The 57,671-nt window shown below is 68.7% G+C and carries 44 protein-coding genes (1 of these 44 only partly in view); 29 read left to right on the top strand and 15 right to left on the bottom strand.

The features are described from left to right. The 3 genes in view from KEG38_RS23000 to KEG38_RS22990 are tightly spaced (at most 32 nt apart) and all read left to right on the top strand, a layout consistent with a single transcriptional unit that may run on beyond the window. A protein-coding gene (locus KEG38_RS23000; protein ID WP_272421893.1) for a tetratricopeptide repeat protein crosses the window boundary here: on the top strand, positions 1-3,068 show its 3' portion. The gene continues 1,675 nt to the left of window position 1, outside the view; the window shows 3,068 of its 4,743 coding nt (coding positions 1,676-4,743); its start codon lies off the left edge, out of view; its stop codon occupies positions 3,066-3,068. A 32-nt stretch (positions 3,069-3,100) separates the two neighbouring features. Then, positions 3,101-8,101, top strand: coding sequence for a tetratricopeptide repeat protein (locus KEG38_RS22995; RefSeq protein ID WP_272421891.1), 5,001 nt, complete (start codon positions 3,101-3,103; stop codon positions 8,099-8,101). 16 nt (positions 8,102-8,117) lie between these two features. Further along, positions 8,118-9,116, top strand: coding sequence for a formylglycine-generating enzyme family protein (locus tag KEG38_RS22990; RefSeq protein ID WP_272421889.1), 999 nt, complete (start codon positions 8,118-8,120; stop codon positions 9,114-9,116). A gap of 48 nt (positions 9,117-9,164) precedes the next feature. Here KEG38_RS22990 and KEG38_RS22985 read toward each other — a convergent pair whose 3' ends face one another. Next, positions 9,165-9,392, bottom strand: a complete 228-nt coding sequence (locus tag KEG38_RS22985; RefSeq protein WP_272421888.1) for a hypothetical protein — start codon at positions 9,390-9,392, stop codon at positions 9,165-9,167. Between the two features lie 18 nt (positions 9,393-9,410). On the opposite strand from KEG38_RS22985, the gene KEG38_RS22980 reads away from it, so the two are divergent. Further along, a complete protein-coding gene (locus KEG38_RS22980; RefSeq protein WP_272421886.1) occupies positions 9,411-9,602 on the top strand; it encodes a hypothetical protein in 192 nt (63 codons plus the stop codon). Between the two features lie 48 nt (positions 9,603-9,650). On the opposite strand, the gene KEG38_RS22975 is transcribed toward KEG38_RS22980, so the two are convergent. Further along, the gene (locus KEG38_RS22975) at positions 9,651-10,082 is read right to left on the bottom strand and encodes a hypothetical protein (RefSeq protein WP_272421885.1); all 432 of its coding nucleotides are present in this window, start codon (positions 10,080-10,082) and stop codon (positions 9,651-9,653) included. A 243-nt stretch (positions 10,083-10,325) separates the two neighbouring features. Between KEG38_RS22975 and KEG38_RS22970 the strand changes: the two genes are divergently transcribed. Further along, positions 10,326-10,637 carry a formylglycine-generating enzyme family protein gene (locus tag KEG38_RS22970; RefSeq protein WP_276073410.1) on the top strand — a complete coding sequence of 104 codons (312 nt, stop codon included), beginning with the start codon at positions 10,326-10,328 and terminating at the stop codon, positions 10,635-10,637. Positions 10,638-10,685: 48 nt separating this feature from the next. On the opposite strand, the gene KEG38_RS22965 is transcribed toward KEG38_RS22970, so the two are convergent. After that, the gene (locus KEG38_RS22965; RefSeq protein ID WP_272421883.1) at positions 10,686-12,140 is read right to left on the bottom strand and encodes a haloacid dehalogenase-like hydrolase; all 1,455 of its coding nucleotides are present in this window, start codon (positions 12,138-12,140) and stop codon (positions 10,686-10,688) included. Between the two features lie 167 nt (positions 12,141-12,307). On the opposite strand from KEG38_RS22965, the gene KEG38_RS22960 reads away from it, so the two are divergent. Beyond that, positions 12,308-13,957 carry a hypothetical protein gene (locus KEG38_RS22960; RefSeq protein ID WP_272421881.1) on the top strand — a complete coding sequence of 550 codons (1,650 nt, stop codon included), beginning with the start codon at positions 12,308-12,310 and terminating at the stop codon, positions 13,955-13,957. A 111-nt stretch (positions 13,958-14,068) separates the two neighbouring features. Here the strand turns inward: KEG38_RS22960 and KEG38_RS22955 are convergent, their stop codons facing one another. The 3 genes from KEG38_RS22955 to KEG38_RS22945 all read right to left on the bottom strand — a co-directional run bounded on the left by KEG38_RS22955 (position 14,069) and on the right by KEG38_RS22945 (position 19,917). Further along, positions 14,069-18,406 carry a M36 family metallopeptidase gene (locus tag KEG38_RS22955; protein WP_272421879.1) on the bottom strand — a complete coding sequence of 1,446 codons (4,338 nt, stop codon included), beginning with the start codon at positions 18,404-18,406 and terminating at the stop codon, positions 14,069-14,071. 215 nt (positions 18,407-18,621) lie between these two features. After that, the gene (locus KEG38_RS22950; protein WP_272421878.1) at positions 18,622-19,338 is read right to left on the bottom strand and encodes a DnaJ C-terminal domain-containing protein; all 717 of its coding nucleotides are present in this window, start codon (positions 19,336-19,338) and stop codon (positions 18,622-18,624) included. A gap of 156 nt (positions 19,339-19,494) precedes the next feature. After that, the gene (locus KEG38_RS22945; RefSeq protein ID WP_272421877.1) at positions 19,495-19,917 is read right to left on the bottom strand and encodes a hypothetical protein; all 423 of its coding nucleotides are present in this window, start codon (positions 19,915-19,917) and stop codon (positions 19,495-19,497) included. A 212-nt stretch (positions 19,918-20,129) separates the two neighbouring features. On the opposite strand from KEG38_RS22945, the gene KEG38_RS22940 reads away from it, so the two are divergent. After that, a complete protein-coding gene (locus KEG38_RS22940; protein WP_272421875.1) occupies positions 20,130-20,981 on the top strand; it encodes a hypothetical protein in 852 nt (283 codons plus the stop codon). Between the two features lie 65 nt (positions 20,982-21,046). After that, positions 21,047-22,033 carry an OmpA family protein gene (locus KEG38_RS22935; protein ID WP_272421873.1) on the top strand — a complete coding sequence of 329 codons (987 nt, stop codon included), beginning with the start codon at positions 21,047-21,049 and terminating at the stop codon, positions 22,031-22,033. Between the two features lie 12 nt (positions 22,034-22,045). On the opposite strand, the gene KEG38_RS22930 is transcribed toward KEG38_RS22935, so the two are convergent. Then, entirely contained in the window at positions 22,046-23,596 is a 1,551-nt protein-coding gene (locus KEG38_RS22930) for an alkaline phosphatase D family protein (protein ID WP_272421872.1), read from the bottom strand. A 50-nt stretch (positions 23,597-23,646) separates the two neighbouring features. On the opposite strand from KEG38_RS22930, the gene KEG38_RS22925 reads away from it, so the two are divergent. After that, positions 23,647-26,052 carry an exo-beta-N-acetylmuramidase NamZ domain-containing protein gene (locus KEG38_RS22925; RefSeq protein WP_272421871.1) on the top strand — a complete coding sequence of 802 codons (2,406 nt, stop codon included), beginning with the start codon at positions 23,647-23,649 and terminating at the stop codon, positions 26,050-26,052. A gap of 119 nt (positions 26,053-26,171) precedes the next feature. After that, positions 26,172-26,801, top strand: coding sequence for a hypothetical protein (locus KEG38_RS22920; RefSeq protein WP_272421870.1), 630 nt, complete (start codon positions 26,172-26,174; stop codon positions 26,799-26,801). A 4-nt stretch (positions 26,802-26,805) separates the two neighbouring features. Here the strand turns inward: KEG38_RS22920 and KEG38_RS22915 are convergent, their stop codons facing one another. Continuing rightward, positions 26,806-27,816 (bottom strand): hypothetical protein, encoded by a 1,011-nt coding sequence (locus KEG38_RS22915; protein ID WP_272421869.1) that lies wholly within the window; start codon positions 27,814-27,816, stop codon positions 26,806-26,808. A 96-nt stretch (positions 27,817-27,912) separates the two neighbouring features. Here KEG38_RS22915 and KEG38_RS22910 point away from each other — a divergent pair, with 96 nt between their 5' ends. Beyond that, positions 27,913-29,010, top strand: coding sequence for a hypothetical protein (locus KEG38_RS22910; protein WP_272421868.1), 1,098 nt, complete (start codon positions 27,913-27,915; stop codon positions 29,008-29,010). A gap of 3 nt (positions 29,011-29,013) precedes the next feature. Here KEG38_RS22910 and KEG38_RS22905 read toward each other — a convergent pair whose 3' ends face one another. Together KEG38_RS22905 and KEG38_RS22900 are read right to left on the bottom strand one after the other, a co-directional pair. Beyond that, entirely contained in the window at positions 29,014-29,700 is a 687-nt protein-coding gene (locus KEG38_RS22905) for a DUF4336 domain-containing protein (RefSeq protein WP_272421867.1), read from the bottom strand. A gap of 19 nt (positions 29,701-29,719) precedes the next feature. Beyond that, positions 29,720-30,406, bottom strand: a complete 687-nt coding sequence (locus KEG38_RS22900; RefSeq protein WP_272421865.1) for a DUF4336 domain-containing protein — start codon at positions 30,404-30,406, stop codon at positions 29,720-29,722. A gap of 244 nt (positions 30,407-30,650) precedes the next feature. Here KEG38_RS22900 and KEG38_RS22895 point away from each other — a divergent pair, with 244 nt between their 5' ends. From KEG38_RS22895 to KEG38_RS22875, 5 genes are all read left to right on the top strand, one after another. Next, positions 30,651-31,538 (top strand): methyltransferase, encoded by an 888-nt coding sequence (locus KEG38_RS22895; RefSeq protein ID WP_272421864.1) that lies wholly within the window; start codon positions 30,651-30,653, stop codon positions 31,536-31,538. 178 nt (positions 31,539-31,716) lie between these two features. Beyond that, positions 31,717-33,228 (top strand): hypothetical protein, encoded by a 1,512-nt coding sequence (locus tag KEG38_RS22890; RefSeq protein WP_272421863.1) that lies wholly within the window; start codon positions 31,717-31,719, stop codon positions 33,226-33,228. A 163-nt stretch (positions 33,229-33,391) separates the two neighbouring features. Then, positions 33,392-37,225, top strand: a complete 3,834-nt coding sequence (locus KEG38_RS22885; RefSeq protein WP_272421862.1) for a serine/threonine-protein kinase — start codon at positions 33,392-33,394, stop codon at positions 37,223-37,225. A 40-nt stretch (positions 37,226-37,265) separates the two neighbouring features. Beyond that, entirely contained in the window at positions 37,266-38,363 is a 1,098-nt protein-coding gene (locus tag KEG38_RS22880; RefSeq protein ID WP_272421861.1) for a DSD1 family PLP-dependent enzyme, read from the top strand. A 10-nt stretch (positions 38,364-38,373) separates the two neighbouring features. Further along, on the top strand, positions 38,374-38,967 hold the full coding sequence (locus KEG38_RS22875) for a DUF7691 family protein (RefSeq protein WP_272421859.1): 594 nt from the start codon (positions 38,374-38,376) through the stop codon (positions 38,965-38,967). A 4-nt stretch (positions 38,968-38,971) separates the two neighbouring features. Here the strand turns inward: KEG38_RS22875 and KEG38_RS22870 are convergent, their stop codons facing one another. Beyond that, complete coding sequence (locus tag KEG38_RS22870) at positions 38,972-39,421, bottom strand: M23 family metallopeptidase (RefSeq protein WP_272421857.1); 450 nt, start codon at positions 39,419-39,421, stop codon at positions 38,972-38,974. A 514-nt stretch (positions 39,422-39,935) separates the two neighbouring features. Here KEG38_RS22870 and KEG38_RS22865 point away from each other — a divergent pair. From KEG38_RS22865 to KEG38_RS22835, 7 genes are all read left to right on the top strand, one after another. Further along, positions 39,936-40,979 (top strand): methyltransferase, encoded by a 1,044-nt coding sequence (locus KEG38_RS22865; protein WP_272421856.1) that lies wholly within the window; start codon positions 39,936-39,938, stop codon positions 40,977-40,979. Between the two features lie 123 nt (positions 40,980-41,102). Continuing rightward, positions 41,103-42,956, top strand: coding sequence for a MutS-related protein (locus tag KEG38_RS22860; protein ID WP_272421855.1), 1,854 nt, complete (start codon positions 41,103-41,105; stop codon positions 42,954-42,956). 78 nt (positions 42,957-43,034) lie between these two features. Further along, positions 43,035-45,851 carry a hypothetical protein gene (locus tag KEG38_RS22855; RefSeq protein ID WP_272421854.1) on the top strand — a complete coding sequence of 939 codons (2,817 nt, stop codon included), beginning with the start codon at positions 43,035-43,037 and terminating at the stop codon, positions 45,849-45,851. A 10-nt stretch (positions 45,852-45,861) separates the two neighbouring features. Further along, complete coding sequence (locus KEG38_RS22850; RefSeq protein ID WP_272421852.1) at positions 45,862-46,860, top strand: hypothetical protein; 999 nt, start codon at positions 45,862-45,864, stop codon at positions 46,858-46,860. Between the two features lie 112 nt (positions 46,861-46,972). Then, a complete protein-coding gene (locus KEG38_RS22845) occupies positions 46,973-47,422 on the top strand; it encodes a hypothetical protein (protein WP_272421851.1) in 450 nt (149 codons plus the stop codon). 82 nt (positions 47,423-47,504) lie between these two features. Beyond that, positions 47,505-47,939 carry an STAS/SEC14 domain-containing protein gene (locus KEG38_RS22840; RefSeq protein WP_272421850.1) on the top strand — a complete coding sequence of 145 codons (435 nt, stop codon included), beginning with the start codon at positions 47,505-47,507 and terminating at the stop codon, positions 47,937-47,939. Positions 47,940-47,974: 35 nt separating this feature from the next. Beyond that, positions 47,975-48,409: an STAS/SEC14 domain-containing protein gene (locus tag KEG38_RS22835; RefSeq protein ID WP_272421848.1), complete on the top strand. Its 435-nt coding sequence runs from the start codon at positions 47,975-47,977 to the stop codon at positions 48,407-48,409. 12 nt (positions 48,410-48,421) lie between these two features. Here KEG38_RS22835 and KEG38_RS22830 read toward each other — a convergent pair whose 3' ends face one another. Next, positions 48,422-49,045, bottom strand: coding sequence for a hypothetical protein (locus KEG38_RS22830; protein ID WP_272421847.1), 624 nt, complete (start codon positions 49,043-49,045; stop codon positions 48,422-48,424). A gap of 75 nt (positions 49,046-49,120) precedes the next feature. Between KEG38_RS22830 and KEG38_RS22825 the strand changes: the two genes are divergently transcribed. Both KEG38_RS22825 and KEG38_RS22820 read left to right on the top strand, forming a co-directional pair. Then, a complete protein-coding gene (locus KEG38_RS22825) occupies positions 49,121-49,516 on the top strand; it encodes a hypothetical protein (protein ID WP_272421846.1) in 396 nt (131 codons plus the stop codon). Positions 49,517-49,609: 93 nt separating this feature from the next. Continuing rightward, a complete protein-coding gene (locus tag KEG38_RS22820; protein ID WP_272421845.1) occupies positions 49,610-50,194 on the top strand; it encodes a TetR/AcrR family transcriptional regulator in 585 nt (194 codons plus the stop codon). 6 nt (positions 50,195-50,200) lie between these two features. On the opposite strand, the gene KEG38_RS22815 is transcribed toward KEG38_RS22820, so the two are convergent. Next, positions 50,201-51,199 (bottom strand): RNA polymerase sigma factor, encoded by a 999-nt coding sequence (locus KEG38_RS22815; RefSeq protein ID WP_272421843.1) that lies wholly within the window; start codon positions 51,197-51,199, stop codon positions 50,201-50,203. 231 nt (positions 51,200-51,430) lie between these two features. On the opposite strand from KEG38_RS22815, the gene KEG38_RS22810 reads away from it, so the two are divergent. Then, positions 51,431-52,315, top strand: a complete 885-nt coding sequence (locus tag KEG38_RS22810; RefSeq protein ID WP_272421842.1) for a hypothetical protein — start codon at positions 51,431-51,433, stop codon at positions 52,313-52,315. A gap of 4 nt (positions 52,316-52,319) precedes the next feature. Here KEG38_RS22810 and KEG38_RS22805 read toward each other — a convergent pair whose 3' ends face one another. Then, positions 52,320-53,252, bottom strand: a complete 933-nt coding sequence (locus tag KEG38_RS22805) for a hypothetical protein (RefSeq protein WP_272421840.1) — start codon at positions 53,250-53,252, stop codon at positions 52,320-52,322. A 1,120-nt stretch (positions 53,253-54,372) separates the two neighbouring features. Here KEG38_RS22805 and KEG38_RS22800 point away from each other — a divergent pair. Then, a complete protein-coding gene (locus KEG38_RS22800) occupies positions 54,373-54,945 on the top strand; it encodes a hypothetical protein (RefSeq protein ID WP_272421838.1) in 573 nt (190 codons plus the stop codon). A 10-nt stretch (positions 54,946-54,955) separates the two neighbouring features. On the opposite strand, the gene KEG38_RS22795 is transcribed toward KEG38_RS22800, so the two are convergent. Next, positions 54,956-55,216, bottom strand: a complete 261-nt coding sequence (locus KEG38_RS22795; RefSeq protein ID WP_272421837.1) for a hypothetical protein — start codon at positions 55,214-55,216, stop codon at positions 54,956-54,958. 750 nt (positions 55,217-55,966) lie between these two features. Between KEG38_RS22795 and KEG38_RS22790 the strand changes: the two genes are divergently transcribed. Both KEG38_RS22790 and KEG38_RS22785 read left to right on the top strand, forming a co-directional pair. After that, positions 55,967-56,443: a hypothetical protein gene (locus KEG38_RS22790; RefSeq protein ID WP_272421836.1), complete on the top strand. Its 477-nt coding sequence runs from the start codon at positions 55,967-55,969 to the stop codon at positions 56,441-56,443. 509 nt (positions 56,444-56,952) lie between these two features. After that, on the top strand, positions 56,953-57,633 hold the full coding sequence (locus KEG38_RS22785; RefSeq protein WP_272421835.1) for a hypothetical protein: 681 nt from the start codon (positions 56,953-56,955) through the stop codon (positions 57,631-57,633). Positions 57,634-57,671 lie beyond the last annotated feature (38 nt).

Genomic DNA, 57,671 nt, shown 5'->3' with positions numbered 1-57,671 from the left:
GCCTCTGGGTGGTCGCTGCACTGCGCAGCACGCGCGCGGGCAACCTCGATGCGGCGCGCGCGCGACTGCGCGAGCTGCACGAGGCGCAGCCGTCGGACGAGGTGGTGGCGCTTTTCCTCGCGGACCTCGAGCGCCGCGCAGGGGACCTCGCGGCCGCGTCGAACATCCTGTCGGCATGCGCGACGGCGACCGAGGACATCGACCTCGGCGCCGCGCTCTACCTGGAAGCCGCGCTTCTCACGTGGCGGATCGGCGATCGGCAGAAGACGATCGAGCTCATCGAGCAGGCGCGCGGCAGCGCGTCGAAGGCGGCCGCGGCGCTGCTCGCGTGGGCGCTGCGCGGGGCCGATCCCGACAGCCTCGACGGTCGTCGCCGCGCGCTGCTCACGGCAGCGGAGGCGGGCGCCGATCCGGCGAGCATCGCGATCGAGCGCTTCGGCCTGGAGGTGGGCCAGGGCGAGGCGGGTGACCGCCCCGAGGCGCTCACGGCGCTGGAGACGGCGGAGGCCGAGGGCTCGGGCGACATCACGGTCGCCGCGGGGCTCGCGCGCCTGACGTGGCCCGAGGCGCAGAGTGATCGTGGGGCGATCGATCGCGCGCTCGATCGTCTGGAAGACCAGGGCGACGAAGCGACGGCGATCGCCCGCGCGGAGCGGTATCGCCTTGCGCGCACGGTCGATCAGGACCCGGGCGCGGCGGTGTCGCGCGCGGCGGCCTGGGCGGACGCGGAGCCGAAGCTCTACGCCGCGCTCGAGTGGCTCGGGGCGGCGCTCGCCGCGAAGGATCGTGATGCCGAGGTGGCCGCGCGCCGCGCGGTGGGAACGTTCCTCGACGACGAGCCGTGGTCGGCGATGGACGCGTCGGCCGCGCTCGTGGCGATGCTGGATCAGCCGAGCACGCCGCAGCCCCTGCTCGCCGGCACGTCGGACGCGACGCGCCTCGCGAACCTGGAGCTCGCGATGCCCGGCTGCGATCCGCGCCGCCGCGCCTTCGCCCTGCAGAACGTGGGCGGGGCGCTCGGCGAGGATGCGGGCAGCGACGCTTCGGCGCTCTCCGGCTGGTCGGAGCTCGCGGCGGGCAACGTGGAGGCGGCGCTCGCCACCTTCCGCGCGGCCGTCGAGCGCCGCCAGGACGACATCGTGTCGTGGGAGGGCGTGCGCGCGGCGAGCGAGGCGCTCGGCGACCACGTCTCCACGGCGCTCGCGCTCGCGCAGCTCGGCGCCCTCAGCAAGGACGACACGCGCGGCGCGGCGTTCTGGGAGTCCGCGGGCATCATCCTGCTCGATCACACCGACGCGCACGACGACGCGGAGATCGCGTTCGCCCGCGCATTCGATCGGGATCCGAGCCGTTCGGTCGCCTTCGACAAACTCTTCCGCCGCGTCCGTTCGCGCAACGAGGACGACAAGCTGCTCGACATCATCGGGCGCCGTCTCGACGTGGCCGACGACGAGGCGGAAATCGGCAAGCTCTTCTGGGAGCGCGCGCGCGTGCTTCGCAAGAAGGGCGATCGCGAGGGCGCGCTGTCGGCGCTCGAGAACGTCACGATGCTCGAGCCCGATCACGTCGGCGCGCTCGCGCTCGCCGGCGAGATTTCGATCACGATGGGCAAGTTCGCCGAGGCGGCGGACCTGCTCGGTCGGCTCTCGGGCATCGGCGAGGCGCCGGCGCAGCAGCGGCTGATGTCCGGCGTCGCGGCGGTGGACATCTACGAGAACAAGCTGAACGCCCCGGAGAAGGCGCTCAAGGTGCTCGTGGGTCTCCACGAGGCGGGCCTGTCCACGCCGCCCGTGCGCGAGCGCCTCGCGCGCGTCGCGGCGAAGACGGGCGCGTGGTCGCGCGCGACGTCGATCCTCGAGCAGCTCATGCAGGAGCGCGACAAGCGCGAGGGTCGCATGGAGGCCGCGCGGCTCGCGATGGCCATCTGGCGCGACAAGCAGAACGATCCGCTCAAGGCCGAGAGCGCGGTCGTGAAGCTGCTCGACGAGTCGCCGGACGACGGCGAGGCGCTCGATCTCGTGCTCACCACGAGCTACGAGGCGTCGCTCCGTCAGCGCCTGCTCGGCCGCGCGAAGAACGTGCTCGTGCAGAAGCTCTCCGAGGATCCGTGCGACGCCGACCGCGTCGAGCGGCTCGCGAAGATCGCGCAGGCCGGGCAGGACGCGGCGCTCCGCCAGGCGACGCTCGGCTGCCTCGTCTCGCTCGGTCGCGACGACGACGCGATCTCGACGGAGCTCAAACGGATCGACGGTCGCGTCGCGACGCGGCCGCAGATCGTGCTCGACGCGAAGGCCATGGCCGAGATCGCCGATCCGGAGGACAACGGCCCGATCGCGGAGCTCTTCGTGCTCATGGCCGAGACGGTGACGCTCGCGCTCGGCCCGACGCTCGGCTCGCTGAACGTCGGCAAGAAGGAGCGCATCGACTCGCGCGGCGGCCACCCGCTGCGCGTGGCGGTCGCCGAGTGGATGGGCGCGGTGGGCTTCGAGGGCGACTTCGAGCTCTACGTGGGCGGCCCCGAGCCGAAGGGCGTGCACGGCGTCGCCGGCGAGGTGCCCGCGATCGTCGTCGGGCCCGGGATCACGACGCCGCTCGACGCGGCGGCGCGCTCGGCCATCGCACGCACGGTCTTCGCCCTGCGGCGCGGGATCACCTCGCTCCGCACGCGCGACGAGGCCACGGTCGCGTCCGTGGTCATCGCGGCGTGCAACGAGGTCGACATCAAGGTCCAAAACCCCGGCTACGCGGTCTACGGCGAGATCCAGCGCGCGGTGCACAAGGAGATCTCGCGCAAGATCCGCAAGAGCATCGGCGAGGTCTGCCAGAAGGTCGTGTCGAGCAAGCAGGATGCACGCGCGTGGACGAACGCGGCGCGTCGCAGCCTGGATCGCATGGCGGTGATCGCCGCCGGCGACGTCTCGATCGTTCTGAGCGACATCGTGAGCGTGCCGCGGGATCAGCTCGGCTCGGTGGTCACCGAGAGCGAGCGCTCGCGTCGCCTTCTCTCGTTCGTGCTTTCCCCCAGCTACCTCGAGCTGCGCAAGAAGCTCGGCATGGGTGTCCGGTGAGCCACGACTCTGGAGCAAAGGATCAAGGTCCCGTGAGCGAGCCCCAAGACGACGAGATCGACCTCGCAGAGGACGCGATCGAAGACGACGACGACGACGCTGCGACCATCATGGCGCACGTGCCCGACGAGCTGATGGCGTCGCTGCGGAACTCCGGCAGCGAGCCGGAGATCGGCGAGGTGACCGCGCGCATGAAGGAGGACGTGCGGCACGAGTTGCCCACGAGGCCCGAGGACGACGGGCTCGTGGAGGCCCTCGTCGACGAGACGAACACGCTGCCGGCCGCGGACACGAGCGCCCACGACGCGGTGACGCCCGCGGGACCTTCCGTCGTGGAGACGCCGGTGGCCGCGGTCGTGGCCGAGGTGGAAGCCGAGGACGACGTGCCGATCGCGCCGTCGCGGCGCGAGCGCGCGCCCGTCGCGGGAGCGCCCACGTTCGACGACGAGCAGGACGCGAGCGCGCACCTCGTGCGCACGCAGCAGCGTGACGCGTGGGCCGAGCGGGCCGCGTGGCTGCGCGCCGAAGCCGAGGCGATGGAGGACAAGGCCGCGCGCGCGCGAGCGCTCGTGGCGGTGTCCGAGATCTACGCGATGGCGGGCGAGGAGCAGACAGCGCGCGCGATCGCGGCCGAGGCGCGCGAGCTCGCGCCGAGCTCTCCGCTCGCGCATCGCCAGATCCGCGGGCTCCTCGCGCGTGATCAGGACTGGCAAGGCACGATCGAGGTGCTCGACACCGAGGCGCGCATCGCGCCGACGCCGGCCGCGCGGGCCCACGCCGCCGTGCTCGGCGCCGAGGTCCTGCGCATCCGCCAGGAGGACGAGGAAGGCGCCCAGAAGCGCATGGACCTCGCGCAGCGCTCGCTGCCCACGGATCCGCGCCCGCACGTGCAGCGCTTCTCCGAGGCGCTCGGCAGCGCCGACGACGCCTTCACGAAGGTTCGCGCGCCGGAAACGAGCGAGCTCTCGGCGCTGCGCGACGCGTTCACGCAGGTCGCGATCCACCGCGGCGTGGTGCCGCGTGGCATCCGCGGTGTCGTCTCCGCGTACGACGCGCTCCTCCGCGCGCGCGCCGCGCTCGAAGCGGGCGACGTGTCCCTCGCGGTGTCGAGCCTCGGGCGCCTGCGCAGCACCGCCTCCCTCAAGGGCGGCGCGGGCTGGCTCGCGGGCATGCTCGCGGCCGCGCGCAAGGACACGCGTCCGGGCTCGATCGAGGCCCTGCGCGGCGCGCTCGACGGCACGCACGACGCCGACGCGCGGCGCGCCCTCGCGGCCCGCGCGATCGAGCTCGGCGACGCCGCCGCGGCGCGCGCGGCCGTCGAGGGCAGCGACACGATCGCGTTCTCGGCTGCCGACCGCCTCTCCTTGACGGCGCTCACCGGAGGCTCGCGCGAGCTCTTCGACCAGGCCGTCGACGCGGCCGCGGGCGACGACGAGCTCGCGCCGCTGCTCGCCGCGGCGAGCGCGGCCTCCCGCGAAACCGACGCGTCTTCGAGCAGCGTCATCGGCGCTGGCAGCCCGAGCGCGCGTGCTTCCGCGGCGCTCGGCCGCGCCCTCGCCGACGCTCGCCCCGACGGCAAGCCCCTCGGCGAGAACGACGCCCTCGCGGCGGCGATCCTCGGCTACACCGAGCACGCCGCCGACAGCGGCACGGGCCGCGCGCTCAAGCTCGAGCTCGACCTCGAGTCGAAGGCTGGCGCGAACGTCGCCCGCGCCGTCGCCGCGTGGCGCGGTGCAGAGGACGGGGATCGCGACAGCGCGCTGGCGAGCGCGCTCCTCGCCGAGCTCGCGGGCGACGCGGAGCTCGCGGCCGAAGGGTACGATCGCGCGCGCCAATCGGATCCGGCCCACGAAGGCGCCACGCGCGCTCGCGCGACGGGCGCCGACGCCGCGACCGCTTCGAGTGTCCTCGCCGGCCTCGCGCAGTCGATCGAGCCTGGCACGCGCGCCGCGCTCTTGCTCACGGAGGCGGCGATCCGCTTGCTCGAGGTCGAGGTCCCCGACACCTCGATCGACGACGAACGCGACAAACTCCTCCGCGGCGCGGCCGAGATCGACGCGCGCCTCCCGCTCTCCGTGCACCTCGGCGAGCGCACGGCGCGCGGCGTGGGCGATCGCGACGGCCTCATCGAGTGGCTCCACCTCCGCCGTCAGGCGAGCGAGGATCCGATCGAGCAGGCCCGCGACTTCGTGCGCGAAGCCCTCATCACGCCGGAAGGCGCGGCGCATGCGGCGGGCCTGCTCGCGCAGGCGCTCACGGCGCGTCCCGACGACATCGGCCTGCGCGAGCTCTACGAGCGCCTCTCGCCGGAGCGCCCCGCGGATCGCGCGGCCTGGCGTGCCGAGCGCGCGGCTGCCTCCACGGGCTCCGACGCCGCGCGCTTCTCGCTCGAAGCCGCGCTCGAGTACGAGCGCGACGGCGACCTCGAGAAGGCCGCGGCCCTCTCGCGGCAAGCCATCGCCGCGGGCGAGACGCTCCTCGCGCCGCTCTGCGCGTACCGCGCCGCGCTCGCGGGCCATGGCACGAGTGATCTCGTCGACGGCCTCTTGCAGTACGCCCGCGCGACGGAGGATTCCGTCGAGCGGCTCCAGGCGTACGAGCGCCTCGCCGAGCTCGACGAGATCGGCCGTGGCGACGCGGCGAGCGGCCTGCTCTGGCGCCGCACGATCCTCGAAGAGACGCCTACGCACCTGCCGACGCTCCGCCGCGTGGCGAGCGCCCTCATCGCGGGCGGCCGCGACGAGGAGCTCGAGCCGGTCGTCTTCACGCTCGCGAGGACGCTCGAAGGCCCCGAGGCCATCGCGCATGCGCACCTCTCCGCGCGCCTCCGCCTCCGCATCCACGGCTGGGACGAGACGCGCGAGCCGGTCGAGATCGCCTATCGCAACGAGCCTCGCGGGCTCTGGGCGCTCCGCCAAACGGCGGCGCATGCTCGCGCGCGCGGCGACGAGGCGACGGCGCTCGAAGCCGACCTCGAGCTCGCGAACCGCACCGAGCGCGCCTCCGAGATCGCCACGCTCTCGCTGCGCGCTGCCGAGTCCGCGACGCGTGCGGGGCAAACCGAGAAGGCCCGCGAGCTCCTCGAAAAGGCGATCGAGCTCGTGCCTGGTCACCTCGTGGTGCACCTCGAACGTGCCCGCGCCCTCGAGCAGAGCGGCGACTTCGTCGGGGCTGCGACCACGCTCGAAGCTGCCGCGCAGACCAGCGCGACGGCCGAGGAGCGCGTGCGCAACCTCTACCTCGCCGCGGTCCTCTGGGCCGACAAGACGAGCGAGACCGAGCGCGCGCGTGGCGCCTTCGAGAGCGTCTTCGCGGTTGATCCCTCGTACCTCGACGTCTTCCAGCGCTTACAGGCGATCTACGTCGCGAGTGGCGCGCGGGCCGAGCTCGCCGCGCTCCTCGAACGTCGCCTCGACGCCGTCACCGATCCGGCCGAGCGTGTCGAGATGGAGGTCCTGCGTGGCCGCGCGCTCGCCGACGTCGGCGACGCGGCGGCGGCGAAGCAGGCTCTCGCGGCGGCGCTCGATCAGAACCCCGACCACGTCGAGGCTCTGACGGCGTTTGCCGACGTCTGCGCGAGGGAAGACGACTGGGGCGGCGCGGAGCAGGCCTGGATCCGGCTCGCGCGCCTCGTCGCGGAGCCCGAGCGCCAGGCCGAGCTCTACATGCGCCTCGGCGACCTCTACAACGGACCGTTGCCGAACGCCGAGCGCGCCGAGCTCTCCTACCAGGAGGTCTTGAAGCGCTTCGCGAACAACGAGCCCGCGCGTGAGCGCCTCGTCGACCTCTACAAGAACCTCGGCGACACGGCGAAGGCCCTCGAGCAGCAGACGATCCTCATCAACAACGTCGAGGAGCCCGAGGCGAAGTGCCGTCGCACGACGCAGCTCGCCGAGATCTACGAGGCGATGGGCGACCTCAAGAAGGCCGAGCAGACCTTGCTCCAGGCGCGCAAGACCTGGCCCAAGGACGACGTCGCGCTCGGCGCGCTCGCGAGCTTCTACCAGCGCACCGATCAGGCGCAGGCTGCGAACGTCCTGCTCGATCGTGCCGTCGCCGACGCGCGCCGCGCGCTCGGCACCGGCCGCTTCGAGCCGTACCTCTTCAGCACCGTCGCCACCGTCGCCGATCTACGCGGAAGGCCCGAGGTCGCGCGCATCGCGCGTGGCAGCGTGGCGGCCCTCGACGGCGGCGCGGTCGATCTTCCGGGCGCGGGCGTGGCGGCCGGCGACCTCTCGCTCGACGAGCTGGTCGCGCCCGACGTGATGACGCCTGCGTTCCGCGACCTCCTGCAGCGCACTGGGCCGATGCTCGACACGGCCGTGCCGTTCGACGTCACGTCGGTCCGCGCGACGCCCTTCCCGCCCCCGCAGGCGCACCTCGCCGAGGAGATCAAGGAGCTCGCACGCGCCTACGGGATCGAGGATCTCAAGGTGCTGCAGTCGTCCACGCTCGGCTCGGTGTGCGTCGCAGCGAGCGCGCATCCACCGACGATCGTGCTCGGCGCGCCGCTCGTGGCCGCGACGAACGAGGCTGTCCGCACGTTCCTCGTTCACCGCGCGCTCAAGGTCGTCCAGGCGAATGCCACGGCCTTCGCGCGCACCGCGCCGATCGACCTCTGGCCGCTGCTCGCCGCGTACCTCAAGGCGCTGAGCCCCGGGTTTGCCCCGCAAGGTGTCGACCCGGCCAAGCTCAACGATGCGTCGGCGCGCGTCGCCAAGGCGCTCCCGGCGAGCCTCGATCCGCAGGTGCGCACGCTCGCGACCGACGTCATCGCCAACATCGGCAACCGCGCCTCGACCCTCAACACCGCGGTGAACGGCTGGGGTGCGCGCGCGGGCTTGCTCGCGGTCGGTGATCCCAACATCGCGCTCACGGGCATTGCCTGGGCTGGCGGCCACACGAACCAGCCTCCGGCGTCCGGCAAGGAGCGCCTCACCTGGATCGGTCGCAATGCCGAGGCCCGCGAGCTCATCGTCTTCTCGGTGAGCGACGCGTACGCCGATGCCCGCGCGCGCCTCGGCCTCGACTGATCCCACCCGCCCTCGCTTGGCCTCGCGCCTGCTCTCCTCTGCGGCGGCCCTCCTCCTCGGGGCCGCCGCCTGCTCCTCCCCGGACGCCTCCCCCGCGCCCACCCCACCCGCGTCTGCGGCATCTCCGCCGCCGGCGCCCACGCCCCTCCCCTCGGCCGCGCCCCCGCCCGAACCTTCCCGCTGCGCTGGCGTCACCTGCGCCTCGATCGAGCGCTGCGACGAGGCCACGGGCGCGTGTGTCCCGCATTGCCCTGCGGGCGAGGTTTACATCCCGAAAACCGGCCCTGACGGATTCGTCATGGGCAAAGGTTTTACCTTGAATGGCGGCGCGCGCCGCCTCCGCAAGGGACACCAGCCCGACTCCGATCGCCCGCACCGCGTCGTCCTCACGCGCCCGTTTTGCATGGACGAGACCGAGGTCACCGTCGCCGCCATGAAACCATGCGTCGACGAAAAGACCTGCGACCCGCCGAAGACCCTCGAAGTCTTTGCGAACTATCCGCGCCGCCCCGATCACCCCGCCAACGAGGTCTCCTGGGACAAGGCCAAGAAGTATTGCAAGGCCCAAGGCAAAGACCTCCCCACCGAGGCGCAATGGGAATGGGCGGCGACCGGCGGCGACGGACGCAAATGGCCCTGGGGCAACGACGAACCCACCTGCGAGCACGCCGATTTCACCATTGGTGTCCTCGTCTCGCCCGGAGGCGACTCCGGCTGCCACGGCGGTGGCACCTCGCCCGTGCGTTCGCATCCGAAGGGCGCGCGAAGCTGGCCCACCGGCACGCTCCACGACCTCGCGGGCAACGTCTGGGAGTGGTGCGACGACACCTATGCCAAATATGGCGCCGACGCCGTCACGGATCCCCATGTGCAAAAGCCCGGCGTGCTCGTGCACGTCGTGCGTGGCGGCGGCTGGAATCGATCGAACCTCGGCATCCAGACCGCCTTCCGCGGCGCCGCCATTCACACCTACGAGGTCCCCGGGCTCGGCTTTCGTTGCGTCCGGAACCCGTGAACACCCGGGGAGGGCCCCGCGCGGAGCCCTCCCTTTTCGTTTCCGCGATCAGAACACCGTATCCATCTGATCCGGGATCCCCTCACCCACCTCGTTCACGCACGAAACGGAGGCGCCCGACGCGTCCTTGCAGCCCGTCGTCGCACACGGGTACGGCGCGGCTTTCTGCGGGTTTGGCAGGATGAACATCGGGGTCACGAGCCACTTGTTCATGTAGTTCGCGTATGCGTTGCACATGAGCTCGTTCTTGTTGCGGTTCACCGCGAGCTTCAGCACCGTCGTGCGCGCGCGGGCTTGCTCGCGGTCGGTGATCCCAACATCGCGCTCACGGGCATTGCCTGGGCTGGCGGCCACACGAACCAGCCTCCGGCGTCCGGCAAGGAGCGCCTCACCTGGATCGGTCGCAATGCCGAGGCCCGCGAGCTCATCGTGTTCTCGGTGAGCGACGCGTACGCCGACGCCCGCGCGCGCCTCGGCCTCGACTGATCCCACCCGCCCAGCGCCGCTTGGGTAGCGGCGCTGGGCAGACGATCATTACTGGACCTGAATCTCGCCCGTATAAGCCGTCCCGGGCGCATTAGACTCGTAGAGAGCAGAATACCATCCCGGCCCCGGGGGGCCGAACCAGACCTCCTTTTGTCCGACGTATACGGGCCTCGTGTCGATGGTACCCAACCACGTCTTGAGCTTCATCGTCCCCGAAGACGTAAACGCCCCACCGTCGCGTTTCTTGACGTAGAGGCTGTTGTTCGACGTCCTGCAGAGGGTAATGATGTTTCCCCAGGTGCCGCCGCCGGTCGTCGTGCATGTATCGAGCGCCTGCGCGGCCTCCTCAACCGCCTCGACCTCTTCCTCTGCACGCATCGCATACTCGTCTTGGACGGAGCCGTCCTCGGCGATGCAGCCTGCCGACACCATTCCGATGAGAACCGTGAACATCATCGCGTCGATCTTGCTCGAAGGCATGATTCACCTCGTCCTCTGCTATCGATCATCCTGACCGCACCTGGCTGCGCTGCGCCCCGTGCCACCTAGCACTACGCCCTCGCAGAGAGGCAAGGAACTATAGTATGGAACAGACATGCGCCACAACACTGAACAATTGATATGTGTTCGTGCAGCTGGTCGCGCCCACTCCCCCAAGAGGTCATCCCGCGCCAGAAAGCTCGAATCCGGTGAACGTAATTTTATTTACATCGTGGTAACACGCTGAACCATTCCCTATTTCCACACGCACTCCACACGCCCAAAGCCGCTCCAGGGCGCGACCGCATCTGGCCCACCGGCACGCTCCACGACCTCGCGGGCAACGTCTGGGAGTGGTGCGACGACACCTATGCCAAATATGGCGCCGACGCCGTCACGGATCCCCACGTGCAAAAGCCCGGCGTGCTCGTGCACGTCGTGCGTGGCGGCGGCTGGAATCGATCGAACCTCGGCATCCAGACCGCCTTCCGCGGCGCCGCCATTCACACCTACGAGGTCCCCGGGCTCGGCTTTCGTTGCGTCCGGAACCCGTGAACACCCGGGGAGGGCCCCGCGCGGAGCCCTCCCTTTTCGTTTCCGCGATCAGAACACCGTATCCATCTGATCCGGGATCCCCTCACCCACCTCGTTCACGCACGAAACGGAGGCGCCCGACGCGTCCTTGCAGCCCGTCGTCGCACACGGGTACGGCGCGGCTTTCTGCGGGTTTGGGAGGATGAACATCGGGTTCACGAGCCACTTGTTCATGTAGTTCGCGTATGCGTTGCACATGAGCTCGTTCTTGTTGCGGTTCACCGCGAGCTTCAGCACCGTCGCGTCGTGCAGGAACGAGATGTCCGTATCCGAGTCGCCCGCGCCGAACACCGGCCGCTTCTTCATGTCCGCGTTCGGCTTCTCCGCGTCGGCCCCGGTCACCCCGTAGATCACCTTGTTCATCCAGCAGCGTTTGCCCTCGATGTACGTGATCATCGTATTGCCGACGGGATTCGCGCCGTTCCCCGACCCATCCACGACCGATCCGCATCCCTCGAAGTCGTACGTCAGCTTCCCGGCCCCGTCGAGCAGGTTCCGGATCGCGATCACGTGATCCGCGCCCACGTTCACGCGCTCCGCGAACGCCTCCACGTTCGGCTGCGGCGATGCTGAAATCACCCACACGTCGAGCCCATTCTTCTGCATCACGTCGATCAGATCGTTGATTTGCTCGTAGATCCGCACGTACGCATTGACCGACGTCGTCCCGATCGTCTGCTTCGTCCCCTCCGCCGCGGCGAGCCCCTCTTCGATCGCCGTGTTCGCGAATGCCTTCATCTCGGCCGGCGTGTATCCCGCCTGCACCTCTGCGGCCCAGGCGTACGCAGGCTCCATCGTGCGATAGTTCCACGCCTCGAACGCCGCCTTCGCGTCCACCGTCTTCCCCGTCGTATACACCGCGAGGATCTCGTCCGCGCATTCCGCGTTCGTGCTCGTTGGCAGCGGCATCCCCGCGTCGACCAGCGCTCCGCACGCCTGGTTCAGCGCGTTCCGCGCGTCATTCGTCAGGAAACGGCTCGTCGTGCGCCAATCCTTGTTCGGCGGCTGCATGATCTTGTCGTTCTTCACGAGCCAGAAGAACACGAGATCCCCCACGTCGTTCTTGATGACCGTGTTGTCCCAGTCGAAAATCGCGACGGGCTTCTGCGCCGGATCGTACGACGCGCTGTTCACCCCGACCTCGTCGATCATCTTGTCGAGCGCTTCGCGGTTCTGGCCGTACCACATCAGATTCGAATCCAGGTCCGGCGCGGCCATCGCGCCTCCCGCGCCGCCCATCCCGCCGACGCCGCCCATTCCACCCGCGCCGCCCATTCCCCCGGCCCCGCCCATTCCGCCCGTGCCGCCCATTCCACCGGTGCCGCCCGTACCGCCCGTGCCACCGGTCGCGCCTGCTCCCCCGTTGCCTCCGGAGCCGTTCTCTCCCTCGTCCGTGCAAGCCGCCGAGAGCGTCGCCATCCCCACAACGAGCGCGACGGGAAGAAAAGATCGAATCTTGATCATGGCAAGGATCCCCTTTCTGAGATCACCCTACCACGGAAAGCTCGAATCCCGTGAACACCATTTTCACGACATCATGGTAACACGGTGAGGCATTCGCCATTTCCACACGCAAAAGCCGCTCCAAGGCGCGAGCGCGCCTGCTCGATTCGATCCACGCTCACGGCCACATGGCCTTCCCCTCGGCCCCTCGATTCGCGCCCCGGTCCCTCGCCCGCTTCGCCCTCCTCGGCTTCGCCGCGTGCTCCCCCACGCCGAAGTCCGATTCGCAAGCGAACGCCCCGCTCCTCGCGCCCGAGCCCGCCGCGGACGCCATGAAGCCCGCGGCCACGCAAAGCTCCTCGTTCGAGCGGGAAGCCCGCGGCACGAAGCTCCGCCTCGTCTTCCACGCCGATCCCCTCCCGAACCTCGTCTACCAGCTCGATTGCATGGCCGGCCGGCACCCTTGCTCCCGCGCCGCGTACGAGGCCCTCTGGCAGGACGATCTCGGCTGGGACGACACGGATCGCCGCACCCTCGAAGCCTTCCGCAAGATCCGCGAATCCTGGAACGGCCGCATCGAGCTCCGCTCCCCCGCCCCCGCCGCGCCCCTCCCCTTGCCCCACGCCGATCGCACCGTCGCCGCGCGCCTCTCCATCGCCGGCCTCGTCGCTCGCACGCCCGACGAGCACGTCCGTTACCTCGGCCTCGTCACCACACCCACCGACGCGCAGCGCGCCCAGACCCTCGTCGACCATTTCCGCCCTCGATTCGATCGATACTGGGAACGCGAGGGCCGCGCCCATTGCGAAGAATCCGCCGAGAAGCTCGCCGCCCTCTTCCAGCGCGAGGGACTCACGGGCCACGTCGAGGCGCTCGTCGGGTTTTACAAGGCCGACCTCCCCGAGGGCACCCCGCTCCATTTCCACCTCATGGCCCGCCCGGCCCACCGCTCGGTCGACACCGCCCGCCAGATCGGCGGCCATGCCGTCATCGAGATGCCCGCCGGCGCAAAACCCGAGGACCGCGCCCCCGTCGTCGTCCACGAAATGCTCCACCACCTGCACGCCGCCGCGACCGACGAGCGCCTCGCCGCCCTCTCCCGATCGTTCGTCGAGACGAACGACCCGCTCGCCCCGGCCTCGTATGCGGTCCTCGACGAAGCCCTCGCCACCGCGCTCGGCACCGCGAAGGCCATGGGGCGCCTCGATCCGCCGGGTTTGTCCAGAAAGCTCGAAGCGCCGATGGGCCTTTATGCCGAGCCCACGATCGACCGCGTCGCCAAGGCCGTGCTCCCCTTCCTCGACGCCCGCCTCGCCGAAGGAAAGAGCCTGCACGACCCCGGCTTCGCCCCCGGTTTCCTCGCCGCCGTCCACAAAGCCTTCCCCGACGGCCTGCCGCCCCTCGCGCACGCCCGGCCCCTCGTCGCCGTCGTCGCCCCCGGCTTATGGCCGGCCTTCCACGCCTTCGACGGCGCCGCGATGGCCTCCTCGCTCGGCGGCTCCACCGCCTCCGACGCCATGCGCGCCCCCGAAACCCTGAACCTCTTCGCCTCGCGCCCGCACTGGGGCGGCGCGTTTTTCGTGACACACGCCGAGGTTGCCGACCTCGCCCGCTTCGAGGGCACGATCGGCGCCGCCGCCGTCGCCGCCATCACCGCCGAGGCCCGGCGCACGCGCGCCTTCGTCTATTCGACGCAAAAAAGCCCCGGCGTGTATCGATTCGTCTTCGTCGCCGACGACCTGCCCTCGATGAACGACCTCGTCCGCGCCCTCGCGGCCCAGCGCGCGCCGTTCGAGGGCGCGCTGGAGGTCGTCGCGCGCCGCCCGGCCGCGCCTTGATGCGACGCGGAATCGTGTAACCCACAAAAAGGCGCCGCCCGCGCCGTCGCGAGGACGAACGCGGGCGGGTTTTCCGGGGCGCGAGGGGCTCGCGCCTCGGCCGTTCGGGTCTCAGGACCGCTTGCTGCTGCGGCGGCGCTTGGCCATGAAGGCGCCCACCATCGCGAGGAAGCCGCCCACGGCGCCCACGCCGCGCGCCGGCGCCTCGTCGCCCGGCACCGAGCAGCCGCAACCGCCGACGACGACCGGCTCATCGCCGCCGCCGCCACCAGCGCCCGTGGTGACCGTGGTGACGGCGGTGACGGAGCCACCCTCGCCACCCTCGCCACCCTCGCCACCCTCGCCACCCTCGCCACCCTCGCCGCCAGCGCCACCGGCGCTGATGCCGCCGCCGACGCCGCCCTCGCCGCCAGCGCCACCGGTGCCGCCGACGCCACCGGCACCACCGGCGCCACCAGCACCGCCCATGCCGCCGGTACCCATGCCGCCTTCACCGCCAGCGCCACCCGTTCCACCGGCGCCAGCCATTCCGCCAGCACCACCGGCGCCGCCCATGCCGCCAACACCGGTCGAGCTCGACGAGCTGGTCGTCCCGGCCGGCGGTTGCACGAGCACGTCCACCGTATCCGTCGCCGACGCTTGACCGTCATTCACGGCCACCTGGAACGTGAGCAGCGTCTCCGTCGCGACGTTTGGCGCGACGAAGTCCGTATGCGCGCTGTTCGCCGCGCCCAGCGTCACGCCCGGACCGACCTGCTGCGTCCAGCCGAACGTGAGCGGATCGTTATCGGGATCCGAGCTCCCGGACGCGTCGAGCATCACGGTATCGCCGCTCGCCACGATCTGATCCGGGCCGGCCATCGCGATCGGCGCCTGGTTCGGATCGTCGCAAGTGCCCTGATCCGACACGATGCTCCCGAACGGCGGGGCCGCGAGGCCGTTGACGGTCAGGCTCTCGATGAACCACCCCTGCGTCCCGACCGCCTCGTCCGTGCCGATGCGGAAGCGGATCTTGATGGTCTTGCCGGCGAACTGATTGCCGAGGTTGATGCTCGTCGTGACGTTCGCACCGTTCGTGAAACCCGTGCTCTGCCCCGTAAAGCCCTTCTGGCCTACGAGCGGGTTGCCGGCGTCCGCGGTGCCGATGGTGCCATTGTAGGTCGCGCCGAGGTTCGCGTACGTGTTGATGTTGACCCAGGTCTGGCCGCCGTCCTGGCTCAGCTCGATGATGCCGCCGTCCCAGTTCGTGGCCGGCGTCCCGCTCCGCTCGAACTGGTAGCGGTGCACGAGCGACATCGTCACGTTGCCATTGCCCACCACGAAGTCCGGCGACTCGTACCGCTCGTCGGAGATGCCCGCGGTCGCCTCGCCGTGGGCGAGCACGTTCGACGACGTGGCGAGCGGCCGGATCCGCGCCCACTTGTTGCTCGGGCCCGACGCGTTCTTCGCCGTCCACGTCTCGAGGTTGCTCTCCCAGAGCTCCTGCGTCGCCACGTTCGGGATGCTGTCGAAATGGGCCTTGCGCACGCTCGAATTGCTGATCGTCGGCGAGCAGGATCCGGGCGCGGCCACATCGACCTTGAGCTGCAGATCCGTGACTGCCGCGACCGAATCCGCGAGCGCGATTTGCAGCGTCGTCGTGTTCGAGGCGAGGATGTTCGTCGCCGGCAGCGCCACGGACGCGCCGTTCGGGAACGACACGTTCGGGTTCGTCGAGCTCACCGTGACCGTGCCGCCGACGAGCGGCCCCCAGCCCTGATTGCGCACCTCGACGGTGACCTTGCCGATCTCGCTGTTGTCGAGGACGCCGTCGTTGTCGCAGGACAGCACGCTGTCGTCGATGTTCACAGAGACAATCACCGGCTGCGGCGCCGCCTCGTAGCTCTCGGTCACGCCCACGTTGTCGGTGGAGTTGCGCGGCGGCGAGATCGCGCAGGAGCCGGCGCCGCGGATGGCGAAGCCGGTCGCGAGATCCTCGAAGTCCTCCACGTTCGCCGCGATCGCCGTCGCCAGGATGCCGTCGCGCTGCTCGGTGAACGTCGGGTTCGCCGGGGCGAGCTGCATGCCGCCGGTCAGGTAATTGGCCATCTTGCGCTTGGCCTGGTCGAACGTGTGCCGCGGCGTCGCCGAGTACGCGTCCTCGAGGAGCTTCGCATACCCCTCGAGCACCATCGTCGCCCAGATCTCGCCGGTGTTGTGCACCTCTTCGTTCTCGGCGGCGAGCGGCTGCGTGGGCATACCGGTCGGGAGCGCCTCGCCGGCCTGGATGTGCTTGAACGTGAGCGCGTTCTTCGTGAAGTCGGTCGTGTACGGGAAACGCCGGATCCCGAAATACGCGCTATCGCCGAACGTCGCGCCGCCGTACACCGCTGTCGCGTACACGCCATTCGGATCATCGCCCTCGCGAATGAGCATGTGGAGCGCCACGGTATCGCCCCAGCCCTCGCCCATGCCGCGGGCCTGGATCGAGCCCACCGCGACGAGGCGGTTGTGGATGTAGTGACCCCACTCATGCGCGGCCACGCCGTTGTCGATCGTGCCGTCGCGCTTCGTGTTGTCCGCGCGGGAGATCGTGGCCGTGATCGGGCTGCCGGCCGCGATGGCCGCCTTCAGCGCCGTGCCCACGTCCTTCGTGACGCCGAGCACGCCGATGCCGACGGTGATGGGCGGGGTCGATTCGCCCATGGGGCTCGGCGGCAGGCCGGGCGCCAGGTGGTTCGCGATGATCCCGCCCACCGCGCCCGCGGCCTCGATGTTCGACGCCTTCAGGTTGAAATCGCACGAGCCGCGATCCGCGATCACGATCTTCCCGGCGTAATTGCCCACGAGGGGCTGGCAGGCGTCATTGAACGTGCCGGGGGTCTGGTTCGTCGTGTCCGTGGAGTTGTCGACCGCGAGCGCGACCTCCGCCGTCGTGGTGAACGTCTGCAGACCGAAGCTCGCGACGCCGGTCGGATACGTCGCGCCGCCCGGGTTCACGGTCAGGCTCGCGTTCGGCGGGCCGCTCCAGACGAACATCTGCATTCGCGGCTGGCTGCCGTCGGACGGCGTGCTCATGTTCGCGTTGTCGAGCGAAGGCGTCGCGTTGTGGAAGCCGTCCTGCGCCTCGGCCAGGATCGCGTCGTTGCCGAGGCCGCCGCGGCCGTAGTTGTTCACCTGCGCATTGCCGGCCTGCTCGTTGAAGCCCGAGTCGTACCAGTAATCGTGCAGGTAGTTGTTCAGGAAGAAGAGCTGCGTGATCGCCGCCTTCACCTGATCCTGCGTGACGTCGGGGTTCTGCGCCGTATCGTAGACGCGATCGAAGACGCCCGGCGCCGTCACGTTGGCGCGATATTCACCGGAGGAGAGGCCCTGCGGATCCTCGTGATCGACGTACGCGTCGACGTTGTTGCCCGAGGTCTCCTCCGCGCCCACGGGCAGCCACGGATCGAACGTTCCTTGCGGATTCGTGTTGAAGCCGTCCATCGTGACCAGGGTCGGTGCGATGAATGCCGGCGCCGAGCCGTCGGGCGTGCCCGTCGGGTGGGGCGCGTAATCGGCCATCGGGCCCTCGGTCGGCGTGTACTTCGGCGCGCCGTCGGACCAGACGCGGTACTTGAACTCCGCGTCGCTCGTCCGAGCCGCGCGCATGAGCAACCGCCCGTCGTCCGCGGCGATCACGTACGCGTAGAGCTCGTCGTTGTGCAGGCCCTTCTGGCCGCCCCAGATCTCGACGTAATACCCCGACACCAGCTGATCCGGCATCGGGAAATAGACCTTCTTGATGCGCGCCGGGCGCGTCAACTCGACGTGCGCCGTCTCGGGCGAATCGACGAGGTCGTAGAAGGCATAACCGTGCTCGGGCTGCTTCTTGTCCTTGAATGCGCTCGCGGGCACCTTCGTCGCGAAGAAATCGTTGAACGCGCGGGAGACGGCCGTGGAGGCATCGAGCTTGAAGTTCTTGCCGCGCTTCATGCCCGGCGTCGCCGACGGGTGCAGGTTGCCGGCGATCGCCACGAGCTCGCGGCTCTGCGTCATCAGCACCTTCACGTCGTTCTGGAAGACCTCGATCCCGTCGACGTTCTGGCGGAACACCACGATGATGCCCCCGCCCGTCACGTCGTTCACCACCACGGGCACGGCCGCGTCGATCGCCTTCTTGCCGACGCCGTAGAGGTACGCGTAGTGCTCGAGGTAGAGCCGCGCCGACCCCGCGGGCGTCGCCGTCTGCGCGCCCGGCGCCTTCCAGCCGCCCTTCGGGGCCCAGAAAAACGTCGGCACGCCGCGCTTCTCGTCCACGCCCGTCACGCCGCCGACGCCGGTCTCGTGCAGGCTTTGCAGTGGGCTCACCGCGACGGCGGGGGCGTCGTCGTACGCATGGTAATTCGGCAGATCCATGTCACCCGCGCGCGCCGCGGAGCCGGCGAGCAGCGTGATGAGAGCCGTGGCATATCGAGCAGAGCGCTTCATGATTCCTCCACGCCAGAATCTTCGTGGTGATCCCGCAGGCAGACGCCGCGAGCGATGTATTGTTTCGATGATATCGGACAAGGATTGGGCGCTCGTCGCGCCGCGTACACCCCCTGTACCCCGATCCCGCACGGAAGGGAAGCCGTTCCAGGCTCGCCCGAACGCGTGTCCCGCCCCGCCGTTTCCGTGCTCGCGCGTGTGGATCCCCGGTGACGCTAGCGCCCGAGGACGAGCGCCCCGATCACCGCCGCGATCAGCGCCGCGGCGAGCAGCACGGTCCGAAAGAGCCCCGTGTTCCGTGCGGCTTGTCGCACCTCGAACGCCTCGTCCTTCCCGTCCACGAAAGACTCCCCCACGACGAACGTGACAATCTGGTCACCGCGGTGGTCCCCGACGCTCCGTGAACGATAGGGATCGGCCGTTACCTCCGCGGGAATGGGCACGGCCTCGGCGCCGAGGCGCACGGCGCCAAACCCGGCGAGCCGCAGCTCGGCCCCGGTCACCGTCCCTCGGGGCACCATGACCGTCCGCTCGCCGTCGAGCACCGGCACTTTCACGCGCCCCCCGCGCCGCGCGGTCTCCGCGTCGATCCGCACCTCGACGAACAGATCCACGCCCTCGCGACGCAGGCGCGGGTGCGGCGCCACGATCACCTCGATCATCAAATCTCCGGGCCGCCCGACGCCGAGCGACGCCTCGTCCCCCTGCCCCGCGAGCCTGAGGATCTGCCCGTCGTCGATCCCCGCCGGCACCTTCACCGTCAGCGTTCGTTCCTGCAAAACCCGCTGTTTGCCCAGACATACGGGACACGAAACGCCGGGCAGAGCGCTCTGAAAAACGCCGCTCCCTTTGCAGGCCGCGCAGCGCGCCTCGAACGTCGCCTTGATCACCTTGCTCGCGCCCGAGGCCGCCTCCTCCAGCGACACGAGCATCGGAATGCGACGATCCTGCCCTGAATCCACCGCCGGGCGGCGGAAGAAATCATCGAAGATCGCCTGGAATTGATCCTCGAGCGGCCCGAAGCCCTCGAGACCTCCCTTTTTTGCCGTCCTCCGCCCCCATATCGGCTCACGACGCCTTTGCGCAGCTCACGCCGGGCGGCTTCGCTGCTGGATGCATTCGCGCAGCGCGGCCTCGAAGTCCGCGCGGGTATGGTGCACGCGCACGCCCGACATCACCACGCTCGCCGCCTGGATGCCGAGCGCCACGAGCTTCGACCGCACGAGGAAATGGGCCCCCTCGTTCCCTTTCCCCATGTCGCGCGCCATCTCGGTCAGCCGCGCGCGGGCCCGCGCGTCGTAGTCGGTCATCTCCTCCCAGTCGTGAAAGCCCATGACGCGCCCCTCCTCGGCGGCGACCCTGCGCGCCACCGCCTCGATCAACGTCGCGCACTGATCGTCGAGGTAACCCGTCACCCGCGTCACCAGCACCCGCCGTGCGGGCCGCCACACCCGCATCGTCGCTCGCGCCGTCGTCGTGGTTTCGGCCTTGTCGACCGGGAGAAGCTCCATCCCGAACGACTACCGCGCGGGGCAGAACGCGTCAATTCCGTCGAAACGCCCTCCACGGTCGGAATCCTGCCGCTCCAGAAACGCTTGTCATTTTGGCAGCGCGCCGCCGCGTCTCGCGCCGGATTGTCGCGATCCTGACGCACCGGACGTGTGTTCTCTCTGCAAAACGCGCTCGTCCCGGCCTGGCATCGAACTTGATATCCCCCCGCTCCATGTCGTCCGAGCCTTACCGCACCCCCTCGTGCCCCACTTGCGCTGGTCCTCACGTCGAGCAAGCACACATCTGCGCGCTTTGCGAAGAGCCGTTCGTCCCCAGCGGCGCGGGCGCCGAAGCCTGCGACCCTTGCCTCCGCAAAGCTTGCCGCGTCGTCGCGCGCGCGAGCGCCGAAAAACCCGCCCCGCGACGCGCGACGGCGGTCCTGCGCTGGCTGCCCGTCGCGCTCGCCGTCCTCTCCGTGGGCATTCTGTCGTTCAATACGCTCGTCGTCGTCGAAACGAGCCAGCACCTCGCCATGCTCGGGTCGTTCCTCGCCGAACAGCACCGCGCGAAGTCCAGGGGCAAACCCAAGACGCACGCGCCGCCCAAGCAAACCGCCGCGCTCCCCGCCCCGCCCCCGCCGCGCGAAGAGACCTCCTTCGACGACACGAACGTCCCGGCCCTCCCGAGCGTGCTCGCCGCGCTCCGCCCCGAGGTCCACGATCCGGACGCCTTGGTCGCGCGGGTCCAGAAGCTCCGCGAGGCGGGCCTCGACATCTTCCTCGTCCGGACGAACCTCGGCAAGAACGTCTTCGACGGCGGCAACGACCTCCGCACGCGCATCAGCCCCGTCCAGCAGGGCGGAAAGACCGTCGGTGTGCGCTACTCGCGCCTCGGCCCCGACGCGATCGAATCCCTCGCGGGCGTCCAGCCGGGCGACGTCCTCGTCTCCATCAATGGATTCGGCATCGATAACCCCGACCGCGCGCTGAGCGGCTACGCGTCCTCCCGCGAAAAGGGCGGCGCCGTCTTCGAGCTCTTCCGCAATGGCCGCCGCGTCGTCCTCGACGTCCGCTGGCCCAAGTGATCCGCGCCGCCGGGGACGGTCACGAAAGCCTGGAGTCGCCCTCCGGGTTTTGGTAGACGTTCTCCATGGCGATCTTCCGAACCTCGTCGATCGCGCCCCTTTTGCTGCTGGCGCTCGCCTGCGGCTGCGGCGGCGCGGGCGCCCAGACGAACCCCGAAACCCCGACCGAGGCCCCCACCGCCGAGGCCACGTCCTCCACGCCCCCTGCGCCGTCGCCCACGGACGAGGCCCCGAAGCCGCCTCCGCCCGAGGAGGCGAAGGCCGAACCTACCCCGGACAAACCCGCCCCGGCGGAGCTCGCGGAGGCCCCGAAGGCGCCGTCGATCACGTGCCAGCCCAAGGCCGGCGCGGCTGCGGGCCCGAAAAAGAAGCTCGAGATCAGCGTGGATCGAGCACGCGTCGACCTCGAAGGCCACAAGCTCGAGGTCAAGCTCACGCATGCGGCTTGCAAGGTCGAGCTCCAGGTCATCGGCGAATCCGGCAAGATCCTCGCGAACGCGGCGAAGGCGTTTGACGGCGCGGCGCCGGGCACGGTGCTCGCGATCGACTGGAGCCCGATCCGTGCCGAAACGGTGTCGCGCATCGAGGTCTGGGGTCACGACACCGAGGGCAACTACGTCGGCGTGGCGATCACGCCGTGGAACGTGAAGATCGACCACGAGGAGGTCAACTTCGAGACCGACTCGGACAAGATCCGCGACTCCGAGGTGCCGAAGCTCGAAGCGAGCCTCGACAAGGTCAAGGCCGCGCTCACGAAACACCAGGATTTGAAGGGCATTTCGCTCTTCATCGCGGGCCACACCGACACGGTGGGCAGCCCCGAGCACAACCTCACGCTCTCGCGCAAGCGCGCGCGCGCGATCGCCGCCTGGTTCCGCGGCCGCGGCCTGAAGATCCCGGTCGCGTGGGAAGGGTTCGGCGAGCACAGCCCGATCGTCAAGACGGGGGACGAGGTCGCCGAGGCGAAGAACCGCCGCGTCGATTACATCCTCGCCCTCGACCCGCCGCGCTTGCCGCAAGGCGCGGTCACGTTCGGGTGGAAGGCGCTTTAGAGAACCCGAGAATCAGCTCACCGCCTCGATCTCCACGCCCCACATCTCGCTGCCGTCTCCATCGTGCAGCGACGCGCGGAGCTGCCCGCTTTTCCCGTCGATCGCGAGCACCCCGAACGACTGTTTTCCCCCGGCAGGCCCGACCGGCGGATCCCCCTGCTTTCGATTCTGAAATTTTACCTCGGGCCCGAACGTCTCGTCGAGCGGCGCTGGCCCGAACGTGCCTGCGTGCAACGGCCCGGCGACGAGCTCCCAGAACGGATCGAACTTCGCGAACTTCGCCCGCGAAGGATCATAATGGTGCGCCGCTGCGTAATGCACGTCCGCCGTGATCCACAGGACGTTCCGGATACGTTTCTCCTGTAGAAACGACAGAATCGAAGCAATCTCCAGCTCCCGCCCGAGCGGCGGCCCCTCCCCGTTCGCGAACCCTTCCTGCGCCGTGGGTCCATCCGGAATCACGAGCCCGATCGGCTGATCGCAGGCGATGATCTTCCACGTCGCCACGGACCGCGCGAGCGCCTCCTTCAGCCACGCGATCTGCTCTTGCCCGAGGATGACGGCGGGCTCCTTCTCCTCGCGATTCGGTCCATTCGATCCCCGAAAGGTCCGCGCATCGAGCACGAAAACATCCACGCGCGGCCCGTACGACAGCACCCGATGAACCGGCCCTTGCCGCATCGGCGCATACTCGAACATGGCCTGCTTCGCGAACGCCGCGAGCACCGACGCCCGCCGCTCCTTGTACCGCGGATCCGAAAGGACCTGCCCCGGGAACCAGTTGTTGCGCACCTCGTGATCGTCCCATTGCACGATGGTCGGCACGGCCGCGTGCAGCCGCCGCACGTGCTCGTCGAGGAAGTTGTACGCGAAATTCCCCCGGAACTCCTCCAGCGTCTCGGCCACCTTCGACTTCGCCGGTGTCACGAGGTTTTTCCAGACGGACCCATCGTCCAGCTTGATCTCCTCCGGCAAGGGATTGTCCGCGTAGATCCTGTCCCCCGAATGAATGAACAGATCCGGCGCGAGCCGCGCGATCGACGCGTACGTCTTCATCCCGCCGCGATCCACGTCGATCCCGAACCCTTGCCCCGCCGTATCCCCCGACCAAACGATCTTCACATCCTCCCCCGGCCCTGGCGGCGCGCGGAGCGACCCCACGGCGGGCTCGCTCCGCGCGTGCCCCGCGTCGTCCGCCTCGAAGACCACGCGGTAATGGATCCGTTTCCCGGCCGGCAACCCCGTGAGCTCCACGCGCGCCGTGAAATCGTTCTCCGCCGTGGCCACGGGCCCTTCGAGCTTCCTCGCATCGCTGAGCCGCTCGTCGGTCCCCCATTCCACGAAAAGCCGCGCCGGCCGATCCGTCTTGCTCCAGAGCACGACGCCCGAGGCCGTGGGATCGCCGGTCTGCACGCCAAACGGAATCGTCGGCCGCGCGGCCTCGGGCGTCACCACGCCGGGCGAGCCACACTGCCCGGCGCAGGAGGGAAGCGCGAGGGCGGAGAGGGAGCCGAGAAGGAAATGGCGTCGGGGGAGGAGGAGCGTGCGAGGAGGGATCGGCATGGTGTGTTCGCGAGGATAACCGAGGCGGGAGCACATGCTAACATCCGAACATGGGTAGCGCGGCGCGAAACCTCGAAGCTCTCCCCCTCGCGCTCGCCCTGTGCGCCGCCTGCGCGGAGCCTCCGCGCCCCGACGAGAACCGAACGGCCACAACCGCAACCGCATCCGCAACCGCATCCGCATCCGCATCCGCTTCCGCTCCCGCAACCGCATCCGCCACCCTTCCCGCCTCCGCCCCCGCCCTCCCCACCTTCCCCCCCGACGCCGAAGCCCGCCTCGACGCAGCCATCCGCGGCGCCATTGATCGCGGCGAAGTCCCGGGCGCCGTTCTCCTCGTCGTCAAAGCGCGCCACGTCGTCCTCCACAAAGCCTACGGCCTCCGCGCGAAAGAACCTTCCCCCTCGCCGATGGCCCCGGATACCGTCTTCGACCTCGCCAGCCTCACCAAGCCCATTGCCACGGCGAGCTCCATCCTCCTCCTCGCCGAGCGAAAATCCCTGCGCCTCGACGACCCCGCGCAGAAATGGCTCCCCGATTTCACCGGCGACGATCGCGAACGCATCACCATCCGCCACCTCCTGCTCCACACCTCCGGCCTCCCCGCCGGCGACGCGATCACCTCGTACGCCGACGGCGAAGCCCGCGCCCTCGCCCGCATCCAGAAAACCAAGCTCCTCCACCCTCCCGGCGAGGTCTACGTCTACAGCGACCTCGGCTATATCCTCCTCGCCGAAATCGTCCGTCGCGCTTCGGGCGAGCCCCTCGACGAGTTCGCCCGGAAAAACCTCTTCGAGCCCCTCGGCATGAAGGACACCACCTTCCGCCCCGAACCTCGGCTCGGCGCGCGTGCCGCGCCCACCGAGCGCGTCGCGGACAAACTGCTCCTCGGCGAGGTCCACGACCCGCGCGCCCGCGCCCTCGGCGGCGTGGCCGGGCATGCGGGGCTCTTCTCCACCGCCGACGACCTCGGCCGGTTCGTCCGGATGCTCCTCGGCGGCGGCGAATTCGACGGACGCCGGATCCTCGCGGAGACCTCGGTCCGCGCCATGACCGAGCTCGAGCCTTTGCCGCTCCCCGAAGGCAGCCCTGACAAACCTTCCTCCCGCAGCCTCGCCCTCGGCTCGCTCTTCGGCGGGGTCGGGCATACCGGCTTCACGGGCACGGCCTTCTGGCTCGACGTCCGCCGCGGCGACGCCGTCGTCCTGCTCGCGAGCCGCCTCCATCCGGACGGCAAAGGCGACGCCACGCGCCTGCGCCGCGACGTCGCGAATGCCGCGGCCGTGATCCCCCAAAGCCCGCCCGTCGCCCGCGTCCGCGTCGGCATCGATGTCCTCGAAGCGCGCGGCGCAGGTGTCCTCGCCGGGCGCAAGATCGGCCTCATCACGAATCACACGGGCAAGGACGCGCGCGGCGAGCGCACGATCGACGTCCTCGCCGCCTCGAAATCGTTCGAGCTCAAAGCCATCTTCAGCCCCGAGCACGGCCTCGGCGCCGACAAGGATGCCCTCGTCCCCGGCGGAAAAGACGCCCGCACGGGATTGCCCATCCATAGCCTCTACGGCACCGATCGCCGCCCCACGGACGCCATGCTCGCCGGCATCGACACCCTCGTCTTCGACGTGCAGGACGCGGGGACCCGGTTTTACACGTACATCAGCACGATGGGGTATGCGCTCGAAGAGGCCGCGAAACGCCGCATCCGCTTCGTCGTGCTCGATCGGCCGAATCCGCTCGGCGGAATCGTCGTGGAGGGCCCGCTCGTCGATCCCGGCCGCGCGTCGTTCGTCGCGTACCATTCGATTCCCGTGCGTCACGGCATGACCGTCGGCGAGCTCGCGCGGCTCTTCGACGGCGAAAAGAAGCTCGGCGCCGATCTCCACGTCGTGCCCCTCGAAGGCTGGGATCGTTCCTTCCGCTTCGACAAGACTGGCCTCCCTTGGATCCACCCCTCGCCCAATCTGCGCAGCGTCACCGAGGCCCTGCTCTATCCCGGCGTGGGCCTGCTCGAATTGACGAACGTCAGCGTCGGGCGCGGCACCGAAAAGCCCTTCGAGCGCGTGGGCGCGCCCTTCCTCTCCGGCCCGCGCCTCGCCGCCGAGCTCTCGCGCTTCGGCCTCCCCGGCGTGCGATTCTCGCCCGTCCGCTTCACCCCCACGTCGAGCACCCACGCCGGCGTGCCGTGCGAAGGCGTCGCCCTCGACGTCACCGATCCCGCGAAGATCGAGCCCGTCCGCGTGGGCCTCGCGATTGCGATCGCTTTGCGCAGGCTTTCTCCCGAGGAATGGAAACCTTCCGGCGTCCTCACCCTGCTCGGCAGCGCCCGCGTCCACGAGGCGCTCGTCCGCGGCGACAACCTCCCGAAGCTCGTCGCGCTCTACGAGCAGGATCTCAAGGCTTTTTCGGAGCGCCGCAAGCCCCACCTGCTCTACCCCGAGTTCGACAAGGACAATCGGTAGGACATTTTTCGTCCTCGAAACGGCCCGGACATTGTTCATCACGGCATAAGATGAAAAACCGTGACGGACGGAGGTTCCGTGTTATCATCTGGAAACGACACGGACGGCGCGCGACGGTGATGGCCGAGAGCGCCTCCGCGGCCCAGGAGGATCCGATGGACAAGGTCTCGCTGACGTACTTCGTCGATTTCGTTCTGAAATCTGGGACGCCCAAGCTCACCGGCGTGCGCGAGTACAAGGAGCGCAAGGACGAGCTCAGCACGGACTTTTATCGTCCGATCCGGGAAGCCATCGTCGAGATGCACAAGAACGGCCTGCCGGCCTCCACGCTTTCGGACGTCGCGCGCGCGCAGGACGACGAGAAGCGGCAGAAGCATTATCCGCTCGTGGTCGCCGGATATCGCGCGTTCCTCGCCGAGGGCCCGATGAATTTCTTCGAGCCCGCGCGCGCGGGCCTCTCGCTCGGCGCGCTCGAGATCGACGTGAACCCCGAGCTCGGGCTCGTCATCTCGGGCAAACCGCACCTGATCAAGCTCTATTTCCGCAGCGAGCCGCTCACGCCGCGCCGCACCGCGGTGATCCTCGCGCTTCTTTCACGAGGTCTCTGCGAGGGCCATCCCGAATACGTGCCCGCCGTGCTCGACGTGCGCAATGGCAAGCTGCACACCTCCGCGAACACGAGCTCGCGCATCGACATTCTGCTGCGGGGCGAAGCTGCGGCGTTCGCCGCGATGTACGGATCGGTTTGACCCTCTAGCGAGCTCCGTCCGCGCGTCGTACCCATATCGGTCCCTGCGGACGGAGCTCGATCTCGCCCTTTTTCACGCGCAGCACGAGCGCCCCGTCCGGCAGCGCCTCGCCTTTCTCGGGGGTCGCGGGGATCGGCCGCATTGGAATCTTTCCCGTCTCCCAGAGGACATAGGTCCACGGTAGCTCGGCCGACGAGAAGACCGCGCTCTTCTCCGCACGGATCATCGCCGCGTTGCAACGCTGCTCGGGCTCGACGCCCCACTTCTCCGACGGCGCGATCGCCTGGTTTTCCCCCGCGAACACGACCCCGACGCCGGCGAGCTTCTCGTCGAACGTTTCCGGCCGGAGCCGGCTCGGATCCGCAAGCAGGGCATCACAATCGAGCGGGGCCTTCGGGCGTCGTAGCATCACGTGCATCTCCGGCTCCTCGGAAGGCACGTGCACGAACACATCCGCGAGGACCATGCCCCGCGGACCCGTCAGCCGCACCTGATGGAGCCGCGCCACCGACGTCGCCATGCAGAACACGAGCCCCACGGCGGCCGCCAAGAGCTCGATCGGCCGCAGAGGACGCCGCGGGTTGTCCGCTCGAACCTCCCGCATCGAAGGCGTGAGCACCCGGTAGCCGATCGCCACGAAAGGAAGCGCGAAGAGATCCGTCGGATCGGCCCAGGTTTGGAAAGGCAAACCGAGCGCGCCGAGCGCCGCGTCCCACGCCGCGGCGAGGCCTCCCGAGAGCTCGAGCGCCGCGAACACCACGGCCACGGCCACGTGACAGCCGATCACGGCGCGCCGCCTTCGCGCGCGGACGAGCGTCGCGAGCAGCGCGGGCGCGAGGAACAGCCCTGCCGCGTCGCTCAACTTGCCCGTCACGAGCCCGGGGACGAGGCTGCTGCCCTTCAAAACGTGATCGTTCACCGCGAGCACGGCGAGCGCGACCCACCACGCGGGATGCGCGAGCGCGCGCGCTGGGCGCCACGGGGCCTCGTCGATTCGAGCTTCATGCGTTTTCATTCGCCCGACGAGATTACGCTCGATCACGACGCCCGAGAACCATCCATCTGCGCACCTCGACACGCGCGCCAACTCTCTGCGACAATACCCACCCTCATGCGACGCGCGACCTCCTCCCCTCGCCTCCTCGGCCCCGCGGCCCTCCTGCTTCTCGCGGCTTGCAGCAAAGACCCGGCGCCCCCCGCGCCCGCCGTCGCGAGCGCCACGCCCGTCGCCGCGCCCGCCCCGAGCGAAGCCGCGCCCGCGCCCGCGCCGGAGACGACCGCGGCGGCCGCGTCCGAAAAGCCCAAGAACATCGTCCGCTCGTCGCGCCCCACGCCCATCGAATGGTGCCAGGCGCCAATCGCGAAGCTCGGCTGGGAGGGCCACGACGAAGGGGATCTCGTCGAGGCGTGCAAGATGATCGAGGTCCGCGAGTGGGTGATGATCGGCTGCCCGCAGAATGGCCGGCGCGAAAACAACAAGCACCTCGGCCGGTACGATCGCGCGCTCCCCGGCGGTGGCAGCATGGCGACCGACGACGAGGTTTCCGCCGCGGATCTTGAATCGTCGGACGCCGTGGTCATCTCGCTCCGCCCGGGGACGAAGGCCAAGCCCGCCTTCACGTACCGGCCTTTCGAGCACCCCGAATGGATCAAAGACGAGACGTTCACCATCGAGCTGCCGGAGAGCGCGAGTGGCCTCGAAGATCGGCTCTTCAATGGCGGCGCGTGGCCCTCGTTCGAGGCGCGCGACACCTCGCGCTGCGAGGAAATGGCCGCCGCCGCGAAGGCGGAAGCCGCCGCGAAAGCCGAGGCCGCCGCGAAGGCGCAGGCCGAGGAGGACGCGAAGATCCTGCCCGACGTCGAGGGAATCTCCGCCGCGCCCGCGGACGAGGCGTTCGCTGCCGAAAAAGAGGTGCTCGTGACGGGCTCGGGCGCGGTCGGGTGCAAGACGAAGGTCCTGGAGAGCTGGTTCTGGATGCGTTGCGAGGGCAAGGTGAAGATCACCGGCCTCGACATCGAAAAGGGACGCAGACAAACCCAGACGAAAGCGAGCACCGAGGAAGGCGTGAGCAAGCTGCTCGTGCCTTACGTCGAGGGCACGGATCTCCGCGCGAAGATCACGTTCGAGGGCGGCGAGAAATTCCTGAAGCTCCGCTGGCCCAAGGGCAAACGGCCCTTCCAGGTCGGCACGATCGGCGAGACGCGCTGAGGCTCAGACGTAGGGCGATAACGCCGCTTGCACGCGGTCTTTCGCGCCCGAGGCGACGACCTCGCCGTGCGCCATGATCAGCCGATCGAAATCGAGCGCGGCCACCCCGCGCAGCGACGCGCGCAGCGCCGCGCGGTCCTTCGCGATCAGCGGCCACTCCCGGCCCATCGCGAGCTTTCGGTTCGTGCCGAGCGCCGTGTAGACGAGCTTCGATACGAGGCCCTCGGGCTTCTCGATGTTGAACAGGATGTCGGAGACGATGAGCGTCCGGCTCGCGTGGTGCAGGAACACCACCTCCGACACCATCGGGACACCCTCGACGTGCCGCAAATCGATGGCGCCGCCCCACGCGGCGGGCGGCTTTTCGGATAACACCTCGTCGATGCGGACCGAGGGGATTTTCTCCTGGACCCGCGGCGCGCTGAAGACACGCGCCTCCGGGAAACGCGCCGACGCGGCGCCGATGAACAGGTTGTGAAACCGGTTCGGCGCGACGAGGTACGCGACGCGCCCGAGCTTCGCGAGCGCGGCGGCGAGCGTATCGTCGATCGGAATGGGCGAATGCACCCAGAGCTCATCACCCGGGAGGCGCGCCACGGTCATCCGCGCGTTCATCCGGACAAAGCCGGCGAACCGCAGAGGGTGCTCCGCGGCCCAGAGATCTTCGGCGAGGGATACGAGCTCGGTCATGCGATGGTCTCCTTGGGGCTCAAACGTACGGGCCGAGGGCCTCGTTCACGCGGGCCTTCGCGCCCGAGGCGACGACCTCGCCGTGCGCCATGATCAGCCGATCGAAATCGAGCGCGACCACTTCGCGCACCGACGCCCTCCACGCGGCCTTGTCCTTCGTGATGAAATTCCACATCCGGCTCCGCGCGAGCTTGCCGCGCGTGCCCATCATCGTGAGCACGACCTTCGTCGCGAGTCCTTCGGGCCGCTCGATGTTGAACAGGAGATCCGAGACGACGAGCGTCTTGCTCGGGCGGTGAAGGAACGCAACCTCCTGCATCTGCGGCGCGCCCTCGACGAGGCGCTGCGTGAAGACGTCGGCCCACGTGGCGGGCGTATCCGCGGAAAGCACCTCGTCGATGCGGAGCGAAGGAATTTTCTTCTCGAGCCCTGGCGGCGCGAAGACCCGCGCCTCGGGGAAACGCTCCGAAGCCCGGCCGAGGAAGAGGTTGTGATACAGGTTCGGCGCGACGAGGTAGGAGATCTTTCCGAGCTTCGTGAGCTCGGCGGCGAGCGTGTCGTCGATCGGAATGGGTGAATGCACCCAGAGCTTTTCCCCGGGCAGGCGCACCACGGTCATCCGCGTGTCCATCCGGACGCCGCCGGGCATCTTCACGGGGTGCTCCGCGGCCCAGAGATCTTCGGCGAGGGAAACGAGCTCGGCCATGGTGGTTTTCCTTTTGGATCACTCGTTCACGACGGCCATGAACATGTGCTTCGCGACGTGCTGGGCAAGGCTCGCCGAAAGAATCGAAGAGGTTTTCATGGCGAGGCGGGAGAGTATCACCACTCGCCCCGCGCTCCGAGACCCTCCGTAGCATCGACGACCCCAATCGAGTCCGTCTCCGGCCGATCATTTCTGCGACGTTGGAATAGCGCCGCCCCGCGCCCTCGTGGTAGACAAGGGCCCCATGCTGCCTGCATCCGACTCGGACCAGCTCGCCCCGAAGGCCTCGGGGATCGTGCGCCCCGCGCGCCGCCCCGCCGGCTGGGTCGCTCCGGGCCCGCAGCCGCGGACGCCCGATCGCGAGGACGTCTGGCCCGGCCCCGGCGAGGACCTCTGCTACCTGGCCGGTGATTTCCGCATTCTCCAGCGCGTCGACGGCCACCGCTGGTCGGCCGACGACCTCGTCACGGCCTGGTACGCAATCGAGCAGTTGCGCCACGCGCCCCCGCGCCGCGCCGTCGACCTCGGCTGCGGCATCGGCACGGTCCTCCTTTTCGTCGCGTGGGCCTTCCCGGAGGCGCGCGTGACGGGCGTCGAGGCGCAGGACGTGAGCTTTGGCCTCGCGCGCCGCTCGCTCGCCTGGAACGGCGTCGACGATCGGTGCGCCGTGCGTTTCGGCGACTTGCGTGAGGCGTCGACGACCGAGGGCCTCGAAGGCGCGGAGCTCGTGACGGGCACGCCGCCGTATCTGCCGAAGGGGACGGGGATCGAGTCGAGCAAAGTGCAATGCGGCCCGTGCCGCTTCGAATGGCGTGGCGGCGTGGAGGATTACGCGCTCGCCGCGGCGCGCCTGCTCGCCGAGGACGCGCCGTTCGTGGGCTGCGCCGCCTCACGCCAGCGCCCGCGTGTCGAGGCCGCGGCCGCGGGCGCCGGACTCGTGCTCGAGCGCTACCGCGACATCGTCCCGCGCGAGGGGAAGGACCCACTTTTTTCGATATATGTAATGCGCCGCCCTGCCGCGGCTCGCGCCCCGGAAATCGAGCCGCCGCTCGTGTTACGTGGGAAGGACGGACGCTTCACGGCCGCGTTCGACGAGGTACGCCGGGTGATGGGAATGCCCGTCGAGCGTTAAGAAAGTATCGGTCGCATCCCACTCCCCAGAAAATCGAACTCCGAGCGGAACCGCACGTGTGGAAAGCGGTTTTTCGTCCTTGATGCGCCCGGCCGAGGGCAGTAAGAATCGTTCTTCTTCGGTCCTCGGCGCAGCGCGGCGACAAGCCCTCGCGCCCAGGACCTCTCGTGGAGGTCTCATGCGCAGGAACGTTTTGCTTGGGCTCGTCATTTCTTCCGGGCTTTCCGTCCTCGCGGCCGGCGTTGGTTGCGGTGGTGGCGGGTCGGACCCCACCGGCGCCGGCGGCGAAGGCGGGTCGGGCGGCGCCGGCGGCGCTTCGCAGTCGAGCTCGAGCTCGTCGAGCGTCGCGCAATCGGGCTCGGGCGGCTCGACCCCCGCCGATTCGAACATCAGTTGCGATACCGCGGCGGAGCTGTTCCTCGACGATCCCGGTTTGCAGGACACGCTCGATCCGATCGATACGGACGAGGATTTCTACAAATTCAAGGGCGCGAAGGGCCAAGCCATTCTCCTCTCGACGGATGCGAAGCCCCCGCAGGACGAATTCGACAACACGTACCCGGATCTCGTCCTCACGCTTTACAAGAAGCAGGGCGCGCAATGGGTGCAGATCGCGGAGAACGACGATCCGTTCCCGCGTTCGAGCAACGACAGCGCGCTTTACACGATCCTTCCGGCGTCGGACGACGACGAGTACTGCATGCGGGTCACCGAATGCAACGTGTGGGTCGGCGGGGCGCCGGGTTGCGCGCCCTCGGCCGACATCACCACGTACGACTACGCGGTCGGCGCGGGCATCCTCGACGCGTCGCTCGAGAGCATCGCGGCCGAGACGGAGCCGAACGACGCGGCCGAACAGGCCACGGCCGTCGAGTATTCGAAGAACCCGCAGAGCGGGAACTATTACCTCTCGCTCCAGTGGGGCGGCTACGGCAGCGCGGCGGACGTCGACATCTGGAGTTTCAACGTCCCGGCGGACGCCGTGACGGTCATGGGCGATCGCCCCGTCTGCAACTTCGACTTCTATCCGGGCGGCACCGCGGGCGGCGGCTCGACGGCCACGTCGGGCGTGATCGCGTACGTGACGACGGCCGCGGATCCCACGAAGAAGCTCGCGCAGGTCGACGTGACGGCGGCCGCGACGCCCGCGCAGATCGCCGTGCCTTGCGAGCTCGGGACCGATTACCTGTTCTTCATGACGCGCAAGGCTGGTTCGACGGCCGGGGAGAACGATTTCTACTTCGTGAACCACGGCGGCACGGGCTCGAACGCGCTCGAGGCTGGGCCGAACGACGCCGTCGACACGCCCGAGGCGCTGAAGGCCACGCCGAACGGCACGACGACGAGCTACTTCGTCGACGGCGACCTCGACGCGGCCCCGACGGACATCGATTACTACTCCGTCGACGTGCCCGACGGCTCGGCCACGATCAGCGTCGCCTGCGGCGGCCAGCGCTCGGGCTCGGGCCTGCGTGGGCTCAAGGTCTCGGTGCTCGGCGCGAACGACATGCCGATCACCGGCGGCATCGGCACGGAGAGCGAGACGAAGGACCTCTTCCTCCAGGACGTGAACATCCCGGCCGGCGTCACCAGCCTGAAGATCAAGGTCGAGGCGGCCTCGCAGGACGCCGAGGTCGCGAGCACGTTCTACCGTTGCGGCATCCACGTCGCGCCGCCGGCCAACCCGTAGTTTTACAGGACGTACCCTCCCCGCCTGCCCTCCCGGACCTCGCGACACGCGGGGCCGGGGGGCGTCCCGGACGCTCCCAGCAAGAATTCGACGCGCGCTACGAATACCCGTCCCTTTCGTGGGGATGGACCGCGCCGAACTTTGCGCGGATACTTGGCGCCCCATGCTTCCGGGCCAGGTTGTCGACGGACGGTTCGTCGTCGAAGGCGTCGTCGGCCAAGGCGGCATGGCCCGCGTGTTTCGCGCGACCGACCACACGACGGGCGAGGTCGTCGCCCTCAAGGTCCTGCTCGAAGAAGAAGCGGCGAACATCGAGCGCTTCGAGCGCGAGGCGGAGATCATGGCCGCCCTCCAGCATCCCGGGATCGTGCGGTACGTCGCGCACGGCCGCGAGGAGAGCTTCCCCTACATCGCGATGGAGTGGGCCTCGGGGCAGAGCCTCGACCGGCGCATCCAAAGACAAACCCTGCCGATCGACGGCGCCGTGCGGCTTTTGCGTCATCTCGCAGAGGCGCTCGCGGTCGCGCACGAGCGCGGGATCGTGCATCGGGATCTGAAGCCCGGGAACGTGATCCTGCTCGAGGGCGATCTGGAGCGGCCGAAGATCATCGATTTCGGCATCGCGCGGCTCGGCGGGGCTGCCAAGGAGCTGACGCAGAAGGGCGTCTTGCTCGGGTCGATGGGGTACATGGCGCCGGAGCAGGCGCGCGGCGCGCAAAACCTCGACGCGCGCGCCGACGTGTTCGCCCTCGGCTGCTTGATGCTCCACGCGCTCACGGGCAAGCGGCTCTTCGAGGGCGGCGACGCGCTCGCGTACCTCGTGCGTGTGGTCGTCGAGGACGCGCCGAGGCTACGCACGATGCGGCCCGACGCGCCGCCGTGGCTCGAAGCGCTGCTCGCGCGGATGCTCGCGCGCGCGCCCGCCGAGCGGCCGGCGAACGCGGGCGCGCTCGCGCTGGAGATCGAGCGGGCGCTCGAAGCGGACCTCGACGAGACCACGACCTCCGCCACGTCGCTGCCGGGCGGCGCGCTCGGGGCACACGAGAGGCGCGTTCGCTGCGTGCTCATCGTGCGTCTGCCAGAGGGGCCGGGCGCGGGTTCCGCGGGAAAAACCTCGCTCGTGGAGGTCGCCGCGGGGTTCGGCGGCGCGGTCGACGAGCTGCTCGACGGGCACCAGCTCGTGACGTTCCACGGCTCGGGCGCCGCGACGGACGAGGCCTCGCGGGCCGCGAAATGCGCGCTCGCGTTCGCCGATCGGGTCGACGGTGAACGCGCGGCGATCGTCGCGGCGGAGAGCGCGGGCGAGGCGCCGGCGGCTTCGACGATCGAGCCCTTCCTGCCCATGCTCTCGCGCGCGCCGCGCGACGCGATCGCGGTGGACGACGTGACGGCGGGCCTGCTCGGCGCGCGCTTCGACGTGAGCGGCGACGAGCAAGGCCTCTTCCTGCTCGGCGAGCGCGACGTCGGCGAGCCCGCGCGGACACTGCTCGGCAAGCCCATGCCGTGCGTCGGCCGCGAGATGGAGTTTTCCGCGATCCAGCGCATCTTCGAGGAGGCCGAGCGAGAGCGGGTGCCGCGGGCGATGATCGTCACGGGCGAGGCCGGGATCGGCAAATCACGCCTCCGGTACGAGCTCCTGCGCTGGCTCGGCGAGCGAGGTCGGCCGGTGGAGATCTGGATCGGCCAGGGGGATCCGATCGCGGCGGGCTCGTCCTTTGGCCTCCTCGCGCGGACGCTGCGGCGGGCGGCGAACGTGATGGCCGGCGAGCCGCTCGAGGTCGCGCGGCGCAAGCTGCGGGCGCGCATCGGCCGCTACCTCGATCCGATCCGCGCCGCGTCCGTGGCGGAGTTTCTGGGCGAGGCCGCGGGTTTGCCCTTCGAGGGCGAGGGCCGCCCGGGGCTCGTCGCGGCGCGGCGCAACGCGACGCTCTTGGGCGACCGGATCCGCCGATCGTTCGAGGAGCTCGTGGTCGCCGAGTGCCGCGCCAGCACGCTGCTGCTCGTGCTCGAAGACCTGCATTTCGGGGACCTTCCGAGCTTGAACCTCGTCGACGCAGCGCTCGCGCAGCGCTTGCCGCTCGTGGTGCTCGCGCTCGGCCGGCCCGAGCTCGCGCGGACGTTCCCGGATCTCTGGACCGCGCGCGGGCCGCTCACGATCTCGCTCGCGCCGCTCGCGGACGGCGACAGCCAGAGGCTCGCGCGCGCGGCGCTCGGGCCACGGGCGAAGAGCACGGTGATCACGCAGATCGTGGAGCGCGCGGGCGGGAACGCGTTTTTCCTGGAGGAGCTCGTGCGCGCGGCCGCGCGCGGCCGCGATCAGGCGCTGCCGGAGAGCGTGATCGCCATGGTGCAAGGCACGCTCGAAGAGCTCGATCCGCGCGCGCGGCGGGCCCTGCGCGCGGCGAGCGTCTACGGCGACGTGTTCACGGAGGGCGACGTGGCGGCGCTGCTCGGCGAGGAGACGCGCGACGTGGCCGAGCTGCTCGGCGAGCTCTGCGCGCGCGAGCTCTTGGAGCTCCGCGAGGTGAGCCTCACGCGGCACGAGAACGTCGTGGAGATGTACTCGTTCCGGCACGCCTACGTGCGCGAGGCGGCGTACGCGATGCTCACCGACGAGGACCGCGTGCTCGGACACAAGCTCGCGGCGCGCCGGCTCACGGCGGCCGGAGAGCCCGATCCGATGCGCCTCGCCGAGCACCTCTTCCGCGCGGGCCAGCTCGACAAAGCGATCACGCACTTCTCACGCGCGGCCGAACAAGCGCTCCTCGGCGGAGATCTCGGCAAGGCCCTCTCCTCTGCCGAGCGCGGGATCAACTGCGGCGCGCTCGGCGACGATCTCGGTCGCCTGCTCGTGATCCAGGCCGAGGCGCATCGATGGCGCGGCGAGAACGTCGAGGCGATGCGGAAAGCGGAGCACGCGCTCACGGTCCTGCCGCGCGGCACCGACGCGTGGTGTGCGGCCGCGAGTGAGGTCACCTCGTGCGCGACGACGCTCGGCGATCCGGGCACGCTCGAGCCCGTGGCGGCGGCGCTCTCCGAGGTCGTCTCCGCGCCGCGGACCTCGCCGAGACCGACGCAGATCGCCGCCTGCGCGCGCGTCGCGGCCGCGTTGTACGTGCTCGGGAGGCACGAGCTCGCGGAGTCCCTGCACGAGATCGCCGCGGGGCACGAGGAGGCGCGGCGCGAGCCGTCCACACGCGCGCGCCTGCATGAGGCCGACACGCTGCGGGCGCACACGATGGGGGACGCGGCCGGGGCGGTCGCCGCGGTGGAGCAGGTCATCCAGGCCTTCACGGAGATCGGCGACCTGCGCAGCGTCGCGCTCCACCGAAGCAACCAGGCCGCGCTGCTCAACGCGATCGGCGCCTACGTCGAGGCCGAGTTCGCCGCGCGCGCCGCGCTCGAAGCGGGCGAGGCGCAAGGGCTCTCGCAGATCGTGAGCGCGGCCCAGCAGAACCTCGGCTTCTCCCTGGCGCACACGGGCCGGCTCGACGAGGCCCAGACGCTCCTCTCGCGCAGCATCCGCGACGCCCTCCTCCAGAGGAACCGCAGGCTCGAAGCCGGCGCGCGGATCTACCTCGCGATCGCCGCGCTCTATGCGCGCAAGCTCGACATCGCCGACGCCGAGGCGCGCGCGGCCGCGGACGCGCTCGCGGGCATGCCCCTCCACGCCTACGCGCAAGGCGTGCTCGCGATGGTCGAGGTCTTGCGGGGTCGCACGCCGGAAGCCCTGCACATGGCGGAGAGGGCGATCAGCGCGCTCGCGGCGCGTGGGGGCGCGGCCGAGGAGGGCGAGGGGCTCGTGCGCCTCGCGTTCGCCGAGTCGCTCGCGGCGACGGGGGACACCGAGGGTGCGCGGCGCGCGCTCTCCATCGCGAGACGGCGCATCGAGGAGCGCGCGGCTCTGCTCACGCGGCCGGCGCATCGACGGAGCTTCGTCGAGCTCGTTCCCGAGCACAGGCGAACCCTCGATCTCGCGGCGCACATGGGGGTGTAGCTCGGGATCAAAAGCGGCACGTGAGGAGGACGAACCAACCATGCTCGAATGGACGAGAGGCCAGGCGGTCGGCGAAATCGACACGCCCGCGCTGATCCTGGACATCGCGGCGGCCGAGCGGAACATCCGGGCGATGGCGGATCGGCTCATCCATGGCTCGGTGCGCCTGCGCCCTCACGTGAAGACCCACAAATGCCCCCTGCTCGCGCACAAGCAGATGGCGGCGGGCGCGATCGGCGTGACGGCGGCGAAGCTCGGCGAGGCCGAGGTGATGATCCGCGCGGGGATCCCCGAGGTGCTCGTGTCGACGCCGATCGTCGGGCGCACGAAGATCGATCGGCTGCTCGCGCTCTCGCGGCACGCCATCGTCCTCACGGTCGTGGACGACGTGGGCGCGGCCCGGGCGATCTCCGACGCCGCGACGCGGGTCGGGCAGAAGATCCCGGTGCTCGTCGATGTGGACGTGGGGCAGCGGCGCACGGGCGTTTTGCCGGGGGAGCCGGCGCTCGCGCTCGCGCGGCAGGTGGCGACGATGCCGGGCCTCGTGCTCGTCGGGCTCCAGGGATACGAGGGGCATTTGCAGCACGTGCAGAGCCGCGACGAGCGCGAAGCACACTGGCGCGCCTCGATGGAAAAGCTCACGGACACGGCGGACCTCATCCGCGGCGCGGGTTTTCCTCTCGACATCGTCTCGACGGGCGGCACGGGCACGTCGACGTTTGCCCTCGAAGCCCCGGGCATCACCGAGATCCAGCCCGGCTCGTACGTGGTGATGGACGACCATTACGGCACGGTGCAGGGCGTGGGATTCGAGCAAGCGCTGTTCGTCCTGACCACGGTCGTGAGCCGGACGCGGACGACGGACGTGATCGTGGATGCAGGAATGAAGGCGCTCTCGAGCGACAGCGGCCCGCCGCGGGTGCGGGGCATCGAGGGCGCGCAGTATGTGTTCGCGGGGGACGAGCACGGCCGGATCGAATTCGCCGACCAGGGAAGCAATTTGCGGGTCGGCGACAGGGTCCTGCTCGTGCCAAGCCATTGCGACACGACAATCAACCTGCACGACCATTATCACGTGATCGAGGACGACCGACTCGTCGAGGTTTGGCCGATCTCGGCGCGCGGCCGCATCCGGTAGGAGGAAACCAGTGAGCTACAGCGTGATGGCCTATGCGGTCAAATTCGACAAACTGAAGCCCGTCTTCGGCAGCGGCGACGACAAGCTGCGCCGGCAGATCTGCGGCCGGTTCAAGGCGGATCTGGCCCGGCAGGCGGACTGGTTCGACTCCGAGATCGCGGGTGGCGCGCCGACGCCGTTCGACGCGGTGAAGGCCTTGATCATGGGCACGGTCCCCGAGAAGGGGCACGGCTTCATGTATGCGTATGCCTACGCGCGGATCGTCGAGCACTTCGGCCGGTACCTCGACAACAATGCATTTTCCTCGATCCGGTGGGAGTTCATGGAGGCCGTCGAGGAGGATTGGAAGAAATCGGGGCTCGACGAGGCCTTGCCCATCAGCGATCTCTACGTCGGCAAGGCGCTCTGCACGTTCCCGCCCCCCGACGATTTCCCGCGCCACGGATACTGGAGCCCGGAGCAGGTGGTGGCAGGAAACAAGCGTTTCGACGAGATTCACATCAGCGCGGAGACGGACTACGTGCACGACGCTATCGTGGCCGCGCGCAAGTGGGTCCGGGAGGCGTCGTCGAAGGGAGAAGGGATCGTCGGGTTCTATTATTGACGATTCACTCCTTCGGCAAACGCGCTCCTTTTCGATAATCGCCCATCACCTTCCGGATCTCGTCCTCGAAGAGGAACGTCCCCCAGGATTGCTCCACCTCGCCGTCCAGCAGGAAGCCGAGGTGCAGGTGCCAGCTCCCGTTCGCCACGCCGGACGTCCCGATCCGGTCGCCCCCCTCGATCCGCGTCCGCGGCTTCGCGCCCTCCGACTGCACGTGCGCGAGCTCGGAGAGATGCGCATAATAGATGTGCGTGATCTTGCGGTTTCCGTACGGAATGGGCGTGTCGAGCTCGATGCGCACGCAATACGGCGTATCGCGCGGCCCGGTCCAGAGCGTGTGCCCCGCCTCGGCGTAATCGACGTACCCCGATGCAATCGCGTACACGGGCTTCTTGATCCCCATCACATCGAGCCCGGTGTCGGCCCGGTACCCCGCGATCACGCCCTCCGGCATCGGGTTGTAGAGCCCACTCGGTAACTTGCTCGACCTGGGTCCAGCGGGCCACCTGGGTTCGTCAGGAGCGGCTTCCAGAAACACAGCGGTCGGCCCGGTGAAAATCGCTTCGTGAACATCGCTCTCAGGTCGGGCCGACCCGATCTCTTCCACCGTTCGATCCGGCCCACCGGCCGCCGCCCCTCCAGATCCCACACAAGCCGGGAGCGCGACGAGCGCGAGGGTTCCAAGGATCCGGGCGACGGAGGTGGTCGGCATGTCGGGCATGGCGGTTCGGGTGGCTCATCGGGCGGGGGAGGCATTTCGTGACGACGTCGATCCCGAGCGCCTCGCCGTGAGGCAGGGCACGAGCACGGAAACGCCGCTCGATGCCTGGGTGTCTCGACTTGCGTTGCAAATGAAAGTCATTATCATCAGTGGCGCAAACGGCTCGGCGAGCGCTCGCTGGTCGCCGGCACGGTGCCGGCGCGGACTGGCGGCGCGAGCCGTTCATCCCGTTGCAGGAGGTTCCACGGTGCCTGAAAGCCACTCCCCCGCCGCATTGCCCCCGCCTTTGGCGATCTACCAACTCGTGGTGGGCCACTATCGATCGAGCGCGCTCGCCTTGGTCGCGAAGCTCGGTGTCGCAGACCTGATCGCCGCGGGCCGGCGGAGCGTGGACGATCTGGCGAGCGCCACGTCGACACAACCGCAGGCGTTGCGGCGCGTGCTGCGTCTCCTCGCGAGCGTCGACGTGTTTCGCGAGGACGACGCGGGAAACTTCGAGCTCACGACCGCGGGTCAGTTCCTCCGATCCGATGTACCGGGTTCCATGAAGGCGCTCGTCGCCACGTTCGCGGGCCCTCCCATCCAGGAGAGCTGGCGGGAGCTCGAGTACTGCGTCCGCACGGGCCAGCCTGCGTTCAAGAAGGACGACCCGAACGCTGATTGGACCACGCGTTTCGCGGCGGATCCCGAGACGGCAGCGAACTTCGACAAGGCGATGGAGGCCGGGACCGCGCTCGCCGCGCCGGCGGTCGCGAGCGCCTACGACTTCTCGAGCTTCAATACGATCGTCGACATCGGTGGAGGAAACGGCACGCTCTTGACGGCGATCTTGAGCGCGTATCCGAAGCTGCGCGGCACGTTGTTCGAGCGCCCCGAGGTTCTCGAACGGGCCCGCGGCGTGCTCGCTTCGAGCCCGTTATGGCCCCGGATCGACCTCGCGCCGGGGAGTTTCTTCGAGGCCGTCCCGGCAGGCCTGGATGCGTACATGCTCAAGCACGTGATCCACGACTGGAACGACGCCGACGCTTGCGCGATCTTGAAGGTGTGTCGCCGCGCCATGCCGGCGCATGCGAAGCTCTTGATCGTGGAAGGGGTTTACCCGCGGCGCGTCGAGCCGACGCTCGAAGCGCAGGGCGCCACGGCCAACGACGTCAACATGCTGGTCTGCACCGGAGGCCTGCAGCGCTCCGAGGCCGAATTTCGAGAGCTCTTGACGGCCGCATCCTTCCAGCTCACGCGAATCGTCCCGACCTCGATGAGCGCCTGCGTGGTCGAGGGCGTGCCCTGCTGAGTCCGCGCTGTCGTCCTCGCCGCGGACCACACCGAGCTTGCTGCGGGATCTTGGGGGGACCCCGCACAAGCCGGGAACAAAACCTGCCCCGAGGTTCCAAGCACCCGAGCGGAGGTGATCTTCATGTCGGTCATGGCGCTTCGGGTGGATCAGGGGGCGACGGACGCGTTTCGTGACAACATCGATCGCGGAAGCCTCTCCGAGGTACCATCCCTCTCCCTCGCGATGACCTCGAAGGCCCCTCTTGCCGCGGACGCGGTCCCCGTCCCCGACCTCCTTTGCGAAGAGGCCGAAGTCCGCGTCGACCTCGACGAGCTGCACCAGACCTTCGCCTTCGCGTTCGCGCTCGGCACCTCCCTCGACGCCTTCGAGCGCGTCCTCGCCGTGGCCGCGCTCCCGTCCTCGACGTGGGATCGCAAGGACTTCGAGCGGGACATCTTCCTCGAAGACCTCGTCACCCGCGCCCTGCGCATCCGCATCGGCGGGCGGGCCGTCACGCCTTGTTTGCCCTACCTGCTCCGCGCCATCTCCGAGCCGCCGAGCGACCTCCGCGTCGTCGCCTTCCGCCAGCGCATCCTCGCCGAGCTCTCCGGAAAGCCCGAGCTTCGCCGCGACTTCGAGCGCGTCTACCAGCGCCTCGTCACCTTGCGCGCGTCCTTCTGCTCCGAGGGCGGGTCGCGCCGCGGCGGCGATACGCATCGACGCCTCGAAATCCTCCGGTCCGTGCAGGAGGTCGTCGAGGACCTCGCCGGCGCGTTCGACGGCGCGAGCTCCGGCGTCGCGCGGATCCGCGCGTTCGGCCTCGCCGTGAAGGAAAGCGAGGCGTACAAGCGCCTCGAAGCCCTCCTCGATCACGAGCGCCACCTCGGCACCGTCGACCTTCGGGTCCGCGTCGGCGTCGATGGCACCTTGCGCACCTTCCAGATCGTCCGCATCCGCGAGAACCAGGACAATCCCCTCCACACCTCCGCGATCGCCCGCTTCTTCTCGCGCCTCCGCCTCTTCCTGCGCGGGTATCGCGTCACGCCCGGCGAGGTCACCGAGCGCCTGCTCGACGACGTCTTCAGCGGTCTCGAACGCCCCGTCGCGCTCCTCGTCCAGCTCCTCGGCGACATGGAGTTTTACCTCGCCGGCCTCGGGCTCGCGGACCTCGCGCGGGACAAGGGTTTGCCCGTTTGCCTCGCCGAACTCGTCCCCCCCGGCGAGGCCGGGCTCACCATCGATCGCCTCTACAACCCGCTCCTCCTCGCCGGCAAAGGAAAACCCGTCCCCTCGAACCTCGGAACGGCCCACGGCGACGCCGTCGTCATCGTCACGGGGCCGAACTCGGGCGGCAAGACGCGGCTGCTCCAGTCGATCGGCCTCGCGCAGCTCCTCGGCCAGGCGGGGCTTTTCGTCACGGCCGAGCGCGCCGTCTTGCCGCAACTCGGCGGCATGTTCGTCTCGCTCATCGAGGAGGCGCGCAGCGATCAGCCGGAGGGGCAGCTCGGCATGGAGCTCCTCCGGATCCGCAGGCTCTTCGAGGAGCTCGGGTTCGGCTCGCTCGTGCTGCTCGACGAGCTCTGTTCCGGGACGAACCCCTCCGAGGGCGAAGAGATCGCGCGGCTCGTGATCTCGCTCCTTCCCGAGCTGAAATCGCCGGTCTTCTTGACCACGCACCTCCTCACGCTGGCCACGCACCTCGAGGAGGAGCCGCCTGTCCCGCACCTCGAATTTTTGCAAGTCGATCTCGACGAAAACGAGCGCCCCACGTACGGGTTCCGGCCGGGGGTCGCCAAGACCTCGCTCGCGCACAAAACGGCGGCGCGGCTCGGCGTCACGCGGGACGAGCTCGCGGAGCTCATCGCCAAGAAGAAGCGCGCGGAGAGCCTGGGGGAGCGGCCGCTACCGTCGAGCCGCCGCGTCGCTCGCCCGATCGCTCCGGAAAAGAGCGGCGCCGCTCCGGAACGGCGCAGGCTCCGCGCGACGCGGCGGTAATCGCGGCCCTTTTCGGCTGGCACGATCCGTGTTCCCCTGAGGCGCTGGCTTTGGCCTTCGGGAGGAAGAACAGGGGACATGGAACGGACCAGCCGAAAGATACCCGTCACCGAGCGGCAATTCCTGTGGGTGCAGGACGACGACAAGGGCGAGGTCACCTTGCACGTCGGGCCCACGATGGTCTCGCCGACCGCGGCCGATCGGGTCGTCATCGACGACGGATTGGGCGGTTTCCGCGAGGACACCACGGGCAAACCGCAAAGCATGGTGGAGCTCGGGGACAACCAGTACGCGGTCCTCTTCAACCCGCTCCTCGAGAGCGACAGCGGCCCGAACGGGCGCTTCAAGAATGGCCGAAACGAGTCGCGCCCGCTCCGCAATGGCACGCGCTCGATGATCCCCGGGCCGTGTAGCTTCTATCTGCGCCCCGGCCAGCGTGCCGACGTGCGCGACGCGCACGAGCTCGCCTCGAATCAATACCTCGTCGTCAAGGTGTACGGCGAGGTCGACAAGAATGCGCCGTACTACGAGGTGACGGCGCGATCCGCGGCGATCACGCGGGCCACGGCGGAGAACCTCGACGAGCAGCCGACGACCACGGTGGGCGCCGTTTCGCCTGTGCCGCTGAAACGCGGGCAGCTCATCGTCATTCGTGGGCTCGATACGCAGTTTTACATCCCGCCGACGGGCGTGGACATCGTGCCGGATACCTCGATCGACGACAGCGGCGCGGCCATCAGCGCGGCGATCGCGCGGCAGGTGCTCGCGCAGAGCGGCGAGGAAACGGCCGCGATGGAGGAATACGCGGCCGACGACGAGGGCCCCGCGTTCCGGGGCCAGGCGCGCAGCAAGGTGCCGAACCAGTTCATCGATCAATCGGCGCGCATGCGCGGACGCAAGCCCGCCTCGGCCGTCCCGCCCACGCCGCAGGCCGCGCCCGCGCCCGCGGTCGCCGCGCCCGAGGCCAAGATCGGCGCCGCGGCGGTGCAGGATCTGCTCGCGTCTTCCGCGGTTCGTCGCGCGCTCGAAGCCGAGGCGCGGCAGGCGCGTCTCATTCGCCGCGCGGTCGTGCTCGGCGAAAAAGAGTATTGCGTGATCGTCGACGCCGACGGCAAACGCGAGATCAAGGTCGGCCCCGCGCGTGTCTTCCCTGGGCCGTACGACACGTTCATGACCCTCGGCTCGCGCAATCGTGTCTACGACGCGTACGAGCTTTTGCCGCAGCGCGCGCTGTGGCTGCGCGTCATCGCGCCGATCAAGCGGGCAGACCTCGCCGCCAAATTGCCCCGCGGCTTCGAGCTCGCGAAGGACGAATATTTCCCCGGCGACGAGCTCCTCCTCACGGGCGTCTCGACGTTTTTCGTCCCCTTCAACGAAATCGAGTGCCTCTCGCCCGAGACCGGCCAGGCCGTCGTGGGCAACGACCATAGCCGTGTCTTCATCGAGGCCATCGGCATCGACCAGAAGAGCGGCATTTACGTGCGTGACCTCGCGACCGGCGAGGTGCGCCTCGTGCGCGGCAAACAATCGTACCTCGTCGACCCGCGCAAGGAGGTGCAGGTCACGCGCACGGTGCCCGCGGACGACTGGAACCTGTGGATCGCCTCGAACGAGCCGCACAAGGAAACCCCAAGGGCGATCACCACGCCGTGGGCGCTCTCGATCCTGGTGCCGAACAACACGGCCGTGCTCGTGACGAGCGCGAATTCGCGCCGCGTCGTGGAGGGACCGTGTGTGACGCTGCTCGGCTACGAGGAGTCGCTCACCTCGCTCTCGCTCTCGACGGGCACGCCAAAGAGCGACGAAGGCCCGCTCCGCACCTGCTTCTTGCGCACCGTGGGCAACCGCATCTCCGACAAGATCACCGTGGAGACGGCCGATTTCGTCAAGATCTCGGTGCGCGTCTCGTATTCGGTCGAGTTCCTGCCGGACCATAAAGACAAGTGGTTCAACCACGAGAATTACATCCAGTTCATCGTGGATCGCCTCCGCTCGATCGTACGCGGCAAGTGCCGCACGATGTCGCTCTCCACGCTCTGGCCCGAGCTCCCCGCGGCGTTTCGCGACACGCTGCTCGGCGAGCGCAAGGACGGCGCGCGGCCCGGGCGGCTCTTCACGGAGAACGGCACGCTGCTCTCCGAGGTCGAGGTGCTCGGCGCGGAGATCGAGGACCGCGAGGTCGCCGCGCTCATGCAGAAGGTGCAGACCGAAAGCGTGACGCTCGCGATCGGCGATCGAAAAGCGCAGGAAGCCCTCGCGTCGGCGAAGCTCCGCGCCGAGGTCGAGCGGCAAACGCAGGAGCTCCTCGCCGAGGCGCGGGTGCGCGCGGCGAAGCTCGAGGAGCTCTCGCGCAAGCTCGCGCACGAGGCCGCGCTCGCGAAGGCGCGCGAGGACGAGGCCGTGCACAAGGAGCGGCAATCGCTCGCGGACGCGCGCGAGGCCGATGCGCAAAAGGCCCGCCTCACGCGCGAGAACGAGGAGAAGGCGGCGCTGCTCGAAGGCTTCCGCAAAGACGCGGAGGCGCGCGCCGAGGCGCAGCGGCTCACGCACGAGATCGAGCTCGCTTACGCGGCGCGGTTGCGCGAGCTCGAAATCAAGCTCATCGAGGTGCAATCGAGCGCGACGGTGGCCGAGCGCCAGGCCGTGCAGAAGCAGCTCGTCGAGGCCATGGTCGGGCTCGGCGACAAGCTGCTCTTGACCGAGGTCGCGGGGAACATGAACCTCGTGAGCCTCTTCAAGGGCAAAGACGTCGGTACGATCCTCTCCGAGGTGCTCGGCGGGACGAAGGTGATGCCCACGCTCCGCTCGATCATCGATGCCGCGGCAACCCCCACGAAGGGCGAGCTCGACGTGGGCGACGCCGCTCGCGTAGTGCCGGGCGCGCCGATCGTGTAACGTCGGCCTCATGTTGCCGAAGACCGGCCCGCGCAGCCGCGCGCGGGCGTGGATCCTCTTGGGGGCGCTCCTCTTCGCGCCCCCCGCTTTTGCAGCCGATCCCCCGAAAGATCCGGCCCCGAACGATCCGCCGCCAAACGACGAGGCTCCCAAAGACGAACAGCCTTATGTGCACAAAGGGTTCGTCTACCGGAGCACGACCGCGGTGCGTTACAATCCGCTCGGGCTCTCGACGTTCTTCCGCATCGGCTACCAGCGCCCGCTGCTCGGCCCGCAGGAGAACATCCTCCTCCAGCGCACGTACATCGGCATCAACGCCGTCACCACGATCACGCCGGCGTACATCCGCGGAGGGCTGCGCCTCGACGTGCAGCCGCTCGCGTTTCTGCAATTCCTGTTCGCCTACGAAGGAATGGCCCTCTTCGGGACGTACGACACGCTGCAATCGTTCAAGCACGTCTCCGAAGATTTCGGCGACGTGCGGCAGATCGAGCGCGGAAAGCAAGGGCTCGCCTATCCGACGACCGGGGGCATCTTCACGGCCGACGTGATCTTGCAGGCCAAGGGCGGGCCGTTCCTGCTCGTGTCGGACACGCAGTTCATCCATACCGATTTCACGATCACGCCCGGCGACCGATTCTATTTCGATCTCCCGCTCGGCATGCTCGCGAAAGACGACGGCTGGATGGTCTCGAACGAAACGGATCTCCTCTTCGTGACCTCGTTCGGCCTCATGGCCGGCGCGCGGCACGGCGTGTATCACACGTTTTTCCCGGCCGAGATCATTGCCGGGGAGGAGGCGCGGGCCGAGCAGATCACGCCGGTCGAGTTCGCGGGACCACTCGTCGGATGGCAGTTCCCCGAGCACAATGGCCCCAAACGTTTCAATGCGCCCGGCATTTTTTTGAACGTGAGCTGGTGGATCCGGAACCCTTATCGGACGGGGCAGGAAGTCGCCGCTACGGTGCCTTACATCGTGGGTGGTTTCACGTTCAAGGGAACGCTTTGACCACGAAGTTCACACGCGTGGCCTCCCCTGGCAATCGTGTATCCTTTGCGGAATTACCGCACAATCAGGGCGCTAGACGCCACGAAAAACGCTGGTACGGTTCGTTCTGCGCATGGAAAACGATTCGCCGGAACGCATTGCCGTGGGCCCGCATCTCGTGACCATCCTGCCGCCCAACATGCTCCAGGTCGATTTCGGCTCTCCCCTCGATGGGAGCCAGGCGGGCCGTATCCTCGACTTGATGTGGCAAACCGGTTCCCGACGAGGCCCGCTCAAGGTGCTGATGGACATCACCCACGTGACGAACGTGCCCCGGGGCGTGCGGGAGTCGATCCGCACCCGCAACACCAAGAGCACGACCGCGGCCCTGGCCTTCGTCGGCGCGCGGTTCGGCGTGCGCGTCGCCATCGACATGATCATCGCCGCCGTGCGAATCCTCCGGCCCGACGTACCCGCGTATCCCCACAGCTTTTTCGATCGCAAGGAGGAAGCGCTCACCTGGCTCCGCGCCGCCCCCTCCGCCCCACGCCGCGCGAACGATACGCCCCAAGGGTCGCGCTGACGCAAACCGTGCGGGAGGCGCGCCGCTCGTGTAGGCCTCGTGGTAACCTATCGATCCTCGGCGCCGGTCGCTCCTCTTGCCCATGAAAAACGATTCGACGGAACGCATCCGCTTCGGCCCGCACGTCGTGACGTTCGTGCCGCCCGACCTGCTCGTCCTGGAGTTCGCGGTTCCGCTCGAGGTGGACGACTGCAACCGCGTCCTCGATCATGTATACCGGACGACGGCCGAGCGAGGTCCGTGCAAGGTGCTGATGGATATCACGCCCTTGAAGAGCGTTCCGCGCGACCTCCGGGAGGCGGTCCGCGCCCGCAAAGACGCCTCCAAGCACGCGGCCCTGGCCTTCGTCGGCGCGCCGTTCGGCGTGCGGGTCGTCCTCGAGATGATCATCGCCGCCATCCGGATCCTGAAACCCGAGCGGCCGCGTTACCCCTTCGCATTCTTCGATCACAAGGAGGAAGCGCTCGCCTGGCTTCATTCACAGCCGCGCGTCGCATCCTCAAACCACGCCGCTTGAAGGATCGAGGCTCGGCGCGATACAAGTAGCTTTCCATGTCCTCCCTACCCACGGTCCTCCGATTCGGTGACCATTGCGTCAGATTCGTGACGCCCGACATGGTCGTCGTCGAGTTCAAGCCGGATATCGCCATCGACGACGTCATTGCCATCACCGATGTGCTTCGGACGGTGAAGGAACGGGAGGGACGGCTTTTCACGCTGGCGGACGTGTCGAGCGTGACGACGGTGCCCCGGCGCGTGCGGATCCTGGGGCCCCGCGTCGTGCCGGCGTACGACGCCCTCGCCTTCGTGAGCGCCCATTTCGCCCTGCGCGTGGTCGCCGAAATGGTCATGCGCGCGACGAAGGTGCTCTCGCCGAAGTTATCGTTTCCTTATGCATTCTTCGACGACCAAGCGACCGCGCTCCCGTGGCTCCACGCCCAGCGGCGCGCCTTCGAGGCCACACACGCGGCGGCCCATCCCCGCTGAGAAAGCGGCCTTTCAGGGCGCCGGCATGCTCACGATCTCCTCGATCTCCTTCAGCACGAGCTGCGCCCGCCGCATGACCTCGAGCGCCACCTCGTACCGCATCGGCTGCGGCTCTCCCATCGCCACCGCATAACTCGATTCGAGCTCGGTCGTGCGATCGACGAGGTCGTTCGTCGCGCCGCCGTACGGGCCCTCCGCGAGCGCGAGCAGCGTCTCCACGCCGACGGAGAACCCACGCACGAAGGCCGCGCGCAAAGGCGGCGAGCCCGAAAGCCCCGGGCCCCGCATCGCCGCGGCCGCCTCCTGCATCTCCGCGGCCGCAACGCTCGTACCCACCCGCTCGCCTTCGGGCACTTCCTCCAAGGTGAGCGCGAAGAGCCGTAGCAAAAGCGCCATGTCCGCGTCGCTCGGCGGCATCGGACCGAGCAGCGTGCGCCGCAGGTTGATGCTGAAGTCCGAGCTGCGCTCGGCCAAGCGCTCGGGGGCGACGTACATGTCGGGCGGCGGGGACACCCGCAGCGCTTCCTGCTGGATCTGGCGGACGAGGGGCAGGTTCGCGGGCGGCGCATTGTCCCGCATGACGACCACGCACCCGCCGAGCAGGAGCAATCCCCCGCAAAGCGCCCCACGCACCATGGCTCTCCCCCGCCGTCCGGGGCTGCAAACCGCGCGCCGGTGACGCCGCGCCGCCGTTCTGTTAAGCCGGAACGCATGACCCACACGCAGACGTCGCTCGCTGTCGCCGCGCTCGCCCTCGGGCTCGCGCCCTTCGCCCTCGGCTGCGAAGAGAGCGCGCCTTCGCCCTCCCCCGCCGCCTCGGCCGAGCCGCTCACGGCCCCGAAGCCGATGGACGTCGTCCCCGCGAGCCCGCCCAAGGTCGACCTCGGCCCGCTGCCCGTGCCCGCCATGTCCGCCGCCGACCTGCCCCCCGATCCTGCCTCCTCGGCGGCCCCGAAGCCCACGGGCACGACCACGGCCGCGGCCCAGCCGCCCGCGGCGACGGCCCCGACCGGCGCGACGAAGGGCGGCGCGGCCCCCGCGGATCTGCGCGCCACGCCCCGCACCTCCCCCGGCCCGATGGCCCCGCGCACCGCGCCCACGGAGTGACCCGGACGCACGGCCCGAGCAGGGCCGTGACGATGGGGGGATCCCTTCGACGTGAACCTGTGGCAAACTCGTTCACGGTTCGAGGGAAGGTTCATGAACGACACCGCGCGCCGCGAGCAGATTCTCCAGGCCGCCGATCGCTTGCTCCGGCATTACGGGCCGCAAAAAACCACGGTGGCGGACGTGGCGCGGGAAGCAGGCGTCGGCGTGGGTACGGTGTACCTCGAATTCTCGTCGAAGGAGGCGATCGTCGAGGAGCTGTCGCGCTCGCGGTACGACGTCGTGCTCGACGCGATGCGGGCGGCGGCGGTGGCGGACGGGCGCTCGTTCGGCGAGCGTCTCGTGGGCGCGCTCGACGCGCGGCTGCGAGCGTATTTCACGCAGGCGGACGGCGGCGCGCACGCGTGTGACTTGTTCCATTGCGGGAGCCCCGCCGTGAAGAGCGCGTCCGAGCGGTTTTACCAGGAAGAACGGGCCCTGCTCGCGGACTTGCTTCGGCGAGGGACCGAGGCCGGCGAGCTCGACGTGGCCGATTCGGATCTCGCGGCGCGGGTCTTGCTCCGGGCTTACAAGAGCTTCGCGCCGCCGTGGATCTTCATGGAAGAACGGGACGAGGTGGGGCGATTGCATGCGGCTATGCATGCGATTGTGCTTGGTGGCGTCATCGCGCGGCGTTGAGCGAAGCTACTTCGCGCCCGTAACGCTCGCCTCGCCGCGTCTCGTGGCATTCGCAGCCATCCAATCGAAGGGCTTTGCATGGTCACGCTGGGGCGGCGCCAGCGGAAGACGCCTTGGGCTTCCATGCCGTGTGGCGTCCTCCGTGCGTGCGTCGCTGCCCTGGATCGTGGCAATGCTTCGCGGCTCGTCCCGGCGGACGACGTCGGCGCGGGTGGCTTGACTTGCCGTGATCGTGCCCGGCATGGCCTGCGGTGTCCCCCCGGACGGCCACATGCCGATCGCCGCGCCCACGGCGACGCTGCCCATGACGCGCATCGGGGACCGCGCGAGGGACGTGCGGAGCTGCCCAAATGCGGAGGAGATAGCCGCGCGTGCCACGCGCGCGGCCAGGACAAGAAGCAGGAACGGCAGGGCGATGGCGCTCCGCCCGATAGCACGCGATGGCGCCTCTTCGACGAATTCGAGCCTCGTGTGGAGGAGACCGATGCCACGAGAATAGCGGTGGAAGACGGTGGTCGGGGCCAGCTTCGTCTCGGCGGCGATCTCGCGTATGGTTTTTCCTTCGACCGCGTGTGCGCCGACGATATCGCGCATCTCGGCCGGTAGCGCGTGATAGGCCATTCGCACCGCGGCGTCGTGCTCGTCATCCCGCGTTCCGGCGATCCGCTCGTCGAGGTCGCCGAGCGGCGCGAGAGAAACGTATGTCCGCCGGCGCTTGGGCTTGAGGTTTGACAGGGCCGCATATTGAGCGAGCTTGCACATCCACGCGACGAACTCTTCCCATTCGTGTGTGCTCGGTTGTTCCTCAATGGGCTTGCCTAATGCGGTCACGAATGCATCATGCACGACGTCGATCCCATGCACATGCGCTCCAAGCCCGATCCGATGCACGTGCGCCACCATTCGCTCGACGAGCTCCCGATAGGCGGGGACGGTGAGCTCGAACGCCCGAGCCATGGGCTCGCCGCTCTTGGGTGGTTCCGTGTCCTCGTCCGGTCCGGCCATCGGTTTGTCCTCGCGCGCAAAAGCAGACCTCATGCATGTAAAGGTCGCGAGCGGCCCTGTTGTTCAGAAAAATCGACACGCGCCTCGACGATCGTCCCGGGCGGGGCCGGTCCCGGGGCCAGGCGCGGGTGGCCACGGCGCGGCCTCGCCGCGGCCTGCTTCGCCTTCGGGGCGCTCTTCCCGGAGGCGCGGGCGCATGCGGACGTCCCGCGGCATCGCCTGGACTTCAGGGTGGATCGCGCGCTGCCCCTCTGCGACAGGCCGCTCGTCTTCATGGCGATCCTCACGAACTGGGTGTCCGTGTCCACGTTCGACCCGCCGGCCGCGCGGACGCTCACCGTGCGCATCCGGCGCGCGCCCGACGCGGCCAAGCTCGCCGACGTGACGATCGTGGACGAGGCTGGGGACGTCGCGGAGGAGGTGCATCGGAGCTACGAGCCGGCGACGGAGTGCTTCGAGGTGCTCTACGCGACGGCGTTCGAGGCGGCGAAGCTGCTCGGCGCGTTCGAGCCGCCGGAACCGCCGCCGCCTCCGCAGCCGCCGGCGCCTCCGTGTCCGCCAGCGCCTCCGCAGCCACAACCGCGGCCGTCTCCGCCTCCGCTGCCGAGGCCGCCTCCGCTTCCGAAGCGGTTTTTTCTGGGTGCGGGGGTTGGGGCCTTCCTGAACGTGGCGCCCGAGCCGTTCCTCGCGCCGCGGGTGTCGGCGGGGTGGAACGTGGCGCCCCGGTGGGTCGTCGGGCTGGACGTCGCGGCGTGGCCGTGGATGACGGCGAACCCGCAGGACGGGCCCACGTCGGTGGACGTGGAGACATACCTGGGGACGGTGGCGGGGTGTTACCGGTTCGGGCGGTTCATGACGTGTGGCCTCTTGGCGGGGGGCGTGCTGCTTGGGAGTGGGACGAACCGGCTGTACGGGAATCCTTACGCGTCCCCCTTGCTTGGGCTGGGTGGGCGCGTCGCGGCCGAAATCCCCGTGTGGGAGCGAGTGACGTGGCGATCGGACGTGGACGCGCTCGGGTTCGTCCTCGCCCGACAGCTTACGGTGAACGGCGTACGCTTCTCGGATCCCTTCCCGCTGGCGATGAGCGTGACCACATCGCTCGCGTTCACGTTCTAGCGAGTCAGGACGTAGCCGCCCGGCAACATACCGTTACGGGTTTGTCAAGGGTCAGTTCGCCGACGACCTGGCCCCCGCTCGGGGTGCACGTGCCCTTCGTGTAGTTGAGGAGCTCCGCCGTCTTCCCACTGAGCTGGGTGCCGGGCATGAAGTCGTCACACGGAGCGACCATCCCCGCAGAGATAGGACGGGCGATGGCGACCTGGGAGCAACCTTGGCTGCTCCAGGCGGAGATCAGCACCTCACACATCCCGCCGGTCGGCGCTTCGCACGTGCAAGCCGAGCACTCGCGCTCGTCCTTCACCACGCCGTAAAGGACGTGCCGCTCCCCGGTCCACCCCTCCGGACAGAGGTGCTCGCCCTCCCGGAAGATACAAGAGGAGTAGTCGTCCCCCGCCGGCCCGCAGACCTTTTCGCTCTGCCCGTGGCAGACCGGCCAGGGCTCGGCGCGCGTGCACACCCGGCCGAGGGGGGTCTCGGGTCCACCGTTCCAGACCTTGGGGATCTCCTGCCCCGGATCTCCTTTTGTATGTGCCTTGCAAGGCTGCTCCTCGATCACCGGAGGCGAGATGGTGATCGACCGGACGCACGGCACGCCGCCGCAAAGCGTGGCGGAAGGGATCGCTTTGTCCTGGTTGCAGGTGCCGTCCCAGTTTGTCGACGGATCGAAGTTTGTCTTGACACCGCCCCCGGGATCATCACAGCCGGTGGAGCTGACGGTCCACGTCTGCGGCAGCTTGCACGACCCCTCGGGCTCCTCGCACGAGCACTCGCCACATAGAAGAGGAGGGGGCGCGGGGATCCCTTCGAACGCGAGAATCGGCGCGTCGTCGGGGCACGGCGGCGGCTCGCGCCAGTCGGAGAAAAACGCGACGAGCGTCCAGTTTTTCGGAGATTCGTCTACACATTCGCCGCCGCCCGGACAAAGCGACGACATCCCTCCATCCGCTCCCCCATCCGAGCACTTCGGGGGGAGCGGGGGCGGACCATCACAGGCGTTCGGGCAGTCCCACGGGATGGGTTTCGGCGTGTAGATCCACGGACGGTCCGGATCAGAGCACGCCTCTGGAAAGGGACAAGGGCAACACCGGTTCGGAACCTCCGGAGGACAATCGCCACCGGGGTCGTTGTCCAGGCCGCAGGACAGAACACCAACCGCGCCGGCCCACCCCGCCGCGATCACCAACAAGAACCCGACTACCTTGCGCATGCCGCAAGCATACCGGGGTTGTCACCGACAAGGCAACCCGATCCACAAAAAAGGTTCGTCCCGGGATCCCGGGACGAACGAGGTACGATGGTCTAAAAAAAACGGAGGACCGCACTCCCACGAGGTCCGCACAATTTGTTTTTTTGGGTTTTGCTCGGTCCCGTCTCCCGGTGCTTCCGGGTGGGTGCTCGCGAGCCGCAGGTGCGCGGAGCGTGGGCCCGTCCTCCCGCAAAAAGGTTTGCCCGAGGAGAGGGAGAAAGGCAAGAGGAAAAGTCGACGTACCCAGAAAAACCCGTTCTCGGCCCGGGCGGGTGGATGAGGAGGGATCGGGACAAACCGGGGACGGGTCTTGGGCGGTGGCTGCGGACGTGAGCGCCGGCAGCGGTGGGGGACGAGGTTACTGCGCCGAGCTGGGCGTCCCGGGAGCGATGCTCCTTCGTCTGAGTTCTTCTTGCTCTTCTTCGTTGAGCTCGTCCCGCCACGTAAGGACCGCAGGGCAGAGCTTTTTGCTTTCGGCGCCGGTGCAAAGGAGGAAGGAATAGTGCTCGTACTCGTCGAGCTTGCCGTTGCCATCGAGATCGTCGAAAAGATGGCCGCACCGGCCTTGGACGACGTGCATGTGGGCCCAGAACGTGGCCCCCGTAGTGTCCTCGCAGGGAATTCCACACCAGATCGGGTCGAGCTCCGTGCATGTGTTCCTCGACAACCCTCAGATCCCGCCTTGGCCCCCGGCTCCGGGGTCGGCCCCGGTTCGGTGGAGGGACGCTGAGCCAGGCGGGGCGTGGAGACAACCGGGAAGAACGAACCGACTCGCGATCCCGGCTCCGATGATGTAAGGTGCACCCTTGTGAGAGCTCCGAGCCCGAAGACACGCCGCGCGGCCTTCGCCGCCCTCGTCATCGCCGCCGCCGCAGCGCTCATCCTGGGGGCGCGCGGCCCGGACGAGGATGACCCGATGTACAAGCACTGCGAGGATGACCTCGGGTACGTCTTCGATGGCTGCCATGAATGGGACGTCTGTCCGTACGTGGACGAAGAGTTCGTGGACGCGTGCGTCGCTGGTTGCGTGCGCGCGATCTGCCCGAAGCAAGCCGAGTGCACGGGCCTCGACCCCATGTTTTGCGCCCCCTGTGACGACATGCAGGGCGCCGCCTTCTGGCGCAACGTCGATGCGGCTCGCTCCCGGTGCGGACACAAGGCCGGGTTCTTTGTGTTGCTGGACGACCCCACGGAGGCGACGTATCAGGCGATGTATCGCGCCTTCGATGAATGCTTCCCCGTGGATGTCGAGCAACACTGCCCGGCTCTCGCCCGAACCGATTGGTTGGCCCGCTTCGACGCCGTCACGCCCATCCCTCGTAAACGCACCATCCCTGCACGCGCTCCCACTCCAGGCGCACAATCATCTTCGCCGCGGTGAAGGCTGGACTTCAGGTCCCGCCGTGGCCTCCCTCCCCGGGGTGGGCATCGAAGCCCCCTTCTCCGCCTGCCCCCTCCTCCTCGTCGAACCAATAGTCCCCGGTGCCAGCGCCCACCCCGATCGTGACGAGGGTCCCGCCGGTCGGCCCCGTGTAGTCGGGCCCGTTCGAAGTGCCAGCGCCGTCGAGGCAGATCAACGCGGGAGCGGCCTCGAACTCGCATTTTATCTCTGTCTCGTAGGTCCTTATTTTCATGGCTTCCTTCTTGCACATGCCTTGATTCCAGGAGCCATGATCGCGGATGACCGGATCCTCGTTCCCCTGCAAATGCTCCACGGAATCAGGACGCCCTGCCTGATTCGGGCATATAATGGTGACGTTACACTGAATGGCGGGGCCTTCGACCCCACCAAGATCAGTGTGTTTTCGGGTTTCGGCACTTGCTCTCACACCCCACCCCGAACAGAACCCCCCACGCGACCAAGACCCCGACAACGACCCTCTGCATACACATCCCCTGTCTGCCGCTGCCTGCAGCGCCCGCGCGTCACCCCCGCGCATGTGAAATCCTCCTTGCCAGACCCTCCCCGACAGGGCCAACAATCCCCGACCCGAGGCCCCGACCCGCGCAGCCCACCGACCCACCCCCGAAGCACATCCCCGCATTCGTGGAGCCCATCGCCCAGGGTCCCCACGAAAGCGAGATACCCTCCAACGGTCGGCAACGACCCTCCGAGGCTATCCCCATGGCCTCCACGGCTCGCCCATGGCCCTGGAGCATGTCTCACGACCCTCCAAGGCTATCCCGATGCCCTCCAGGGCCATCCGCCGCCCCACCACCCCGAGCCGCCCACGCTCGGAGCCGCGGGCCCTCCTCGCGACGGCTCCGCCTCCCCTCCCCAGGCATCTCGCCCGAGCCTCCGAGGATGCCGCCCTCGGCTTGGAAGGTTTGAACGTCCGCCAGCGTTGTGCATTCGTCTACACCAAACGGCCGAGCGCCGTAGAACAGAAAGGGAGGCGGTCATGGGCACCCCGAAGTACCCCGAGGTCGGCGACCTCATCATCGACGCAAGCGATATCAAGGTAACGGACATCACGCCGGAGCAGATTCAAAAGCTCACGAAGCTACGCGACGGATTCGAGGCCGCCGTCAAGAATCTCCTCGGACTGAAGCCCGAAGACGCCGACCGCGCAGGGCTCAACGAGAAAGACAAGGAGCGGCTCGCCGCTGCTTTCGCGAGGGATCAGCGAATCGGCGAGCTCCTGCCCGCCTCGCAAAAGCTCACGGAGCTGCTCCACGAGACGCGCCAGACGACACGGCACGAGATCGCCACGATCCTCGCCGAGAATGCCGCGCAGGCCAAGCGCAGGGCAGACCGCGTGCAGAATGGCGCCGAGGTGCTCGGTCCCGTCGCGCCCTTGATGGACTACCAGTATGGGCCGGCCAACAAGGCCGCGGCCACGAAAGAAAAAGCCAAGGAGCCAAAGCAGGAAGTCTGAATCAAGCCGCGCCTAGGCACGTAAGCTCGTCCCGCCTCCGCCGCAGCCGCTCGCTCATCACATTCCCGATCGAACCATCGATCGTCTGCTTCCTCGTCGTCCTTTCCCTCCGAACGCTCCTGGGCGATTCGTGAGCTTCCGTCTCCAACGCTGAGGAAGCTCATGAGCATCGTGACGACGTCGACAAATGGCCAAATCGCTCGCGGCGAAATGCGTGGTTCGCCGTTCCCCTCCCCGTCCGGGGCAACCGCCCAGTGCTCGCAGAGCACGATCTCAGCGTAACCTCTCCCCTGTGAGCACGTGGGTCACATCACTTGGTGGTCACTTCGCCGTGCAATCAGACCATAGAAGGCAGCTCATGCACAGCTGAATGACCACCGCGCTTGCATTGCACATAGGGCGCGCGTCCGGACGGCGAGGAAAACATATAAAACTTGGTATGGCTGGTGCCATGGGAGAATGCGCCAACACATGGAGCCCCCGGCTCCCAAAAAGGAGGCCGTCCCCCAATGAACACGATCAAATTCACTTTTGCTGCTCTTCCTCTCTGCGCTCTCCTGTTCGGCTGCGCGTCCGAACTGCACGAGGAAAGAGATCTCGGCGTGGCGGAGCAGGCGAACGGAAATGGCGCCCCGAGCGGCTCGCATCACACGCTCAACATCATCGGCGTTCCGAAGGGCAAGAACCCGGATATGACGGGAAACAGTGGCAGCCGCATCTTCGTGCCGCTCGACGGACCGGCGCAGATTTACCTCGCGGAGGGTCCGTCCTTCAACGTGCTCGATGCCAACGGCACCGACGCCAACGGCGCGAAATTCGAGCTCCCCGCGGCCGACGCCGATAACGACGGAATTACCTCGTATTCGGTGTTCGCGCGCCCGCTCGGTACGCCCGGCGGCTCATCGACGACCACGACGTGCATGACCGAGACGGTGACGAGCCCGACGGACGAGGCGGAGGAGTACTGCAGCGTTTATTCGATGGAGCTCGATCGCACGAAGGGCAAGCAGACGTTCACGAACGTCTCGAAGGAGCTGCTCTACGTGTACGCGGACGTGGACGGCGACGGCGACATCGATCGTGTGCCGCTCTTCGCCGATGGATACGAGAATTTCCTCTGGGATTACGACAACAACGGCTTGAAGGTGGCGCAGCTCCGCTTCTACGACGAAGCGACGAACGTCAACTGATTTCCACCCACGTGGCGCTGTGGCCCATGACGGCCACA

Origin of the sequence: Polyangium jinanense, from assembly GCF_028435265.1 — a bacterium.
Lineage (GTDB): Bacteria > Myxococcota_A > Polyangia > Polyangiales > Polyangiaceae > Polyangium > Polyangium jinanense.
Note: the sequence above shows the minus strand (reverse complement) of the source record. Positions and strands in the feature narration are given on the sequence as shown.

What these genes read in the sequence shown, in the direction of transcription:
- KEG38_RS22795 (WP_272421837.1), bottom strand. Translation starts at nt 55,216, where the DNA reads ATGTGCAAGAAGGAAGCCATGAAAATAAGGACCTACGAGACAGAGATA.
- KEG38_RS22845 (WP_272421851.1), top strand. Translation starts at nt 46,973, where the DNA reads ATGGAAAACGATTCGCCGGAACGCATTGCCGTGGGCCCGCATCTCGTG.
- KEG38_RS22835 (WP_272421848.1), top strand. Translation starts at nt 47,975, where the DNA reads ATGTCCTCCCTACCCACGGTCCTCCGATTCGGTGACCATTGCGTCAGA.
- KEG38_RS22920 (WP_272421870.1), top strand. Translation starts at nt 26,172, where the DNA reads ATGGCCGAGAGCGCCTCCGCGGCCCAGGAGGATCCGATGGACAAGGTC.
- KEG38_RS22885 (WP_272421862.1), top strand. Translation starts at nt 33,392, where the DNA reads ATGCTTCCGGGCCAGGTTGTCGACGGACGGTTCGTCGTCGAAGGCGTC.
- KEG38_RS22890 (WP_272421863.1), top strand. Translation starts at nt 31,717, where the DNA reads ATGCGCAGGAACGTTTTGCTTGGGCTCGTCATTTCTTCCGGGCTTTCC.
- KEG38_RS22855 (WP_272421854.1), top strand. Translation starts at nt 43,035, where the DNA reads ATGGAACGGACCAGCCGAAAGATACCCGTCACCGAGCGGCAATTCCTG.
- KEG38_RS22785 (WP_272421835.1), top strand. Translation starts at nt 56,953, where the DNA reads ATGAACACGATCAAATTCACTTTTGCTGCTCTTCCTCTCTGCGCTCTC.
- KEG38_RS22820 (WP_272421845.1), top strand. Translation starts at nt 49,610, where the DNA reads ATGAACGACACCGCGCGCCGCGAGCAGATTCTCCAGGCCGCCGATCGC.
- KEG38_RS22945 (WP_272421877.1), bottom strand. Translation starts at nt 19,917, where the DNA reads ATGGAGCTTCTCCCGGTCGACAAGGCCGAAACCACGACGACGGCGCGA.
- KEG38_RS22860 (WP_272421855.1), top strand. Translation starts at nt 41,103, where the DNA reads ATGTCGGTCATGGCGCTTCGGGTGGATCAGGGGGCGACGGACGCGTTT.
- KEG38_RS22960 (WP_272421881.1), top strand. Translation starts at nt 12,308, where the DNA reads ATGGCCTTCCCCTCGGCCCCTCGATTCGCGCCCCGGTCCCTCGCCCGC.
- KEG38_RS22950 (WP_272421878.1), bottom strand. Translation starts at nt 19,338, where the DNA reads ATGCTCGTGTCGCTGGAGGAGGCGGCCTCGGGCGCGAGCAAGGTGATC.
- KEG38_RS22895 (WP_272421864.1), top strand. Translation starts at nt 30,651, where the DNA reads ATGCTGCCTGCATCCGACTCGGACCAGCTCGCCCCGAAGGCCTCGGGG.
- KEG38_RS22815 (WP_272421843.1), bottom strand. Translation starts at nt 51,199, where the DNA reads ATGGCCGGACCGGACGAGGACACGGAACCACCCAAGAGCGGCGAGCCC.
- KEG38_RS22870 (WP_272421857.1), bottom strand. Translation starts at nt 39,421, where the DNA reads ATGCCGGAGGGCGTGATCGCGGGGTACCGGGCCGACACCGGGCTCGAT.
- KEG38_RS22790 (WP_272421836.1), top strand. Translation starts at nt 55,967, where the DNA reads ATGGGCACCCCGAAGTACCCCGAGGTCGGCGACCTCATCATCGACGCA.
- KEG38_RS22955 (WP_272421879.1), bottom strand. Translation starts at nt 18,406, where the DNA reads ATGAAGCGCTCTGCTCGATATGCCACGGCTCTCATCACGCTGCTCGCC.
- KEG38_RS22900 (WP_272421865.1), bottom strand. Translation starts at nt 30,406, where the DNA reads ATGGCCGAGCTCGTTTCCCTCGCCGAAGATCTCTGGGCCGCGGAGCAC.
- KEG38_RS22935 (WP_272421873.1), top strand. Translation starts at nt 21,047, where the DNA reads ATGGCGATCTTCCGAACCTCGTCGATCGCGCCCCTTTTGCTGCTGGCG.
- KEG38_RS22905 (WP_272421867.1), bottom strand. Translation starts at nt 29,700, where the DNA reads ATGACCGAGCTCGTATCCCTCGCCGAAGATCTCTGGGCCGCGGAGCAC.
- KEG38_RS22830 (WP_272421847.1), bottom strand. Translation starts at nt 49,045, where the DNA reads ATGGTGCGTGGGGCGCTTTGCGGGGGATTGCTCCTGCTCGGCGGGTGC.
- KEG38_RS22825 (WP_272421846.1), top strand. Translation starts at nt 49,121, where the DNA reads ATGACCCACACGCAGACGTCGCTCGCTGTCGCCGCGCTCGCCCTCGGG.
- KEG38_RS22850 (WP_272421852.1), top strand. Translation starts at nt 45,862, where the DNA reads ATGTTGCCGAAGACCGGCCCGCGCAGCCGCGCGCGGGCGTGGATCCTC.
- KEG38_RS22805 (WP_272421840.1), bottom strand. Translation starts at nt 53,252, where the DNA reads ATGTCGTCGCTTTGTCCGGGCGGCGGCGAATGTGTAGACGAATCTCCG.
- KEG38_RS22840 (WP_272421850.1), top strand. Translation starts at nt 47,505, where the DNA reads ATGAAAAACGATTCGACGGAACGCATCCGCTTCGGCCCGCACGTCGTG.
- KEG38_RS22915 (WP_272421869.1), bottom strand. Translation starts at nt 27,816, where the DNA reads ATGAAAACGCATGAAGCTCGAATCGACGAGGCCCCGTGGCGCCCAGCG.
- KEG38_RS22880 (WP_272421861.1), top strand. Translation starts at nt 37,266, where the DNA reads ATGCTCGAATGGACGAGAGGCCAGGCGGTCGGCGAAATCGACACGCCC.
- KEG38_RS22965 (WP_272421883.1), bottom strand. Translation starts at nt 12,140, where the DNA reads ATGATCAAGATTCGATCTTTTCTTCCCGTCGCGCTCGTTGTGGGGATG.
- KEG38_RS22925 (WP_272421871.1), top strand. Translation starts at nt 23,647, where the DNA reads ATGGGTAGCGCGGCGCGAAACCTCGAAGCTCTCCCCCTCGCGCTCGCC.
- KEG38_RS22930 (WP_272421872.1), bottom strand. Translation starts at nt 23,596, where the DNA reads ATGCCGATCCCTCCTCGCACGCTCCTCCTCCCCCGACGCCATTTCCTT.
- KEG38_RS22910 (WP_272421868.1), top strand. Translation starts at nt 27,913, where the DNA reads ATGCGACGCGCGACCTCCTCCCCTCGCCTCCTCGGCCCCGCGGCCCTC.
- KEG38_RS22940 (WP_272421875.1), top strand. Translation starts at nt 20,130, where the DNA reads ATGTCGTCCGAGCCTTACCGCACCCCCTCGTGCCCCACTTGCGCTGGT.
- KEG38_RS22975 (WP_272421885.1), bottom strand. Translation starts at nt 10,082, where the DNA reads ATGCCTTCGAGCAAGATCGACGCGATGATGTTCACGGTTCTCATCGGA.